The sequence below is a fragment of the Pseudomonas sp. WS 5051 genome (assembly GCF_012985715.1).
GTDB lineage: Bacteria > Pseudomonadota > Gammaproteobacteria > Pseudomonadales > Pseudomonadaceae > Aquipseudomonas > Aquipseudomonas bubulae.
This window is the reverse complement of the sequence record NZ_JAAQWV010000004.1, coordinates 57,432-113,431: the sequence shown is the minus strand read 5'-3', so window position 1 is coordinate 113,431 and position 56,000 is coordinate 57,432. Positions and strand designations below refer to the sequence as shown.

At 59.0% G+C, this 56,000-nt stretch carries 58 protein-coding genes (2 of these 58 cut by a window edge); 23 read left to right on the top strand and 35 right to left on the bottom strand.

All coding sequences use genetic code 11. The annotated features are described in order from the left end of the window. The 15 genes from HBN79_RS07620 to HBN79_RS07550 form a co-directional block, all read right to left on the bottom strand. A protein-coding gene (locus HBN79_RS07620) for a sigma-54 dependent transcriptional regulator (protein WP_169916501.1) crosses the window boundary here: on the bottom strand, positions 1-433 show its beginning. It extends 1,049 nt beyond the left edge of the window; only the first 433 of its 1,482 coding nucleotides appear in the window; it begins with the start codon at positions 431-433; its stop codon lies off the left edge, out of view. 180 nt (positions 434-613) lie between these two features. Next, complete coding sequence (locus tag HBN79_RS07615; protein WP_095002618.1) at positions 614-907, bottom strand: flagellar protein FliT; 294 nt, start codon at positions 905-907, stop codon at positions 614-616. Between the two features lie 16 nt (positions 908-923). Further along, positions 924-1,313: a flagellar export chaperone FliS gene (fliS, locus tag HBN79_RS07610; protein WP_095037449.1), complete on the bottom strand. Its 390-nt coding sequence runs from the start codon at positions 1,311-1,313 to the stop codon at positions 924-926. A gap of 97 nt (positions 1,314-1,410) precedes the next feature. Next, a complete protein-coding gene (fliD, locus tag HBN79_RS07605; RefSeq protein WP_169916500.1) occupies positions 1,411-2,772 on the bottom strand; it encodes a flagellar filament capping protein FliD in 1,362 nt (453 codons plus the stop codon). A 97-nt stretch (positions 2,773-2,869) separates the two neighbouring features. Next, the gene (locus HBN79_RS07600) at positions 2,870-3,220 is read right to left on the bottom strand and encodes a flagellar protein FlaG (protein WP_169916499.1); all 351 of its coding nucleotides are present in this window, start codon (positions 3,218-3,220) and stop codon (positions 2,870-2,872) included. A gap of 73 nt (positions 3,221-3,293) precedes the next feature. Continuing rightward, positions 3,294-5,021: a flagellin gene (locus HBN79_RS07595; RefSeq protein WP_169916498.1), complete on the bottom strand. Its 1,728-nt coding sequence runs from the start codon at positions 5,019-5,021 to the stop codon at positions 3,294-3,296. 283 nt (positions 5,022-5,304) lie between these two features. Beyond that, the gene (locus tag HBN79_RS07590; RefSeq protein ID WP_169916497.1) at positions 5,305-6,231 is read right to left on the bottom strand and encodes a ketoacyl-ACP synthase III; all 927 of its coding nucleotides are present in this window, start codon (positions 6,229-6,231) and stop codon (positions 5,305-5,307) included. A 409-nt stretch (positions 6,232-6,640) separates the two neighbouring features. Further along, positions 6,641-8,224: a flagellar hook-associated protein 3 gene (locus HBN79_RS07585; protein WP_169916496.1), complete on the bottom strand. Its 1,584-nt coding sequence runs from the start codon at positions 8,222-8,224 to the stop codon at positions 6,641-6,643. Positions 8,225-8,238: 14 nt separating this feature from the next. Next, positions 8,239-10,263, bottom strand: a complete 2,025-nt coding sequence (gene flgK, locus HBN79_RS07580; RefSeq protein ID WP_095021115.1) for a flagellar hook-associated protein FlgK — start codon at positions 10,261-10,263, stop codon at positions 8,239-8,241. Positions 10,264-10,273: 10 nt separating this feature from the next. Continuing rightward, positions 10,274-11,530, bottom strand: a complete 1,257-nt coding sequence (flgJ, locus tag HBN79_RS07575; protein ID WP_095021116.1) for a flagellar assembly peptidoglycan hydrolase FlgJ — start codon at positions 11,528-11,530, stop codon at positions 10,274-10,276. Positions 11,531-11,540: 10 nt separating this feature from the next. Beyond that, positions 11,541-12,650: a flagellar basal body P-ring protein FlgI gene (locus HBN79_RS07570; protein ID WP_095002626.1), complete on the bottom strand. Its 1,110-nt coding sequence runs from the start codon at positions 12,648-12,650 to the stop codon at positions 11,541-11,543. A gap of 14 nt (positions 12,651-12,664) precedes the next feature. Beyond that, entirely contained in the window at positions 12,665-13,360 is a 696-nt protein-coding gene (gene flgH / locus HBN79_RS07565; RefSeq protein WP_095002627.1) for a flagellar basal body L-ring protein FlgH, read from the bottom strand. 24 nt (positions 13,361-13,384) lie between these two features. Then, a complete protein-coding gene (gene flgG, locus HBN79_RS07560; protein WP_095028755.1) occupies positions 13,385-14,170 on the bottom strand; it encodes a flagellar basal-body rod protein FlgG in 786 nt (261 codons plus the stop codon). Positions 14,171-14,215: 45 nt separating this feature from the next. After that, positions 14,216-14,956: a flagellar basal body rod protein FlgF gene (locus tag HBN79_RS07555; protein ID WP_169916495.1), complete on the bottom strand. Its 741-nt coding sequence runs from the start codon at positions 14,954-14,956 to the stop codon at positions 14,216-14,218. 296 nt (positions 14,957-15,252) lie between these two features. Beyond that, complete coding sequence (locus HBN79_RS07550) at positions 15,253-16,818, bottom strand: sigma-54-dependent transcriptional regulator (RefSeq protein WP_169916494.1); 1,566 nt, start codon at positions 16,816-16,818, stop codon at positions 15,253-15,255. 360 nt (positions 16,819-17,178) lie between these two features. On the opposite strand from HBN79_RS07550, the gene phhA reads away from it, so the two are divergent. The 6 genes from phhA to HBN79_RS07525 all read left to right on the top strand — a co-directional run bounded on the left by phhA (position 17,179) and on the right by HBN79_RS07525 (position 21,464). Beyond that, positions 17,179-17,970, top strand: a complete 792-nt coding sequence (gene phhA / locus HBN79_RS07545; protein ID WP_169916493.1) for a phenylalanine 4-monooxygenase — start codon at positions 17,179-17,181, stop codon at positions 17,968-17,970. Positions 17,971-18,013: 43 nt separating this feature from the next. Next, on the top strand, positions 18,014-18,370 hold the full coding sequence (locus tag HBN79_RS07540) for a 4a-hydroxytetrahydrobiopterin dehydratase (RefSeq protein ID WP_016781595.1): 357 nt from the start codon (positions 18,014-18,016) through the stop codon (positions 18,368-18,370). Continuing rightward, positions 18,370-19,566 carry an amino acid aminotransferase gene (locus HBN79_RS07535; RefSeq protein WP_169916492.1) on the top strand — a complete coding sequence of 399 codons (1,197 nt, stop codon included), beginning with the start codon at positions 18,370-18,372 and terminating at the stop codon, positions 19,564-19,566. The genes HBN79_RS07540 and HBN79_RS07535 overlap by 1 nt, the downstream gene beginning before the upstream one ends. Positions 19,567-19,845: 279 nt before the next feature. Beyond that, positions 19,846-19,977, top strand: a complete 132-nt coding sequence (locus HBN79_RS23930; RefSeq protein WP_016781597.1) for a hypothetical protein — start codon at positions 19,846-19,848, stop codon at positions 19,975-19,977. Positions 19,978-20,064: 87 nt separating this feature from the next. Continuing rightward, positions 20,065-20,241 carry a hypothetical protein gene (locus HBN79_RS07530; RefSeq protein WP_095002633.1) on the top strand — a complete coding sequence of 59 codons (177 nt, stop codon included), beginning with the start codon at positions 20,065-20,067 and terminating at the stop codon, positions 20,239-20,241. A gap of 35 nt (positions 20,242-20,276) precedes the next feature. Beyond that, complete coding sequence (locus HBN79_RS07525; RefSeq protein WP_169916491.1) at positions 20,277-21,464, top strand: MFS transporter; 1,188 nt, start codon at positions 20,277-20,279, stop codon at positions 21,462-21,464. Between the two features lie 126 nt (positions 21,465-21,590). Here HBN79_RS07525 and arfB read toward each other — a convergent pair whose 3' ends face one another. The 8 genes from arfB to HBN79_RS07485 all read right to left on the bottom strand — a co-directional run bounded on the left by arfB (position 21,591) and on the right by HBN79_RS07485 (position 29,092). Beyond that, the gene (gene arfB, locus HBN79_RS07520; protein ID WP_086799653.1) at positions 21,591-22,004 is read right to left on the bottom strand and encodes an alternative ribosome rescue aminoacyl-tRNA hydrolase ArfB; all 414 of its coding nucleotides are present in this window, start codon (positions 22,002-22,004) and stop codon (positions 21,591-21,593) included. A 90-nt stretch (positions 22,005-22,094) separates the two neighbouring features. Then, a complete protein-coding gene (locus HBN79_RS07515; protein ID WP_095002635.1) occupies positions 22,095-23,513 on the bottom strand; it encodes an amino acid permease in 1,419 nt (472 codons plus the stop codon). Between the two features lie 594 nt (positions 23,514-24,107). Next, positions 24,108-25,304 (bottom strand): 23S rRNA pseudouridine(2605) synthase RluB, encoded by a 1,197-nt coding sequence (rluB, locus tag HBN79_RS07510; protein WP_088377744.1) that lies wholly within the window; start codon positions 25,302-25,304, stop codon positions 24,108-24,110. A gap of 144 nt (positions 25,305-25,448) precedes the next feature. Further along, positions 25,449-25,640 (bottom strand): DUF1289 domain-containing protein, encoded by a 192-nt coding sequence (locus HBN79_RS07505; RefSeq protein ID WP_095002636.1) that lies wholly within the window; start codon positions 25,638-25,640, stop codon positions 25,449-25,451. 161 nt (positions 25,641-25,801) lie between these two features. After that, positions 25,802-26,752: an SMC-Scp complex subunit ScpB gene (gene scpB, locus HBN79_RS07500; protein WP_169916490.1), complete on the bottom strand. Its 951-nt coding sequence runs from the start codon at positions 26,750-26,752 to the stop codon at positions 25,802-25,804. 12 nt (positions 26,753-26,764) lie between these two features. Beyond that, positions 26,765-27,463, bottom strand: coding sequence for a ScpA family protein (locus tag HBN79_RS07495; protein WP_169916627.1), 699 nt, complete (start codon positions 27,461-27,463; stop codon positions 26,765-26,767). 119 nt (positions 27,464-27,582) lie between these two features. Beyond that, complete coding sequence (locus HBN79_RS07490) at positions 27,583-28,215, bottom strand: L-threonylcarbamoyladenylate synthase (RefSeq protein WP_088377747.1); 633 nt, start codon at positions 28,213-28,215, stop codon at positions 27,583-27,585. Positions 28,216-28,228: 13 nt separating this feature from the next. Next, positions 28,229-29,092: a PHP domain-containing protein gene (locus HBN79_RS07485; protein ID WP_095025656.1), complete on the bottom strand. Its 864-nt coding sequence runs from the start codon at positions 29,090-29,092 to the stop codon at positions 28,229-28,231. Positions 29,093-29,176: 84 nt separating this feature from the next. Here HBN79_RS07485 and HBN79_RS07480 point away from each other — a divergent pair, with 84 nt between their 5' ends. The 5 genes from HBN79_RS07480 to HBN79_RS07460 all read left to right on the top strand — a co-directional run bounded on the left by HBN79_RS07480 (position 29,177) and on the right by HBN79_RS07460 (position 32,804). Then, entirely contained in the window at positions 29,177-29,779 is a 603-nt protein-coding gene (locus tag HBN79_RS07480; protein ID WP_095002641.1) for a septation protein A, read from the top strand. A 1-nt stretch (position 29,780) separates the two neighbouring features. Then, positions 29,781-30,080, top strand: a complete 300-nt coding sequence (locus tag HBN79_RS07475; protein ID WP_095002642.1) for a YciI family protein — start codon at positions 29,781-29,783, stop codon at positions 30,078-30,080. A gap of 60 nt (positions 30,081-30,140) precedes the next feature. Beyond that, positions 30,141-30,818 (top strand): response regulator transcription factor, encoded by a 678-nt coding sequence (locus HBN79_RS07470; RefSeq protein WP_095002643.1) that lies wholly within the window; start codon positions 30,141-30,143, stop codon positions 30,816-30,818. A gap of 142 nt (positions 30,819-30,960) precedes the next feature. Continuing rightward, positions 30,961-31,392, top strand: coding sequence for an LTXXQ domain protein (locus HBN79_RS07465; RefSeq protein ID WP_095002644.1), 432 nt, complete (start codon positions 30,961-30,963; stop codon positions 31,390-31,392). 77 nt (positions 31,393-31,469) lie between these two features. Then, the gene (locus tag HBN79_RS07460; protein ID WP_095021119.1) at positions 31,470-32,804 is read left to right on the top strand and encodes a HAMP domain-containing sensor histidine kinase; all 1,335 of its coding nucleotides are present in this window, start codon (positions 31,470-31,472) and stop codon (positions 32,802-32,804) included. A gap of 184 nt (positions 32,805-32,988) precedes the next feature. Here HBN79_RS07460 and HBN79_RS07455 read toward each other — a convergent pair whose 3' ends face one another. Next, the gene (locus HBN79_RS07455) at positions 32,989-33,552 is read right to left on the bottom strand and encodes a nitroreductase family protein (RefSeq protein ID WP_095002646.1); all 564 of its coding nucleotides are present in this window, start codon (positions 33,550-33,552) and stop codon (positions 32,989-32,991) included. 119 nt (positions 33,553-33,671) lie between these two features. Between HBN79_RS07455 and HBN79_RS07450 the strand changes: the two genes are divergently transcribed. The 3 genes from HBN79_RS07450 (at position 33,672) to HBN79_RS07440 (ending at position 36,875) form a co-directional block, all read left to right on the top strand. Then, positions 33,672-35,126, top strand: coding sequence for a TrkH family potassium uptake protein (locus tag HBN79_RS07450; protein WP_095002647.1), 1,455 nt, complete (start codon positions 33,672-33,674; stop codon positions 35,124-35,126). 19 nt (positions 35,127-35,145) lie between these two features. Continuing rightward, positions 35,146-35,904: an AraC family transcriptional regulator gene (locus tag HBN79_RS07445; protein ID WP_095002648.1), complete on the top strand. Its 759-nt coding sequence runs from the start codon at positions 35,146-35,148 to the stop codon at positions 35,902-35,904. A gap of 77 nt (positions 35,905-35,981) precedes the next feature. After that, on the top strand, positions 35,982-36,875 hold the full coding sequence (locus HBN79_RS07440; protein ID WP_169916489.1) for a DMT family transporter: 894 nt from the start codon (positions 35,982-35,984) through the stop codon (positions 36,873-36,875). On the opposite strand, the gene HBN79_RS07435 is transcribed toward HBN79_RS07440, so the two are convergent. Beyond that, positions 36,869-37,156: a SelT/SelW/SelH family protein gene (locus HBN79_RS07435; protein ID WP_095002712.1), complete on the bottom strand. Its 288-nt coding sequence runs from the start codon at positions 37,154-37,156 to the stop codon at positions 36,869-36,871. The genes HBN79_RS07440 and HBN79_RS07435 overlap by 7 nt on opposite strands. Before the next feature lie 70 nt (positions 37,157-37,226). Between HBN79_RS07435 and HBN79_RS07430 the strand changes: the two genes are divergently transcribed. Next, entirely contained in the window at positions 37,227-39,410 is a 2,184-nt protein-coding gene (locus tag HBN79_RS07430; RefSeq protein ID WP_169916626.1) for a patatin-like phospholipase family protein, read from the top strand. Between the two features lie 122 nt (positions 39,411-39,532). Here HBN79_RS07430 and HBN79_RS07425 read toward each other — a convergent pair whose 3' ends face one another. Next, complete coding sequence (locus HBN79_RS07425) at positions 39,533-39,967, bottom strand: MarR family transcriptional regulator (protein ID WP_095002651.1); 435 nt, start codon at positions 39,965-39,967, stop codon at positions 39,533-39,535. A gap of 119 nt (positions 39,968-40,086) precedes the next feature. After that, on the bottom strand, positions 40,087-42,216 hold the full coding sequence (recQ, locus tag HBN79_RS07420; protein WP_095024137.1) for a DNA helicase RecQ: 2,130 nt from the start codon (positions 42,214-42,216) through the stop codon (positions 40,087-40,089). A gap of 269 nt (positions 42,217-42,485) precedes the next feature. Between recQ and HBN79_RS07415 the strand changes: the two genes are divergently transcribed. Both HBN79_RS07415 and HBN79_RS07410 read left to right on the top strand, forming a co-directional pair. Next, positions 42,486-43,073, top strand: a complete 588-nt coding sequence (locus HBN79_RS07415; RefSeq protein ID WP_095002653.1) for a YecA family protein — start codon at positions 42,486-42,488, stop codon at positions 43,071-43,073. Between the two features lie 7 nt (positions 43,074-43,080). Then, positions 43,081-43,479 (top strand): YbaN family protein, encoded by a 399-nt coding sequence (locus tag HBN79_RS07410; protein ID WP_169916488.1) that lies wholly within the window; start codon positions 43,081-43,083, stop codon positions 43,477-43,479. Between the two features lie 95 nt (positions 43,480-43,574). On the opposite strand, the gene HBN79_RS07405 is transcribed toward HBN79_RS07410, so the two are convergent. Together HBN79_RS07405 and HBN79_RS07400 are read right to left on the bottom strand one after the other, a co-directional pair. After that, entirely contained in the window at positions 43,575-44,180 is a 606-nt protein-coding gene (locus tag HBN79_RS07405; protein ID WP_095002654.1) for a DTW domain-containing protein, read from the bottom strand. Between the two features lie 17 nt (positions 44,181-44,197). Beyond that, the gene (locus HBN79_RS07400; protein WP_095002655.1) at positions 44,198-45,091 is read right to left on the bottom strand and encodes a LysR family transcriptional regulator; all 894 of its coding nucleotides are present in this window, start codon (positions 45,089-45,091) and stop codon (positions 44,198-44,200) included. 244 nt (positions 45,092-45,335) lie between these two features. Here HBN79_RS07400 and speB point away from each other — a divergent pair, with 244 nt between their 5' ends. From speB to HBN79_RS07385, 3 genes are all read left to right on the top strand, one after another. Beyond that, positions 45,336-46,286 (top strand): agmatinase, encoded by a 951-nt coding sequence (speB, locus tag HBN79_RS07395; RefSeq protein WP_095002656.1) that lies wholly within the window; start codon positions 45,336-45,338, stop codon positions 46,284-46,286. Between the two features lie 96 nt (positions 46,287-46,382). Then, entirely contained in the window at positions 46,383-47,762 is a 1,380-nt protein-coding gene (locus HBN79_RS07390; protein ID WP_169916487.1) for a sodium:solute symporter, read from the top strand. 212 nt (positions 47,763-47,974) lie between these two features. Then, on the top strand, positions 47,975-48,457 hold the full coding sequence (locus HBN79_RS07385; RefSeq protein WP_095002658.1) for a hypothetical protein: 483 nt from the start codon (positions 47,975-47,977) through the stop codon (positions 48,455-48,457). A 113-nt stretch (positions 48,458-48,570) separates the two neighbouring features. On the opposite strand, the gene HBN79_RS23925 is transcribed toward HBN79_RS07385, so the two are convergent. Further along, a complete protein-coding gene (locus tag HBN79_RS23925; RefSeq protein WP_262372316.1) occupies positions 48,571-48,696 on the bottom strand; it encodes a PA1414 family protein in 126 nt (41 codons plus the stop codon). A 156-nt stretch (positions 48,697-48,852) separates the two neighbouring features. Further along, positions 48,853-49,728 carry a LysR family transcriptional regulator gene (locus HBN79_RS07380; protein WP_095002659.1) on the bottom strand — a complete coding sequence of 292 codons (876 nt, stop codon included), beginning with the start codon at positions 49,726-49,728 and terminating at the stop codon, positions 48,853-48,855. A 103-nt stretch (positions 49,729-49,831) separates the two neighbouring features. Here HBN79_RS07380 and HBN79_RS07375 point away from each other — a divergent pair, with 103 nt between their 5' ends. Then, positions 49,832-51,013, top strand: coding sequence for an MFS transporter (locus HBN79_RS07375; protein ID WP_130872353.1), 1,182 nt, complete (start codon positions 49,832-49,834; stop codon positions 51,011-51,013). Here the strand turns inward: HBN79_RS07375 and HBN79_RS07370 are convergent. Genes HBN79_RS07370 through HBN79_RS07360 form a run of 3 tightly spaced genes read right to left on the bottom strand, consistent with a single transcriptional unit; the run spans position 50,961 to position 53,196 of the window. Further along, positions 50,961-51,890, bottom strand: a complete 930-nt coding sequence (locus HBN79_RS07370; RefSeq protein ID WP_095002661.1) for a DMT family transporter — start codon at positions 51,888-51,890, stop codon at positions 50,961-50,963. The genes HBN79_RS07375 and HBN79_RS07370 overlap by 53 nt on opposite strands. A 42-nt stretch (positions 51,891-51,932) precedes the next feature. Continuing rightward, entirely contained in the window at positions 51,933-52,337 is a 405-nt protein-coding gene (locus tag HBN79_RS07365) for a DUF2177 family protein (protein WP_095002662.1), read from the bottom strand. A gap of 22 nt (positions 52,338-52,359) precedes the next feature. Next, a complete protein-coding gene (locus HBN79_RS07360) occupies positions 52,360-53,196 on the bottom strand; it encodes a S1-like domain-containing RNA-binding protein (protein ID WP_095002663.1) in 837 nt (278 codons plus the stop codon). A 358-nt stretch (positions 53,197-53,554) separates the two neighbouring features. On the opposite strand from HBN79_RS07360, the gene HBN79_RS07355 reads away from it, so the two are divergent. Together HBN79_RS07355 and HBN79_RS07350 are read left to right on the top strand one after the other, a co-directional pair. Then, positions 53,555-53,734 carry a hypothetical protein gene (locus HBN79_RS07355; protein WP_016781632.1) on the top strand — a complete coding sequence of 60 codons (180 nt, stop codon included), beginning with the start codon at positions 53,555-53,557 and terminating at the stop codon, positions 53,732-53,734. A 194-nt stretch (positions 53,735-53,928) separates the two neighbouring features. Next, positions 53,929-54,651 (top strand): TorF family putative porin, encoded by a 723-nt coding sequence (locus HBN79_RS07350; RefSeq protein ID WP_169916486.1) that lies wholly within the window; start codon positions 53,929-53,931, stop codon positions 54,649-54,651. A gap of 187 nt (positions 54,652-54,838) precedes the next feature. Here the strand turns inward: HBN79_RS07350 and HBN79_RS07345 are convergent, their stop codons facing one another. Continuing rightward, a protein-coding gene (locus HBN79_RS07345; RefSeq protein WP_095002665.1) for a DEAD/DEAH box helicase crosses the window boundary here: on the bottom strand, positions 54,839-56,000 show its 3' portion. 185 nt of this gene lie beyond the right edge of the window; only the last 1,162 of its 1,347 coding nucleotides appear in the window; its start codon lies off the right edge, out of view; the stop codon is at positions 54,839-54,841.

Sequence of the window (56,000 nt, the reverse complement as noted above, 5' to 3'; positions counted from 1 at the left end):
TGCGAAACAGATTGGGCTCACGATGACGACCGCGCTCGCGGGCCTGGTCGTACATCTCGCGATAGACCTGGGCACGGTGCAGGGAATCAAGCAGCTTGCTGTAGCTGGGGGGCATTTCGAGGCTGGACAACACCCGGCGGCGCTGGTCTTCAGGCAAGTCGAGGGCAGAAACTTCACCTAAAAGCATGATCGGCAGGAACTCATCCCACGCGGCCAGTGTCTTAAGCAGTCCTGATAGGCCACCCGCAGTGCTCACGGTGCCCACAAGCACGCAGAGCACTTCACGACTGGACGGCAAGGCGCTGACAGCCTGCTCCCACTCGTGACTAGGGCTGGTCAAATTTTCTTCGCCAAGAAAATTCAGGATCACCGCCAGATCACGGCGGCGGACGCTATCGTCATCGATCAGCAGAATTTTGGTTTCACGCCACATGCAATAGCAACTTCCCTAGTCAACTCAATGCCCCGGATGGCAGGACATATGTAGACGTCCTAACCCTGTTGGATATCTAAGACGACTGAATACAGAATAACGTGCTAGTTAAGTCAAAAAACTGTGCCGAGTCAAATTTATGGCGGTTTAAAACGTAATTAACCACATATTCTTTAGGCCTTAACCGAATAGATGGTAAACCTTTGACGCATTTTTTGCTTGGTTGATCTGCCCCATCTGCTCAACCACCGCCTGACGCTCATCGGTCGCGGCCTCCAGCAACATGCGATACACCACCAACAACCCCTCCAGATTTTCGCGCAACACCGCCTCATCCAGGGGTGCTTCGTCCAGCACATTCTCGACACACACGCGGCAGGCCGAGTCCAGCTCGCCGATGGCATCCCAGTTGCGCTCGGCCAGGGCATCAATCAGCGCTTCGCGGGTTTCCTGAATACGTTGCAGTTGGCTCATGACGCACTCCTCTGGCTTATTGCGGGGCAATGGCATCCCAACCACTTTTTACAGTGATCAGCAGGCGCGCCACTTCATCGATGATTTCCGGGTCGTTCTTGGCATTGGCCTGGGTCAGGCGCACGGCCATGTACTCGTACAGGCTGTCCAGCTGCTCCAGCGCGGCCTTGTCGTCGGTCTTTTCTTCATCCAGGCCCTGACGCAGGCCGGTGATGATATCGATGGCCTTGGTGATCAACATGGCCTTCTGCGGGATATCACCACGGCTCATCGCGCCCTTGGCCTGGGCCATACGGTCCAGACCACCCTCCATCAGCATCTGAATCAGACGGTGGGGGCTGGCTTCGGAGATTTGAGCGTGGGAATTAACCTTCTGATACTGACGAAGGGCGCGCATCGGGTTCATGTTCTTACCTCGTAACAAATTGTCTGGGACTTAACCCTTATGTCGACTGTGGCGCTGAAAACTTTAGCCATGAAGCCGCGCCACACACTCTGAAAAATCAGCTGGACGACTTAGGGTTATTCAATGAATTAAGCGTGGTCATGATGCTTGAGCTGCTGGCGTTGATCTTCGCAATCAGGCCGTCCATCGCCGTATATTTGGCGGTCAGGGATGTCTTTAGCGAGTCCATTCGGCGATCCAGATCGCCCTGCTGAGTCGTCAGATCCGTCAGTTTGGTATTCAAGTCAGCCGCACGGGTTGTCAGCAGCCCGGCCGTCCCCACATAGCTGTCGGTGGCTTTGGTCATGCGCGAGATCAAACCGGTGTCACCGGCAAACACCTTGGCAATCTCGGTCGCACCGTTAGGCAGCGCTACGGCGGTGTTCCACTTGGTGTCGTCGAGGGTCAACAACCCGGTTTTCTGGTCTGTGCTGATGCCCATTTGCGCCAGGTTGCCGATGGAAGAGCCGCTGGTATTTTGCAGCAGCTCGCTGCGAATACCGTTGACCAACTGACGCATCGACGAGTCACCGGTCAGGGCGCCGGTGGTGGTGGTCGCCGCATCGCCGGTGGCGGTCACTTTGGTTTGCGTGTTGATACTGGTCATCAGCGCGTTGTAGGCACTGACAAACGACTGCACCGAGGTTTTCAGGGTCGTGGTGTTGGACGCCACGGTAATCGTGGACTCCTTGGTGTCCAGCAACTCAAGGCTCACGCCGCTGATGGCCGACGTCACCTTGTTGCTCGTCGACTCCATGGCAATGTTATCGATGGTGTATTCAGCATTGACTGGCGGTTTACCGGCGTCATAGCCCGTAGCCAGCTCTGAGTCACCGCTGATGGTGATGTCGGACCCTTTGCCGGTGGTCTGCGAACTGATCACCAGACGCGAGCCGTTGGCGTCCGTCAGGACGTTGGCGCTAAAGCCCTTGGATTGCAGCTGCGTGTTGATTGCATCGCGGGTCTGCTGCATGGTCGCGCCCGCCGGGATCTTCACGTCGTAGCTGCTATCCGACTGCGAGAGGGTCAGGGTTTGATCTTTTTCGCTGGCGTTAACAACGGCCGAGCTGCCTTCAAACACCTTGCTGGTGATTTTTGGCGCCGTAGCCAGTTGTGTGACTTTCAGCGCATAGGTACCGCTGGCGGCTTTGTCGCCGAGGGTGACCTTGGAAATTTTTTCATCGGATGACGTCGCCGCCAACCCGTTGAAACTGGAGACACTGTTGAGCTTGGCAATGGCTGTGCGGTAAGTCTCAAGTGAGGCTTTCACGGTGCCCACCGCTGACAATTGGGTCGTGGTGACGGTTTGCTGCTTGGTGATCTGGGCTTGCTTGGGTGCTTTTTCAGCATCGACCAAGGCTTTTACGATACCGACCGTATCGAACCCCGAACCCACACCTGTAATGGTTGAACTGGCCATCTTTATTCTCCTTATCCGGTGGCTGCCGCTTGGCTGGCGAACACTTTATTGACAAAGAATGCCGAAGCCACGGATAGCTTCACATTTCATGCCACCTTCAAGCGCTTGCGTTAAAAAGCAGGCTATTAGGGTCTGCCAGATTTTGCGCGAGCTTTAGAGCGACTTCTGAAGGCAACTGGCGAATCACTTCACCGCTGTGCGTGGCGATGACTTTGACCACCATGATGCCGGTGGTGTCATCAATCGAAAAATCCAGCTGGCGCTGGTTAGACTGCGCAAAGTCACGCAAATCACTGACTGCTTTCTCCAGCTCGACACGCCCAGTTGGCTTGCCGGGCAGCGCGATGTCATCTGCGTCAGCCTTGGGAGTTGCAACCGGTGCGGGCGCTGGGCTGGACGGCCCGACGGCGGCTGGGTAGGCGGCATTCAGTTTGATGCTCATGTCCATGTCATCACCTCACCTCTGAAAAAAACAAAAGGGCGCGTAAACGCGCCCTTCCGTTATCAACCGAGCGCTGAAATTACTGAAGCAGTTTCATCACAGCGGAAGGCAGCTGGTTCGCCTGAGACAGGATCGCAGTGGACGCCTGTTGCAGGGTTTGTTGCTTGGTCAGCTGAGCCGCTTCAGAAGCGAAGTCAGTGTCCTGAACACGACCCAGTGCAGCGGTGGAGTTCTCGGAGATGCTTTGCAGGTTGGCCACAGTGCTGTCGAAACGGTTTTGTACAGCACCCAAAGCCGAACGCTGGGTGTCGATCTGCTGAATCGCATCAGCCAGCGCCTGAACGGTACGCTGCGAATCAGCGGCGGTCAGAACACTCAGGCTGGCAACGCTGGTTTCAACAGTGGTTGCTTTCGCAGTGCCAGCATCAGAAACAGCTTTCAGACCCAGTGCTTTTAGGCCCGAACCTGCAGCGCCATCCTTGACAGTGATGTCTTTGTCAGAGAACAGCTTCAGCGTGCCGTCATCATTTTTGCTGGCCGTTACGCCAGTACTGGCGCTGTTGATCGATGAAACGATTACATCTGCGCTATCGCCCTTCTTGAACTTGACTTCAACGCCGTTCAGTTCAATCGAAGTATCAGCGGTCAATTTGGCTTGAGAAGAGCCTGCCGACAGACCCAACTGACCCAACGAGCCGCCTACGGTGTTTGCAAGTTTGATGTCCTTACCGTCGCTGGTAGTTAAAGATATGCGCCCATCTTTAAAAGCTGCTGTGGAGCCAGTACCGGCTGCACCCGTCAACTTAGTCAAAATTTCTGACACCTTTGCATCAGCGTCCCACGCTACATCTTTGCCATTAACAGTGATGCCACCGGCCCCACCTATTTTTGATGTAAGCGCTAGGTCTTTAGGAGAAGTAGTTGCAGCTGTTAAGCCAAGGTTTGTCAAGCCAGTGTTATCAGTAGGAGCTGCAGGAGGAACAGCCGCATCCTTTGATACACCAAGCTTAATATCGCCCTTCGACGACAAAGTCAGCTTTCCAGTCGCATCCGAAGTAGCAGTGACGCCGGTTTTAGCACTTTGCTCGTTGATAGCTTTCGCTGCAGCAGTACCCGCGGCTTCACCGGCTGTGGCAACTCCAAATGAAATCTCTACATCATTAATCTTGATCTTATCTGTAGCAGTAGTGGCAGTAGCAGCAGTACCTGTAACCTGTACGCCCAACGCCGTACCGGTAGTCGACGCACTCAAACCCGTCAAAGCGGTGCTGTTAGCGCTTGCTTCGCTGTAAGAACCCTTCAAAGCAGTAGCACTGATATCGCTCATGCCGAACGAAATGGTCTGGTTGGCATCAGCGCCGACCTGGAAAGACTGGTTAGTGAACGAACCGTCCAGGATGTTACGACCACCGTAGGTGGTGGTTTGAGCAATACGGGTCAGTTCACCGGTTTTTGCTGTGAATTCTTGTTGCAGTGACGCACGGTCAGCGTCGCTTTTGTCACCGTTCGCGGACTGCAGAGCCAGCTCACGCAAACGTTGCAGAATATTGGTCGATTCCTGCATCGCGCCTTCAGCGGTCTGAGCGATCGAGTTGCCGTTGTTGGCGTTGGCGATCGCTACGGTCATGCCTTTGGTCTGCGAAGTCAGACGGTTGGCCATTTGCAGGCCAGCCGCGTCGTCTTTGGCGCTGTTGATTTTCAGGCCGGAAGACAAACGGGTCATCGAGGTGCTAAGCGCATCACCGGCTTTGTTCAGGTTTTTCTGAACGGTCAGGGACGTGACGTTAGTGTTTACTGATAAAGCCATGACGAAATCCTCATTGGATGAATACTGCGGCTTCCGGCCCTGGCAACCGCCGGGTGTGGCCTAGAGAACCTTCGTAATGGTTATCGTCGTGAATGTCGGTTGCTTGAGGGTTATTTTGATTTTTTTTGCTGCCCCAACACAATTCCCCTGTATTTCAGGAGGTTGTGGAAGGGGCAAAGCTTCCAGTTGCAAGCTTCAAGCCACAAGATAAAAAGCAAAAACGCCCATGGCTTGCAGGCCATGGGCGCTTCATCTTGCAGCTAAAAAACTTGCCGCTTGCCGCTTATTTCCTATAGATAATCGCCGAGCCCCACGACAGGCCCACGCCAAAACCGCTCAGTGCAACGCGCTTCCAGGTGGCGTTCATCACGTGCTTTTCCAGCAGCAGCGGAATGCTCGACGACACGGTGTTGCCGGTCTCGACCATATCCTTGATAAATTTCTCCGGCTCGCCTTCAAAACGGCGGGCCACGGCATCAACGATGGCCGCACTGCCCTGGTGGATGCAGAACGCGTCGATGTCCTTGGAGGTCAGCTCCGACTCTTCCAGCAGCTCGTTCAAGTGCGCAGGCACTTTAAGCAGGGCAAAGTTGAAGACCTGACGGCCGTTCATAAAGAACACGCCATCACTGACTTTCAGATGGGGCGCACCCGAGCCGTCAGTGCCGAACTTGGCCTTGCCCAGCTGCCAGGGAGCGTCTTCGCCCATCCAGGTGGCGGTGGCCGCGTCACCAAAGAGCATGGTGGTGTTGCGGTCTTCCGGGTCGACGATTTTCGAATAGGGGTCTGCGGTGATCAGCAGGCCGTTTTTCAGACCCGTGGCTTCCATAAAGCCTTTCATCGCGTAGATGCCGTAGACATAACCCGAGCACCCCAGGGAGATATCAAAGGCGGCAACATGGGTCGGCAGGCCGAGCTTGTCCTGGACGATGGCCGCCGTGTGCGGCAGGCCTTCGGCGTCGCCGTTCTGGGTGACGACGATCAGCGCGTCGATGGATTCGCGCTTGAGTTGCGGGTTGTTGGCGAACAGCGCGTTGACCGCTTCGACACACAGATCCGAGGTTTCCTGGTCGGCGTCTTTGCGCGGCAGAAAGGCCGAACCGATCTTGCCCAGAATGAATTCTTCGTCTTTGGAGAACTTCGCGCCTTGCGCGTAGTTGTCTACACCGCTTGCTGGCACGTAACTGGCGATGCTTTTAATGCCAATCATTGTGGCTTCCCAATACTAAATAGCTGGAGATCACCCGCTCGCATAATCGAGGGGCGCTGACAATAAAGGGGCTTTTTCGCGCAGGAATGCGGCGAATATGGGTGCATAAAAATAAACAAAACAGCCTGAAAAAGGCCCGGCACCCGCCCGTACGTTTCATACGATACAGTGAAGATGCCCGTTATGACTCATAGGTCACGCTATTTTGTGCGGTTTTATACAAAAGGTTTCAAGAAAGACGAGGACTGATCTGTAGCCGCTGAGGAGCGAAGCGAGGCTGCGATCGAGGACGCAGTCCTCGCAAAATCGGCCATCACCGGGTTTCTGAAACACCGAGCCGGATGGTTTTGCGGCCGCTTCGCAGCCGATCGCAGCCTCGCTTCGCTCCTCAGCGGCTACAAAGTCAGTATCACAGCTGGTTAAACAGACTCAGCTGGGAGATTTTCACGAATGCCAGTTGCGAGGCTTCGAGCATGGCTTTCTGGAACGCCAGTTCGATGGACGCCCCCGCCATGTCGGTGTTGCCGATCGCCGCCGTGGTGGAGTCGTTGGCCAGGCCCAGGCTGATATTTTCATCCGCCTGAATATCCACCGCCTTGAGCCGCGCACCAATCGAGCCGCGGGCGCTGTCGACGCCGGCACTGGCGTTTTTCAGGTTGCCGATCGCGGAGTTGATCGCGTCCTTTTGCGTTTGCTGGGCCAGCGGGTCTTTGTCGCTTGGGATTTCCAGCGCCTTGCGCAACTGGCTGATGGTGTCCAGCGCGTTCTGGCTCTGGTGGTTATTGCGGTTGACGACAAACTGGTCGCCCGCTTCAGGGGTGCCAGAAAACTTGAAATCGACCCCCAGCGCGCCGCTGGCAACATCGCCCTTGGCAATCGATTTGCTGTCGGCGGTCAACGGTTGGGCATAAACTTCGTACTCGGTGGCACTGGTGAATTTAATCACCGCGCCATTGCTCGGGAAACTGTCGCCGTAGACGCCGGCATCGGTCACTGTCGACTCGGTGAGCTGTGCAGTCGAGCTGTTGCCCGGTGTGCGCGAAGCGTTGAACGAGTCCGCCTTGGCCTCAAGCGTAAAGCTGCGCCCCGCCACCAACGCATCCCGCTCAGCGGCAGGAACGTCCTTGAGGTTGGGGGTGATATCAAAGGATACGCCATGCAGGCTGATGCTCTGCGAGCCTTCCTTGGTCGGGTCGAATACGCCATTTCCCGGAATTTGCGAGGTAATGTCCTCGTCATCCGGGCTTTTAGTCAGTTTGAACTGGGTGCTGCTGATAAACGTCAGTTTGTACGGCTGACCTTCGGCGAAACTCTTGTTGAACACCGCGCTTGAAGTAACCAGACCGGCAGACACCGAGAGCTTGCCGTCATTGACGGTCGGCTCGCCATTGGCATCCACGCCAGGCACAAAAGTCGCCTGGGTACGGCCGGTATTGGTCGCGCCTTCCATGATGCTTCTGGCCGTGTCGCTGCTGGCCAGGGTCAGGGTGTCGGAAACCTTCAGGTTGAGTTGGGTGTCGTCGCCCTGATAGCTGTAGGTGCCATCATTGTTGCGGGTGTAAGGCGGGGTGTCGGTTTTTGAACCCGAGAACATGTAGTTGCCCGCGGCGTCCTTGCTGTTGAGCAGGCTGAACACCTGCTCTTCAATACTGCCCAGTTCGTTGGCAATGGCCAGGCGATCGGCATCACTTTTACCGCTGCCTGCACCCAGGGCCAGCTCACTGGCCTTTTGCAATGAGTTGTTGATGCTGTCGAGCACCGCTTCCTGGGCACCCAACGATGCCTTGATGCTGTTCATATTGGTGCTGTACTGGCCCAGCATGTCTTTTTGCTGCTGCAATTGCAGCAGGCGCGCCGCACCGACCGGGTCATCGGCGGCGGTCTGGATGCGCACGCCGGAGTCGATCTGGCCCTGGGTTTTGATCACCGACGAGAAGTTATTCTGGTAGGTGGCACTGGTCGATTCAAAAAACTGCGAAGTTGAAATACGCATCGTCGCGGGCTCCCTTAAAGACTGTTGATCAGCGTGCTGAAGGTTGCTTGCGCCGCTTTGATGATCTGCGACGAGGCGGTGTAGTACTGCTGGAACTTGACCAGGTTGGAAGCTTCTTCGTCCAGGTTGACCTGGGACACCGAGTTGCGCACCTCTTTGGCGTAGGCCAAAGCCGCGCCATTGGCGGTGCCGTCGACCGCCGCCTGGCTGGCTTTACCGCCCACCTTGGACACCAACTGACTGTAGGAAGTAGCCATGCTGACGCCGCCAGTGCCGTCCTTGCCTACGCCCACTGTGGCCTTGGTTTGCAGGCCCAGCAGTTCGTTCGCGTTGCGGTTGTCGGCCTTGCCGTCCTTGTTGAACTTGATATCGAAGCTGTCGCCCTTGCCCGGCGAACCGCTGATCACCGTGTCGAACCCCACGTTTGTGGTGGTGCCATCAGCGTTGGTGACGGGGACGCTGATCGTGACCTTGTTGTCCTGGCCCGGCACGATGCTGCCCTTGCCGATTTCCTTGCCGGCCTCGTTCAGTACCCGGTAGCTCTGGGTGCCATCCGCGCTGGCTTCGTCAAAGGCAATGCGCACCGGCATGGCGCCTTCAATATCGCTTTGCGCTTTGCCCAGATTGACGCCGCCGTAGATATCCAGCGCTGACGACAGATTGAGGCTACCCACTGCACCCGTACCGGTATTGGAGCTGCCCGGGCCAGCCACCAGCGGCCCGGCAAATGCCAATTTATTGGCATCGCTCATTTGCACGCCGATATTGCCTGCACCACTGCGGGTGGGGCTGACCTTGAACGCGTCGCCAGCGGTCATCGGGCCGCCCTTGAGATCCAGGGTGAAACCGTCAATGACCTTGGCCGGGGTGTCCGTGGTAGCGAACGCCCCCATATCGGTGCCGTCGGAGCGCTTGACCGAGTACTCGGTGGCGCTGGTGAACGTGACCTGATAGTCGTAGGCGGTCAGCGCGCCGCTGTCAGCGATGCTGACATTGAAGTTGCCTGCGCCAATATTTCCGGTCGCCGCCTGGCTGCGCTGGCTGATGGCCGTGGCACTGTTGATGCTGTTGAACAACGACGAGCCGAACTCGCCATTGGCATCCAGGCCCTGGCCCAGCTGCTGGTTGATCGCATCGGCGACCACAATGGCTGTACGGCCCAAATCGTTCATCGCCGGGGCCAGCACATCGTCGCGGTAACGCAGCAGGCCGCCGATCTTGCCGCCACTGATCACCGAGGTCACATCCGAACTCGATTGCTGGAAGTTGACCTGGATGCTGTATTGGCTTTTATCGACCTTGCCCGGCACCGCCGAAATCGTGTTCGAGGTGCTGCCCTGCACCAGCGATTGGCCGGTACCCAGGGTAATGTCGTAGACGTTGTCGTGCTCCTGAACCGTCACCCCGACCAGCTCGTTGAGGCTGCGCACGGCTTCGTTACGCGCATCCAGCAGGTTGTTCGGCGTATTGCCAGCCGTGGTGGCCTGGGCGATCTGCTTGTTCAGCGAAGCAATGGTGGCCGTGTGCTGGTTGACCATCGAAGTCAGGGTGTCCAGCTGGCTGTTGATGCCTTCGTTCTGCTGGTTGAGCTGGGTCGAAATCGAGTTGAAGCGGTTGCTCAGGGTTTGCGCACTGGTCAGCAACAACTGCCGCGCGGACACATCACCGGGCGCCGCGGCGGCAGTTTGCAATGAGCTGAAAAAGCTGCTCAGGGCTGCCGATACGCCCGTGTTTTTATCCGACAGCAGTTTGTCGACCGTGCCGATCTGGTCGAGATAAGCCTGGGCATCGCCATTGAGCGAGGTGGTGGTTTGCAACTGGGCGTCGAGGTAGGAGTTGTACACGCGGCGCACGTCGGCCAGGGTGGTGCCGGTGCCGATAAACACCCCGCCCACCTGTTGCGACGCGGCGCTGCCCTGGACGATCTGCTGACGCGAATAGCCCGAGGTATTGGCGTTGGCAATGTTGTTGCCGACTGTCGCCAATGCGCCCTGACTGGCGTTGAGCCCCGACATCCCGATGTTGATCAAACTCGCCATGGTTCAAACCTTATAAATTCGTGAGAGAACCCGTCGAGGCGTAGCTCTGGTAGGTTTTCATTTGCTTGGCTATCTGCGAAATCTTGCTCGCGTACTCAGGGTCGGTCGCATAACCGGCCTTCTGCAATTCGCGTACAAACTGCTCCGGTTTATCGGCCGCATTGAGCACTTCTTTATAACGATTGTTGCTCTGCAACAGCGTCACCAGATCATGGAAGCTGTCCTGATAGGAATCGTAGGAACGGAATTCCGCTGTCTCCTTGACCATCTGCCCGCCCCTGAACTCGCTGGTGATGGCCCGCGCCTGGGCGCCCTGCCAACTGCCGGTGGCCTTGATGCCGAACAGGTTGTGACTGCTGCTGCCATCTTGCTGGCGCATCACCGACTTGCCCCAGCCGGTTTCCAGTGCGGCTTGCGCCACCAGGTACAGCGGGTCGACGCCGATGCGGTCGGCGGCCTGTTGCGCCATCGGCAACATGGTGGCGACAAACGCATCCGGCGACTCGAAGGCCTGTTTGGCCGGGGCCAGCGGCGGCTGCGCCACGGCACGACCGTAAACCTGCATGCGCCCTTGCACGCCACTGGCACTGAGCATCGGCTGGCGGCTGCCCTTGAGCACGGCATCCAGCCCCGGCGAAGTGCGCCCCGGCACGGCGGCGGTATTGAGCGTGGAACGCGCCGGATCGGCCGATGGCACGATCCCGGCCAGCAAGCGGTCAGTAAGCTTGCTCGGCAACGCCAGACGGCGCTGATTGAGCAGGGCCATGTCATTCTGATGGCCGCCGCCAGCTGCCTGCGGCGTAATGGCGACCCGCGAAGCCCACAATGGACGCTGACCACTGGAGCGCACAAAAGGGCTGTCGACGGTGGTGGCGGCCGGGGCTTTGGCTTCGGCAGTCAGCGCCGTGGTCGCCGCAGCCTCCCCCGGCACCGCAGCTTTGTTTTTCGACATCTGGCGCATCAACACATCGGCCAGGCCGATACCACCGCCCTGCCGGGACAGGGTCACGGACAATTGCTGGTCGTACATTTCCTGATACTGCTTGGCCGCCGGGGTGTTGAGCGGGTTGTCCTTGCCCAGCACTTCGTTGGCCGAGCGCATCGACTTGAGCATCTCGTTGAGGAACAGCGACTCGAATTCCTGGGCAACTTTGCGCATATTGCCGTCGCTTTCGCGGTCGCCGACTTTCAGATTGTTCAGCCGATTCAGGTCGGTGAACGCCCCGGAATCGCTGCCACTGACTACGCCACTCTTACGCATATCCATGACGTCGGCCTCAGATCACGATCAGGTCGGCTTGCAGCGCGCCGGCCTGTTTCAGCGCTTCGAGAATCGCCATCAAGTCCCCTGGCGCTGCGCCGACCTGGTTTACCGCCCGCACGATTTCGTCGAGGGTGGTGCCCGGGCCGAACTTGAACATCGGCTTGGCTTCCTGCTGGGCATTCAGTCGCGAACGCGGCACCACGGCGGTCTCGCCGTTGGACAGCGGGCCGGGCTGGCTGACAATCGGGTCTTCGGTGATGGTCACGGTCAGGCTACCGTGGGTCACTGCGGCGGGCGAAACCTTGACGTTCTGGCCAATCACGATGGTGCCGGTGCGCGAGTTGATGATGACCTTGGCCACCGCCTGCCCCGGATCGACTTCGAGGTTTTCCAGGATCGACAGATAGTCGACCCGCTGGCTCGGGTCCAGCGGCGCCGTAACCCGCACCGAGCCGCCATCGATGGCCTGCGCCACACCTGGGCCGAGCAGGTCATTGATCTTGTCGACGATACGCTTGGCGGTGGTGAAGTCCGAGCGGTTGAGGTTCAGGGTCAGGCTGTTGCCCTGGTTGAAACCGCTGGGTACAGCCCGCTCAACCGATGCACCACCCGGAATACGCCCGGCCGACGGCACGTTGACGGTGATTTTCGAGCCGTCGCGGCCTTCGGCATCGAAACCGCCGACCACCAGATTGCCCTGGGCCACCGCATACACATTGCCATCAATGCCTTTAAGCGGTGTCAGCAGCAGCGTACCGCCGCGCAGGCTTTTGGAGTTGCCGATGGAGGAAACGGTGATATCGATCACCTGCCCCGGCTTGGCGAATGCCGGCAAATCGGCGCTGATGGACACCGCCGCAACGTTTTTCAGCTGCACATTGCCCGAACCCGGCGGCACCTTGATGCCAAACTGCGACAGCATGTTATTGAACGTCTGCAGGGTAAACGGGGTTTGTGTGGTCTGGTCACCCGTACCATTCAAGCCCACCACCAGGCCATAACCAATCAATTGGTTGGAACGCACGCCGGAAATGCTGGCGATGTCTTTCAACCGCTCGGCGTGGGCGCCCAGGGAGGTCGACAACAGCAACACGGCTGCCAGCAGATGCTTGAGGTTGGGCATGGTGAGCTTCATCACTAAAAGGGAAACAGCGGGCTAAGGAAGAAACGGTCAAACCAGCCCGGCTGGCTCGCATCGGCAAAAGAACCGGTGCCCGAGTAGGTGATGCGCGCATCGGCCACACGGGTCGAAGACACAGTGTTGTCAGTGGCAATGTCATCGGCCCGTACCAGGCCGGCAATGCGTACCAGCTCGTCGCCGGTGTTAAGGGTCATCCACTTTTCACCGCGCACGGCGATGATGCCGTTGGGCAGCACGTCGGCCACGGTCACGGTGATCGAGCCGGTCAGGCTGTTGCCCTGCCCGGCCTTGCTGTCGCCCTTGGTGGCACGGCTGCCGCTGTAACCGGCATTGAGGCTCAGGTCACCCCCGCCCAGCGGGTTGTTGGTGGTCAGGCCGCTGCCGAACAACGAGGTCAGGCCGATGCTGGTGTTGCTGTTTTTACCGATCGCCGAGTTGGCGTTTTTACTCGCCTGGGTCTTCTCATTAAGGGTAATGGTAATGATGTCGCCGATGCGGTACGCCTTGCGGTCGCTGTACAGGTTCTGCTCGAAACCGGCCTGGTAAATCGAGCCGTTGTTGGCGGCAGCCGGCAGCGGCGTACGCGGCAGCACAGGTGCGTAGTACGGGTCGTTGGCCCGCGGTGGCGGGCTGACGCAGCCGGCCAGCAAGGTGATGGCGCCCAGTGCCAGAACAGAAAACAAGCGCTTCATGAGCTCTCCCGCTATTTCACGTAATTACAGGTTTTGCGTGACGAACGACAACATCTGGTCAGCGGTCGAGATCACTTTGGAGTTCATCTCGTAGGCGCGCTGGGTGGTGATCATATTGACCATTTCTTCCACGGTGCTGACGTTCGAGGTCTCGAGCATGCTTTGCATGGTCAGGCCAAAGCCGTTCAGGCCCGGGGTGCCGATTTGCGGCGCACCGCTGGAGGCGGTTTCCAGGAACAGGTTGCCGCCCTGGGACTGCAAGCCGGCCGGGTTGATAAAGTCGGCGGTCTGCACGTTGCCGATCACTTGCGCCGCCGGGTTGCCGGAAATGGTCACCGATACGGTGCCGTCCTGGCCGACGGTGAAGGTCTGGGCATCGGCCGGCACCACAATCGCCGGTTCCAGGGCAAAGCCGCTGGCGGTGACGATCTGGCCGTTGGAGTCCAGGTGGAAAGTACCGTCACGGGTGTAGGCCGTTGTTCCGTCGGGCTGCATGATCTGGAAAAAACCGCGGCCGTTGATGGCCATATCCAGCGGCTGCTCGGTGGTTTGCAGGCTACCGGCAGTGAAATTCTTTTGCGTGCCGACAATACGTACCCCGGTACCCACTTGCAGGCCCGATGGCAGTTCGCTGTCCTGGGTGGACTGAGCACCCGGCTGGCGTTTGATCTGGTAGAGCAAGTCCTGGAACTCGGCGCGATCACGTTTGAAGCCGGTGGTCGAGACGTTGGCCAGGTTGTTGGAAATGGTGGTCAGGTTGGTGTCTTGTGCAGCCAAACCCGTTTTTGCAACCCACAGTGCCGGAAGCATGGAGCTCTCCTCGCGCGCCGGTTTTTCGGCGCCGCGTTCAAGTAATTAGCTGATGGACAGGACGCGAGTCATGGCCTGGTCGTCTTCTTTGGCGGTGTTCATCATTTTGATATGCAGCTCGAACTGCTTGGACAGAGCCAGCACCGAGGTCATTTCATCCACGGCATTGACGTTGCTCGCCTCCAGAAAACCCGAGGTCACCCGCACATTGGCATCGGCCGGGGCCGGCTGGCCGTCATTGGTGTGGATCAGGCCGTCGAGGCCCTTGCTCATGGTTTTCAAGTCCGGCTGGACCAGCTTGATCCGGTCCACTTGCGCCATCACCCGCGGGCCTTCGCCCTGGGCGCGGATGCTGATGGTGCCGTCCTGGCCGACTTCGATCTGCTGCTGGGGCGGCACCGCGATCGGTCCGCCATTGCCCATGATCGGCATGCCGTTGCCGGCACGCAGGATGCCCAGGGCATCCACGTTCATGCTGGCGGTGCGCACATAGGCCTCACTGCCGTCGGGGGCCTGTACCGCCAGCCAGCCGTCACCGGACACGGCCACATCGAGGTCACGACCGGTCTCCACCAGCGCACCGGGGGTGAAGTCGGTAGCCGGGCGCTCGGTCAGGGCAAAGGCACGCGCCGGAAAGCTGTCACCGAACACCGGCATCGAGCGGGCCTGTTCCAGGTCACGCTGAAAACCGTTGGTCGAGATGTTCGCCAGATTGTTGGCATGGGCCTTTTGCGCCAGTGCGTTCTGACTGGCGCCGGTCATTGCCACATATAGGTACTTGTCCACAGTCTTTCCTCTGTCTGACGGACGCTTGCCGCCCACCGCTGTACTGAAGAGGTCATTGCAATTTGCGCACCAACTTTATTTTGACGCGCTGCGGCGAGGGTTTGCGCAGGGATGGGGGCAAGATTAGGTGCGAGGAGACGGCGGGGTTCTGCCGGTTGCGGCAAGGGGTGGCCTGGCGAGTCACGTCAATCTTGTGGGAGCGGGCTTGCTCGCGATTCTGGCGGCGCGATATGTCTGGCACACCGCAGCGATATCATCGCGAGCAAGCCCGCTCCCACAGATCAGCACTTACAGGCTTAAGCGTCCTTGCCCGGCTTGATAATGTCGTGCTCGCGCAGTTTGTTGGCGATGGTGGTATGGGACACCCCCAATCGCTTGCCCAGCAATCGGCTACTTGGATGCTCCGAATACAGCTGTTCCAATACTGCCTTTTCGAACCGCCCGACAATCTGCTCCAGCCCGCCTTCCAGCGAGAACTCGCCCAGGGGCTGACGCACGCCGTAATCCGGCAAACGAATATGCTCAGCTTTGACCACCCCGCCATCACACAGCGAAACCGCCTGAAACAGCACGTTCTCCAACTGGCGCACGTTGCCCGGCCAGTGGTAGTGGCGCAACCGGTCCATCGCCGCCGGCGCCAGGCGCGGCAGCGAACAACCAATCTGGCGGCTGGCCTGATCGAGGAAATGCTCCACCAGCGGCTCCAGCCCGTCCAGGCAATCGCGCAGCGGCGGAATATGCAACGACAGCACGTTGAGCCGGTGATACAGGTCCTGGCGAAACTCGCCACGGGCGCACAGCTCGGACAGGTCGACCTGGGTGGCGCACATCACCCGCACATCGAGATAAACCTCTTCATCACTGCCGACCCGGCGAAAGCAACCATCCTGCAAGAAGCGCAGCAATTTGACCTGCAAGCGCGGGCTCATTTCACCCACACCATCAAGAAACAGCGTACCGCCAGCAGTCAGTTCCAGCAGGCCCAGCTTTCCTTCCGCCCGCGCCCCTTCAAACGCACCGGGGCCGTAGCCGAACAACTCGGTTTCAGCCATCGATTCTGGCAGGCCTGCGCAGTTCAGCGCCATCAATGGCGACTGGCCACGAGGGCTGGCCAGATGGCAGGCCCGGGCCAGCAGCTCCTTGCCGGTGCCGGTTTCACCTTCTATTAATAGCGGCGCATCCAGCGGTGCCATGCGCCGGGCTTCGCGCACCACAGCGGCCATGACTTTCGAGCTTTGGAAAATACTGTCGAAACCGCGCAGCTCCTGCTTGCGCACATTGTAGATCTGCTCGCCCACACGGTCGGCGCGGTGCAGGGTCAGCACGGCTCCGGCCATCGCCTCGCTTTCATCGTGCTCGAGTTGCAGCGGGGCGATATCCGCCAGGTAGACCAAACCCTTGATCTTGACCCGCAGGCCATTGATGCGCGACTTGTTGGCCCGCACCAGCTCGGGCAGGTCAAAGTCTTCGGCATAACGGGACAGGGAAATGCCTGGCACCTCATCCACCCGCACCCCGAGCAACTGCGCGGCGGCACGGTTGGCCGCGACGATGCAACCGCCCATATCGATGGACAGCACCGGAAACTCCAACGCCCCTAGCAAGGCGTTAAGCTCCATATGCCGGCGCTCGCTGGGCATCAGGCCTACGCGCTTGACACCAAACACCCCGGCAATGGTTTCAAATTTCGGACGCAAGGCCTGGAACTGCAGGTTAATCAGATTGGGGCAGTACAGATAAATCGCATTGCCCTGATCCCCCCCCACCTCGCCGCGCTTAACGTTGATGCCGTAGGCCACCAGCAGGTTGAGGATGTCGCGAAGGATGCCAATCCGGTTTTGGCAGTGGACTTTGATACGCATGGGGATTGCTCGGAAATGGCAAAGAGTGAAGATCAAATGTGGGAGCGGGCTTGCTCGCGATGCAGGCGGTGCGATTTGTCTGATACACCGCGGCGAGACAATCGCGAGCAAGCCCGCTCCCACAGGTGAAGTGTTTTTGTCCACAAAGGCATTTCATCGTCACGATTTTGTGACAGTTGTGCTGTCGCGCACTCAAGAATGACAGCCCGCCTCTCACGTCGTAACGAATACTTTACGAATAAGCGCCATCATCCCAGCATTACCGGCTTTAGGCTAGCTGCACAGCACAATCACTTGGGGTATCACTAAGGCATCGCAACAACACCGAACAATAAAAACGATTTCCTTGCGGAGAGCCCCATGAAGCAAACGAAATACGTCGCCCGTGAGCCTGATGCCAATGGCTTTATCGACTACACACCTGCCGAGCACGGGGTGTGGAACACGCTGATTACCCGTCAGCTGAAACTGCTGGAAGGCCGCGCCTGCCCCAAGTACATGCAAGGCATCGAAAAGCTGGGCCTGCCCCACGACCGCATCCCGCAACTCGACGAGATCAATCAGGTACTGGGCGCTACCACGGGCTGGCAAGTTGCCCGGGTACCCGCACTGATCCCCTTCCAGACCTTCTTCGAGTTGCTGGCCAACAAGCAGTTTCCGGTGGCCACCTTTATTCGCACCCCCGAAGAACTTGATTACCTGCAAGAGCCGGATATTTTTCACGAAATCTTCGGCCACTGCCCGCTGCTGACCAACCCGTGGTTCGCCGAATTCACCCACACCTACGGCAAGCTGGGCCTGCAGGCGAGCAAAGAACAACGGGTGTATCTGGCACGTCTGTACTGGATGACCATCGAGTTCGGCCTGGTCGACACGCCGGAAGGCAAACGCATTTACGGTGGCGGGATTCTGTCGTCGCCCAAAGAAACGGTTTACAGCCTGTCTTCAGAACCGGAACATCAGGCTTTCGATCCGCTGGAAGCCATGCGTACGCCGTATCGCATCGATATTTTGCAGCCGCTGTATTTTGTCCTGCCGGACTTGAAGCGACTGTTTGACCTGGCCCATGAAGACATCATGGGTATGGTCGAAAAAGGCATGACAATGGGCCTGCACGCGCCGAAGTTCACGCCCAAGCCGAAAGCGGCTTAACCCTTTTTTAGTCATCTATAAAAACTGATTTCAGGAATCCACCATGAACGCACTGAACCAAGCCCACTGCGAAGCCTGCCGCGCCGATGCCCCACAGGTCAGCGACGAAGAACTGCCGATCCTGATCAAACAGATCCCGGACTGGAACATCGAAGTTCGCGACGGCATCATGCAGCTGGAAAAGGTCTTTCTGTTCAAGAACTTCAAATTCGCCCTGGCGTTTACCAATGCCGTGGGTGAAATCGCCGAAGCCGAAGGCCATCACCCGGGCCTGCTGACCGAATGGGGCTCGGTCACCGTGACCTGGTGGAGCCACTCGATCAAGGGCCTGCACCGCAACGACTTCATCATGGCCGCGCGCACTGATGAAGTCGCCAAAACTGCCGAAGGTCGCAAGTAATGCACTTTGCCGATATTGGTCGGGTACCGGGCGACCCGATTCTCGGTTTGATGGACGCCTATCAGCAGGATACCAATCCGGACAAGTTCGACCTGGGCGTGGGCGTCTATAAAGACGCCAATGGCCTGACGCCGATCCTGCATTCGGTAAAGTTGGCCGAGCAGCGCCTGGTCGATCAGCAACAGACCAAAACCTATATTGGCGGTCATGGTGACAGCCGATTCGGACAACTGATCAGCGAACTGGTGCTGGGCGAAGACTCACCCCTGCTGGCCAGCAAGCGTGCTGCAGCGACCCAGACCCCGGGCGGTACCGGGGCCTTGCGCCTGAGCGCCGATTTTATCGCGCAATGCTTGCCGGGCCGTGGCATCTGGCTGAGCGATCCAACCTGGCCGATCCACGAAACCATCTTTGCCGCCGCCGGGTTGAAGATCAGTCACTACCCCTATGTGGGCAGCGACAACAAGCTCAATGTAGCGGCCATGCTCGAAGCGCTGGAGCACGCCCCCAAGGGTGATGTGGTGCTGCTGCACGCCTGCTGCCACAACCCGACCGGCTTTGACCTGTCCCAGGCGGACTGGCTGCAGGTGCTGGACGTGGTACGCCGTCGCGAACTGCTGCCATTGATCGACTTTGCCTACCAGGGTTTTGGCGACGGACTGCAGGAAGACGCCTGGTCGACCCGACTGTTCACCCGTGAACTGCCGGAAGTGCTGATCACCAGCTCGTGCTCGAAGAACTTCGGCCTGTATCGCGAACGGGTCGGTGCATTGATTGTGTGTGCCAATGACGCTGAAAAGCTGACCGACATCCGCAGCCAGCTGGCCTATATTGCGCGCAACCTGTGGTCCAACCCGCCGGATCACGGCGCAGCGGTGGTGGCGACCATCCTCGGCGATGCCCAGCTGAAAACCCTGTGGGCCGACGAAGTAGAAGCCATGCGCAACCGTATCGCGCAATTGCGCAGCGGTCTGGTAGAAGCGTTGACGCCGTTCGGTCTGGCGGAACACTTTGCCCATATCAATGAGCAACGCGGGATGTTTTCGTACACCGGCCTGACCCAAGAGCAAGTCCGCTTATTGCGCGAGAAACACAGCGTATACATGGTCGGCTCGGGGCGCGCCAATATGGCCGGGGTCGACGGCACGCGCCTGAACCTGCTGGCCAAGGCCATAGCGCAGGTGTGTACGCACTAAAACTGTAGCCGCTGACGAGCGCAGCGAGGCTGCGTTCGAGCGCGAAGCGGTCGTGAATCCGGTAGCCGCGGTGTGTCTGAATAATCGGCTTGCCCGGTTTACGACTGCTGCGCTGCCGATCGCAGCCTCGCTGCGCTCGACAGCGGCTACAGGCGTTTTGCGCCATCACATGAAAAGTTCGCTACAAATGCCCCCAGACGCAATAAAAAGACAAATTGTCACACTCCCTCCTGTATCCTTAGCAAGCTACTTAAAACACACCTTACGAGGAGCGCGACGATGCACGAGATCCCAAACCTCCCCTTCCCAAGCCTGCACGAAACCGAGCAGCCAACCCCGCAACACACCAGTGGCGAAAACCCCGCACTGGACGAGGCTTCTGAAAGCCTGCAGGCCGACAGCGAAGACTGACGGCGCACAATCAGACGGTGCGAAAAGCATTCAGTTTTTCACACCGTCTGACACAATTGCTCCACCCCCCCTATTCCGGATTCAAGCGTGACTGACACTTTCAGCGACACCCAGGCCAGCGTGCTGATCGGCACCGCCGAGAAAATGATCGACCTCTGGGAGCGCCTCAGCCCCGAGAAGCAAGCGCTCCTGCTCAAGCGCTTCGGTACCCAGGAAAATGCCCTAGCCGCTTTAATCGCGACACAACTGGTTACGCCACTATAATCTGCACCAACCGCTCCCCGCAGGACCCCTACCCCATGCCTGAAACACAGCGCCCCATGGCAATCACGCTGCAAGTGGTTTCCATCGTCCTGTTTACCTTTATCGGCTATCTGAACATCGGTATTCCACTGGCCGTACTGCCGGGTTACGTGCACAACCATCTCGGTTACGGCACTGTGATCGCCGGGCTGGTAATCAGCGTGCAATATCTGGCCACACTATTGAGTCGTCCGTACGCCAGTCGCTATATCGATACCCGGGGCAGCAAGCGCGCCGTGATGATTGGCCTGGCCGGCTGCGGCCTGAGCGGCGTATTTATGCTGATTTCCAGCTGGCTGACGAGCATGCCGGCCTGGAGCCTTGCCAGCCTGTTGATCGGCAGGCTGGTGCTGGGCAGCGCGGAAAGCCTGGTGGGTTCCGGTTCCATCGGCTGGGGCATTGGCCGGGTCGGCGCGCAGAACACGGCCAAGGTGATTTCCTGGAATGGCATCGCCAGCTACGGCGCCATTGCCATTGGTGCACCTTTGGGCGTGGTCATGGTCGGCCACCTGGGCATGTGGAGCCTGGGAGCAAGCATTATTGCCCTGGGAGCACTGGGCGTACTGCTGGCCTGGCCAAAACTGGCGGCCCCCATTGTCAGCGGCGTACGCCTGCCGTTTCTGCATGTACTGGGGCGAGTGTTGCCCCACGGCACCGGACTGGCCCTGGGCTCAATCGGCTTTGGCACCATCGCCACCTTTATCACCTTGTATTACGCGACCAACCACTGGGAAAACGCAGCGCTGTGCCTGAGCCTGTTTGGCGCCAGCTTTATCAGTGCGCGTTTGCTGTTTGGCAACCTGATCAACCGTATCGGCGGTTTTCGCGTGGCGATTGCCTGCCTGAGCGTCGAGACGCTGGGCTTGCTGCTGTTGTGGCTGGCACCCAACCCGGAGTTGGCCCTGGCGGGCGCGGCCTTGAGCGGCTTTGGCTTTTCGCTGGTGTTCCCGGCGCTGGGGGTTGAGGCGGTCAACCTGGTGCCGGCCTCCAGCCGGGGGGCTGCGGTGGGTGCGTATTCGCTGTTTATCGACCTGTCGCTGGGCATCACCGGGCCGCTGGTGGGTGCCGTGGCGGCAGGGTTCGGCTTTGCTTCGATCTTTCTGTTTGCGGCGCTGGCGGCGCTAGGCGGGTTGATGCTGAGTGTTTATCTGTATCGCCAGGCGCAGAACGCAAGAGCGTCCTAGCTCGCGCTCAGGGTGATTAAACCTGTGGGAGCGGGCTTGCCCGCGATGTAGACGGAGTGGTGTGCCAGGTAAAGCACGGTGATGCCATCGCGGGCAAGCCCGCTCCCACAGGACTGCTGCTGCCCTCTAGAAATCCACCCTGCCCCGCCCCGCCTTGATGTTGCCGCGCTTGGTCTTGGATTCCAGCCGACGTTTTTTTGAGCCCAGGGTCGGCTTGGTCGGGCGGCGCTTTTTCTCCACCTTGGTGGCGCTGACGATCAACTCCGCCAGACGCTCCAGCGCATCAGCCCGATTCTGCTCCTGGGTGCGGTATTGCTGGGCTTTGATAATCAGCACGCCATCACTGGTGATGCGGCTGTCACGCAGCGCCAGCAGCCGCTCCTTGTAAAAATCCGGCAACGACGAATTGGGAATATCAAAGCGCAGGTGCATGGCGCTCGAAACCTTGTTGACGTTCTGCCCGCCCGCACCCTGGGCGCGAATGGCCGTCAGTTCGATCTCGGCATCAGGGATATGCACGTTGTTGGAAATCACCAGCATCAAAAAAGGGTCCGTGTTCAGAGCATCAAGGATACCCCACAAACAACAAACCCGGCGCAATGGCCGGGTTTGCAGGGTTAAACACAGCGTTTATTTGGCAGAGCTGTAAGCCGCTGCCTGCGCCTGTACAGCGCGCTTGTTCTTGATCACGAAGCACAGCCACATAAAGGCCACCCACACCGGAATCGCGTACACCGACACGCGAATCCCCGGGATCAACAGCATGATCACCAGGATAAACGCTACAAACGCCAGGCAGATGTAGTTGCCGTACGGATACCACAGCGCCTTGAACAGCGGGACTTGGGCGGTCTTGTCCATATGCTGGCGGAACTTGAAGTGCGAGTAGCTGATCATCGCCCAGTTGATCACCAGGGTCGCCACTACCAGGGACATCAGCAGTTCCAGCGCATCATGGGGCATCAGGTAGTTGAGCAGTACTGCAATGACCGTCACCGCCGCCGAGGCCAGGATCGAGTTGACCGGCACGCCGCGCTTGTCGATTTTGGCCAGCACTTTCGGCGCATCGCCCTGCTGCGCCATACCAAGCAACATGCGGCTGTTGCAGTAGGTGCCGCTGTTGTACACCGACAATGCTGCGGTCAAGACCACGAAGTTGAGGATGTGCGCAGCGGTGTTGCTGCCCAGCATCGAGAACACTTGCACGAACGGGCTGCTGCTGTAGCTGTCGCCACCGGCATTCAGGGTTTCAAGCAGCGAGTCCCACGGAGTCAGCGACAGCAGAACTACCAGGGCACCGATATAGAAAATCAGGATGCGGTAGATCACCTGGTTGATCGCTTTCGGGATCACGGTGCGTGGTTTGTCGGCTTCAGCTGCGGTGAAACCGAGCATTTCCAGGCCGCCGAAGGAAAACATGATAAAGGCCATGGCCATGATCAGGCCGGTCGTCCCGTTCGGGAAGAAACCACCGTGTTCCCACAGGTTGCTGACCGAAGCCTGAGGACCGCCACTGCCGCTGACCAGCAGGTAGCTGCCCAGGGCGATCATGCCGACAATTGCCACGACCTTGATGATCGCGAACCAGAACTCGGCTTCGCCAAACACTTTGACGTTGGTCAGGTTGATCAGGTTGATCAGCACGAAGAAGGCCGCTGCCGAGGCCCAGGTGGGGATCTCCGGCCACCAGTAGTGCACATATTTGCCGACGGCGGTCAGCTCCGACATGCCCACCAGAATGTACAGCACCCAGCAGTTCCAGCCCGACATAAAGCCGGCGAAACCGCCCCAGTATTTATGGGCAAAGTGGCTGAAAGAACCGGCAACCGGCTCTTCGACGATCATTTCACCGAGCTGGCGCATGATCATGAACGCGATAAAGCCGCAGATCGCATAGCCCAGAATCATCGATGGACCGGCCGACTTGAGCACCCCGGCCGAACCGAGAAACAGGCCAGTACCAATCGCGCCACCGAGGGCTATCAGCTGGATATGACGATTTTTCAGGCCGCGTTTAAGCTCGCCCGAATGCGAGGTATTTCCACTCATTGCAAAGGTCCCACACAAGGTTTGATGTGATTCAGTGCGTTGTAACTTGAGCACCAGAGGCAGTGATCGAAGGGTCTACAACACAAATCAAACCCCAGCGCAGGCGCCAGGAATCCAAGGTTGTTTCACGAGTCATGCGTCACCTGTTTGTTTTTATCTGTGACGGAATCAAACCCACAACGCTTGTGGCATTGCGGAATTATCAAGGCGGATAGCCTTGAGGTTTTGGCCGTTCGGTGTAACGCCGAGCGGCGCAAAATGCGCGGGTACGCAATTGAGTCACAGTTAAAACGCGGCGCATTGTACACCCGCACGAAGGCAAGATCCCATCACACAGCCGATTGCAATACGAAACAAGCCGCAATTTATGTAGGAACTGTCCTAATTCTGTAAATCTCGGAAGGTTTTCATTACAAAGGGATGATTTCAGCGGTTTAGGGTCGGTAAGTGGCTGAATTCGTATAGGTTTATTGACATGGTGTAACGATTATTTGCCACGCGAATTACGACCCGTAGCAGCTGCCATCAGCATTTCGCAGACATAAAAAAACGCCAACCCCTGGGGGTTGGCGTTTTTTGTACCGCGCTTACCGCTTACTGCGGCTTGCGACGACCGAAGCCCGGGCGCTGGCCCGAACCTGCCGGGGCACCTCGACGCTTGCCCGACGGCGCATCGTCAACCAGCTTTGGCCCGTTACGGGTTGGCTTGGTTGGACGCTTGTTGATTTCGCTCGGACGCTCGGCAACTGGCGCACCACGACCTGCTGGCACACGATCAGTACGGCCGGCAGGCTTGCGCGCCGGACGAGCCGATTCATCACGAGCCGGACGGCCCGGACGCTCGCCTTCGATATGCGGCTGGCGTGCCGGACGCGGCGCAACAGGTGCACCTTCAGCCGGGCGCAGCACGCGGGCAACACGGTCACCACGGGCCACAGGGCGCGAGGATTTGCGCTGCATGCGCTCAAGCTTGTCTTTGCTCTTGGCGTTCATCTCAGGCATGGCAACCGGCGTGAGGCCGACTTCAGCGCTGAGAATGTCCACTTCGAACTGGCTCATTTCGCGCCAGCGACCCATCGGCAGATCGGAGTTGAGGAACACCGGACCGAAACGTACGCGCTTCAGGCGGCTGACCACCAGGCCCTGGGATTCCCACAGACGACGCACTTCACGGTTACGGCCTTCCATCACTACGCAGTGGTACCAATGGTTGAAGCCTTCGCCGCCTGGCGCCTGCTTGATGTCGGTGAAACGCGCCGGACCGTCTTCCAGCACAACGCCGGCCTTGAGGCGGGCAATCATGTCGTCATCCACTTCGCCACGCACACGTACCGCGTATTCACGGTCCATTTCGTACGAAGGGTGCATCAAGCGGTTGGCCAGCTCACCGTCAGTGGTGAACATCAGCAAGCCGGTGGTGTTGATGTCCAGACGACCGATATTGATCCAGCGGCCTTCTTTTGGACGCGGCAGTTTGTCGAACACGGTCGGACGGCCTTCAGGGTCGTCACGGGTGCAGATTTCGCCGTCGGGTTTGTTGTACATGATCACGCGGCGAACCGATTCGGCTGCCTCTTCACGCTTGATCACCTTACCATCGATGGTGATGGCGTCGTGCAGGTCTACGCGCAGACCCAGGGTTGCATCCTTGCCATTGACCTTGATCCGGCCCTGGCTGATCCAGCTCTCTACGTCGCGACGCGAGCCAACGCCAATACGGGCGAGGACTTTTTGCAGTTTTTCGCCTGCAGGGCCAATTTCCTGGCCGTCTTTAGGGTCGAGATCTTTCATCTGGGCACCTCCCGGTGTGTCAATTCAGGCGAGCGCCTGAAGTGTTAAAAATGGGCCTTGGGGCTCTGCTGAGCCCCAGAGGGTCGCGAATCATACGCGGATATTGGCCATTGCGCATCAAAGGCTAGTCACGAAGTGCGTGGCTCACTTGGTTTTCCGCCGGCCGGTGGCCTCAAGCGCCAGTAAACGCAGGGCGGATTCGGCCAGCACCGCACGTTTTTCGTCTTTGTCGAGTTTCTTCCAAGCCTTGATTTCACGCTTGGTCCGCCCGCAGCCCAGGCAAATGTCGTCGGTGAACTTGCAGACACCGATGCAGGGGTCTTTGGTTGCAGTCATGGCAGCCCTCCGAAAATTGTGTGGGAGCGGGCTTGCTCGCGATGGCATCGCTGCGGTGTGCCTGACAGTCCGCGTCGTCTGCATCGCAGGCAAGCCAGCTCCCACGGGTCATGCATTGCCCGCAGAATCCGCGGCTTGCCAGGATCCTTAATGGGAGTGCATCAGTCTTCCTGCTCGCGGCGTTCCTGTTCGATGGCTTCGGCCAGGGCCTGAGCCTCAAGCTCTTCGTCGCTCAAGGCAGATCGCTGCTCAAGTGCAGCAACCGCAGCGCGCAATCGCTCGCGGGCCAACTCGGCCGCAGAGGGTTGCTGCGGTTGTGGTTGGGCTTCTATTTCCGGCTCGGGCTCGGGCTCGGGCTCGGGCTCAGGCTCAGGCTCTAGAGCTTCAACTGGCGCAACGTCGCGCAGCAAATCATCAAAGTCAGTTTTAAGACCTTCCTCCATCGAGTCCAGTTCCGTCAGCAGGGTGCGGAAGCTGGTTTCGTCTTTCGGCTCTTCCGGCTCGGCGCTTTCGTCGGCCAGCGCCTGAAGATGCGCAGGCACCGGAGCATCGTCAAAATCGAGGATCGGATCCGGCTCCAGCTCGCGCAGCTCGGCCAGTGGCGGCAATTCATCGAGGCTCTTGAGGTTGAAGTGGTCAAGAAAGCCCTTGGTGGTGGCAAACATCGCGGGCTTGCCCGGCACGTCACGATAACCCACCACGCGAATCCACTCGCGCTCCAGCAGTGTCTTGACGATATGGCTGTTGACCGCCACACCGCGCACATCTTCGATCTCGCCACGGGTAATGGGCTGGCGATAAGCGATCAGCGCCATGGTCTCCAGCATGGCTCGCGAGTAACGTTGCGGGCGTTCTTCCCACAGACGTCCGACCCAGGGCGAGTACTTTTCGCGGATCTGCAGGCGATAGCCGGAGGCAACTTCTTTCAGTTCAAAGGCGCGGCCGTCGCAGGATTTGCGCAGCAGTTCCAGGGCCTTCTTGAAGACCGGCGGTTCCGGGCGCTCGCCCTCTTCAAACAGTTCGAACAGGCGCTCAAGGCTCTGCGGCTTTCCCGAGGCCAGCAGAAAGGCCTCAAGCAAGGGGGCCAGCTCGCGGGGTTCAGTCAAATTCATGGTTTCAGCTCTTTATTCGGCTCTTGCCCGCACATGGATCGGCGCGAAGGGTTCATTTTGTACCAACTCGATCAGCGACTCTTTGACCAGTTCAAGAATGGCCATAAAGGTCACGACTACACCCAACTTGCCTTCTTCAGCGGTAAACAGCTCGACAAAGGGCACAAAGCCACCCCCCTTGAGACGCTCAAGCACGTCGCTCATGCGTTCGCGGGTCGACAGGGCCTCACGGCTGACCTGATGACTTTCAAACATGTCGGTGCGGCGCAGCACTTCGGCCATCGACATCAGCAGCTCTTCAAGCGCCACATCCGGTACCAGTTTGCGCGCCCGTGCTTCGGGGGCATCGAGCTTGGGCACATAGATCTCGCGCCCTACCCGGCTGAGCCTCTCAATGCCTTCAGCGGCAGCCTTGAAGCGCTCGTATTGCTGCAGGCGGCGAATCAGCTCGGCACGGGGGTCACCCTCGTCCTCCTCGATTTCGGCCGAACGCGGCAACAGCATCCGCGACTTGATCTCGGCCAGCATCGCGGCCATGACCAGATACTCGGCCGCCAGCTCCAGGCGCACGGTTTTCATGAGCTCGACATAACCCATGTACTGGCGGGTAATTTCCGCCACCGGAATGTCGAGAATGTCGATATTTTGCTTGCGGATCAGGTACAGCAGCAGGTCGAGCGGGCCTTCAAAAGCATCAAGAAACACCTCCAGTGCATCCGGGGGGATATACAGGTCTTGCGGCATTTCGATGACCGCCTGGCCATAGACCATGGCCAGAGACAGTTCTTGCTGGGCACCGGCCCGGGCCTCAGGTGCTTCTACGTCAGACATCAGGCCTCGACCATAAAGGGTTGAGGATCACCGCAGCCCACCCGCACGATCTCGGGGTCACCACTGTCCACCAGGCTGATGACAGTGGAGGCCTTGTTGCCGCCAAAACCGCCGTCAATGATCAGGTCGACCTGTTTTTCCAGGGCATCACGGATTTCATACGGGTCTTCCATCGGCTCGCTCTCGCCCGGCAGGATCAGGGTCACGCTCATCAGCGGTTCGCCCAGCTCTTCAAGCAATGCCAGCGCAATCGGATGGCTCGGTACGCGCAGGCCAATGGTACGGCGTTTAGGGTGCAGCAGCAGGCGCGGCACTTCGCGGGTGGCGTTGAGGATAAAGGTGTACGGCCCCGGCGTATGCGCCTTGAGCAGACGGAAGATGCCGGTATCCACCTTGGCAAACAGCCCCAACTGCGACAGGTCACAGCACATCAGGGTGAAGTTGTGCTTGTCGTCCAGGTTGCGCAGGCGCTTGATCCGCTCGATCGCACCCTTGTCACCCATCTGGCAACCGACGGCATAGGACGAGTCGGTAGGATAAATCACCACCCCACCCTTCTTGATGATTTCAACGGCCTGTTTGATCAGACGCGGTTGTGGGTTTTCCGGATGAATCTGGAAAAATTGACTCACAGTGTTTACCTGTTCAGACGTTGGCAGTGGGTTTGTCATATTTGAATCGACACCACAATGGCGGCAAGTCTTCCGGAAGCGGACGGTATTCGCCGATCTCGGACCACCCTCCTGGACCATGAAAATCACTGCCGGCACTGACCAGCAGACCGAACTCACGCGCAAGGATCGCCAGGCTGCCAACCTGATCGGCCGGCTGGTACCCGTTGACCACTTCAATCGCGTGACCCCCAGCTTGAATATAGTCGCCAATCAGCCGTCGGCGCTTGCTGCGGGTAAAATCGTAGTGCGAGGGGTGCGCCAGACTGACCCAGGCGCCTGCTGCGCGCAGGGTGGCGACGGTGTCTTCCAGGGTCGGCCAGTGCAGCTTGACGTCCCCCAGCTTGCCGGCCCCCAGCCATTTGCGGAAGGCTTCGGCGCGATCCTTGACGTAACCGGCCTCGACCAGAAAATCGGCAAAATGCGGACGGGCCGGGGCGTTGCCGCTGTCACCCAAGGCTTGCTGGATACCCCGTGCGCCTTCAAGCGCACCAGGCATACCCTTGAGCGCCAGCTTGCGACTGATCTCTTCGGCGCGCAGCCAGCGGCCATCGTGCAATTTGGCAATGGCCTCGACCAGCGCCGGGGCGTTGACATCGAAACCGTAGCCGAGCACATGAATCGTCGCCCCGCCCCAGGTGCAAGACAACTCCACGCCGTTGACCAATGTCATGCCCAGCGCCTGCGCCGCCGCGCGGGCTTCGTCGAGGCCTTCAAGTGTATCGTGATCGGTCAGGGCCAGGACTCGCACACCTTTCTCGAACGCACGCGCGACCAGTACCGCAGGCGCCAAGGCGCCATCGGATGCCGTGCTATGGCAATGCAAGTCAATTTCCACGGGGATTTAATAACCTCTAGCTGACGCTTTCGCTGTCATTGATGTTTGTTATTATGCCGCCACATCCTGCTTCTGGCTGCCACTGTGAAACAATTCATCGACTTCATCCCGCTGTTACTGTTTTTCATCGTTTACAAAATCGAACCGCGCATCGTCGAAATCGGCGGGCACAGCCTGTCGGTCGGCGGTATCTACAGCGCTACCGCCATGCTGATCATCAGTTCGCTGGTGGTGTATGGCGCGCTGTTTATCAAGCAACGCAAACTCGAAAAAAGCCAATGGCTGACCCTGATCGCCTGCCTGGTATTCGGCAGCCTGACCCTGGCCTTCCACAGCGAAACCTTCCTTAAATGGAAAGCCCCGGTGGTCAACTGGCTGTTTGCCCTGGCGTTTGCCGGCAGCCACTTTATCGGCGACAAGGTCCTGATCAAGCGCATGATGGGCCACGCCCTGAGCCTGCCAGATGCGATCTGGACCCGCCTGAACGTGGCCTGGATCGGGTTTTTCCTGTTCTGCGGCGCGGCCAACCTGTTCGTGGCATTCACTTACCAAAGCATCTGGGTCGACTTCAAAGTGTTCGGCAGCCTGGGCATGACTGTGTTGTTCCTGATCGCCCAGGGCATTTACCTGTCGCGCCATCTGCATGACACCGACCCGACTGATACCACCCCCAAGACCAAGGACTGACATGCTCTACGCCATCATTGCAACAGACGTCGCCAATTCCCTCGAAGCTCGCCTGGCTGCCCGCCCTGCGCACCTTGAGCGCTTGCAACAACTGAAAGCCGAAGGCCGCATCGTACTGGCCGGCCCGCACCCGGCCATCGACAGCAATGACCCTGGCGCTGCCGGTTTTAGCGGCAGCCTGATCGTGGCCGAGTTCGAATCCCTGAACGCTGCCCAGGCCTGGGCCGAAGCCGACCCTTACGTTGCCGCTGGCGTATATGCCAATGTCAGCGTCAAGCCGTTCAAGCAAGTCCTGCCGTAACCTGTATCTTTACCGGCAGCCGGCGCAAACAGCACCGGCACCGGTCAAATCGAGTAAGTCATGAGCGACCTGTTACTGATAGATGATGACCAGGAGCTGTGTGAGCTGCTGGTCAGTTGGCTGAGCCAGGAAGGCTTTCAGGTTCGCGCATGCCACGACGGTGCCAGCGCCCGCAAGGCGCTGGCAGAGTCCAGCCCCGATGCCGTGGTGCTGGATGTCATGCTCCCCGACGGCAGCGGCCTTGAGCTGCTCAAGCAATTGCGCAACGACCACCCTGATCTGCCGGTGCTGATGCTTTCGGCCCGAGGCGAACCGCTGGACCGCATCCTGGGCCTGGAGCTGGGCGCCGATGACTACCTGGCCAAACCTTGCGACCCTCGCGAGCTTACAGCCCGCCTGCGCGCCGTGTTGCGCCGCAGCCACCCGGCGGCGGTGTCCAGCCAGATGGAGCTGGGCGACCTGTGTTTCAGCCCGATGCGCGGCGTGGTCACCATCGACCAGCGCGACATTACCCTGACCGTGTCTGAAAGCCGCATCCTTGAAGCCCTGCTGCGCCAACCGGGTGAGCCGCTGGACAAACAGGAACTGGCGCAGATCGCCCTGGGCCGCAAGCTGACCCTGTACGACCGCAGCCTGGACATGCATATCAGCAACCTGCGCAAAAAGATCGGCCCGCACCCGGATGGCAGCCCGCGCATCGTGGCACTGCGCAGCCGCGGGTATTTCTACAGCGTCTGAGAAAAGCGCCCTCACCCTGTGTAAATCCCCGGCAAAACCGTCTTTACAAAAGCTTTACCCACGGTTGACAGCGATTGACCTTGATCTCCCTAAACTGGGCGCATCCGGAACAACCGGAATCCAAATTCAAAGGAGACACACCATGCGTAAGACTCTAATTGCTTTGATGTTTGCTGCAGCACTGCCAACCGTCGCAATGGCCATGCCTGGTGGTGACGGCCAGATGGGCCCTCGTCACGGCGGCGAGCACCACGGTCGCGGCGACGCCCCTTACAGCCAGCTGGACCTCACCCGCGAGCAGCGCCAGCAGATCGGCAAGCTGATGGGCGAGCAAATGCATGATCGCAAGCAACTGGTCGAGAAGTACCTGGAAAAACTGCCAGCCGCCGACCAGAAAGCCCTGAAAGACGAGATGAAGGCCAAGCACGACAAAACCCAGAGCGATATTCGCGCCTTGCTCAAGCCTGATCAGCAAAAACGCTTCGACGAGATGCAAAAGAAACGCGCCGAGCGTCAAGCCGAGATGAAAGAGTTTAAGGACTGGAAAGCACAGCAAGCGCCAAAAGCGCAATAATCTGTCTGCCCACCAAGCCCAACGGCTCACGCCGTTGGGCTTTGGTCGTTTCAATCAATGACTTGTGAGGAATTACCGTGCGATCACTGTTTTGGCGCATTCTGGCCAGCTTCTGGCTGGCGATTGCCCTGGTCGCAGGGTTGTCGATCCTGCTGGGGCATATGCTCAATCAGGACGCATGGATTCTCAGCCGTCATCCCGGGATCGCCAATCTGGCGCAACAGTGGACCGAGCGTTACGAAACTCAGGGCGCCGATGCGGCGCAGGATTTCCTTGAACGGCGCAAGCGCCGTTATCACATCGACGTGCAAGTGCTCAACGAAAGTGGCGACCCGCTGGTACGTGGCACCTTCCCGCGTCGGGCAGCCGCCTGGGAAGCCCGCCAGAATCCGGGCACAGAACAGTTGCCATGGCGTCGCCTGACCGTCGAATACACCAGCCCGAAAACCGCCGAAACCTATTTGCTGATTTACCGCATCCCGCACCCGGAACTGGATGCCTGGCACCGCCAGAGCCTGATCTGGCCTCTGAGCGCACTGGGGATTGCGCTGGTGGTGCTGACGCTGTTCAGCCTGATGGTGACGCTCTCGATTACCCGCCCGCTCAAGCGTCTGCGCGTTGCCGTGCATGACCTTGGGCAAACCACTTACCAACAGAACAGCCTGGCGCAGTTGGCGTCGCGACGTGATGAATTTGGCGTGCTGGCCACCGACTTCAACCGCATGGGTGCCCGCCTGCAAAGCCTGATCGGCAGCCAGCGCCAACTGCTGCGTGATGTGTCCCACGAGCTGCGCTCGCCCCTGGCCCGACTCAAGATCGCTCTGGCCCTGGCTGAACGCGCCGGGCCTGAAGAACGTGAAAAACTGTGGCCACGCCTGACCCGCGAGTGCGACCGGCTGGAATCGTTGATCAGCGAGATTCTGACCCTGGCCCGGGTCGATGCTGATCAGGCCAGCGCCGAGCAGGTCGACCTCAATGCACTGCTCAACACCGTGCAAAAAGACGCCTCGATGCTGGCCCCCGAGCAGCCCGTACTGCTGCAAGCCGAACAGGGGTTGGGCCTCAACGGCTGGCCAACGATGATCGAGCGCGCCGTGGATAACCTGTTGCGCAACGCGCAGCGCTTCAACCCGCCTGGCCAGCCGATTGAACTGAGTGCGAAGCGCGAAGGCGAACACATCACCATCAAGGTTCGCGACCATGGCCCGGGGGTCGCTGAAGAGTACCTGGCGCAATTGGGTGAGCCGTTTTTCCGCGCACCCGGCCAGACCGCGGCCGGCCACGGGCTGGGATTGGCCATTGCGCGACGGGCGGCGGAACGCCATGGCGGGCGGCTGATGCTGGGCAATCACCCGGATGGCGGATTTGTTGCCACCCTGGAGTTACCGCTGAAACCGGACGGTAACCTGTAAAGGTTTCGCAGCAATTTGCTCGCGTAGCAGCTGCCGTAGGAACGAGGCTGCGTCCGATTGCAAAGCAATCGTAAAATCAGAATCCGCGGTTTAACTGAATAATCGCGTGCGCTGATTTTGCGGTGGCTACACCGCCGAACGCAGCCTCGTTCCTTCGGCAGCTGCTACGGATATTGCTACAGGGCTACTTAACCGACCACGCCTGCACAAACTCGGCGCTGTCCACCTTGGGCGCAACGCGCAACTCGTTCTGCGGCGTGCCCAAATACAGGAACGCCACCACTTCCTCGCCCTCACCCAGCCCCAAACCCTTGGCCACATGCGGTGCATACGACAGCTCGCCGGTGCGCCATACCGCGCCAATGCCCTGGGCATAAGCTGCCAGCTCAATGGCATGGGCCGCACAACCTGCGGTAATCAGCTGCTCAGCCTTCGGCACCTTGAAGTGGTCCTGCAAACGGGCAATCACTACCACCACCAAAGGGGCGCGCAAGGGCATGGCGCGAGCCTTGTCCAGGGCGGCCTGGGTCACTTCGCCACCTTGTGCCAGCACGGCCTCGGCGAGGATTTCACCCAGTTGATTGCGCGCAGCGCCTTCAACCGTCAAAAACCGGTAAGGACGCAACTGACCGTGGTCCGGCGCACGCAAGGCGGCGGCGAAAAGTACTTCACGTTGCTCAGCCGTTGGCGCCGGATCGAGCAGGCGCGGGGCAGAAACACGGTTGAGCAAAGCGTCGAGAGCCTCCATTGGCCACCTCCTGAAGAAAATGTGCAGCTATTCTAACGGTATCTCCCGAAGGCTTGGCGGTTTACATAGCCCGGACCACAGGTAGAATGGCGCCCCTCTTTCATCCCCGAGCTGACTTCATGGCGTTGCCGACATTACGCATCATCGGTTTCATTATCGGCATCTTCCTGATTACGCTCGCGATCAGCATGGCCGTGCCCATGCTGACCCTGGTGATTTACGACCACCTGGGCGACTTGCCATCCTTTTTGTGGGCCAGCCTGATTACCTTCATTGCCGGCCTGGCGCTGGTCATACCGGGCCGCCCCGAGCAGGTGCATCTGCGCCCCCGGGACATGTATCTGCTGACTGTGTCCAGCTGGGTGGTGGTGTGCATCTTCGCCGCACTGCCGTTTTTGCTGACGCAGCACATCAGCTATACCGATTCTTTTTTTGAAAGCATGTCCGGTATCACTGCCACCGGCTCTACGGTGTTGAGCGGCCTGGACACCATGTCCCCCGGCATTCTGATGTGGCGCTCGATGCTGCACTGGCTGGGCGGCATCGGCTTTATCGGTATGGCGGTAGCCATCTTGCCCCTGCTGCGCATCGGTGGCATGCGCCTGTTCCAGACCGAGTCCTCTGACCGCTCCGAAAAGGTCATGCCGCGCTCGCACATGGTGGCCCGCCTGATTGTCGCCACCTACGTCGGCATCACCATTCTGGGCAGCCTGGCGTTCTGGTGGGCGGGCATGAGCGTGTTTGATGCGATCAACCACGCCATGTCGGCCATTTCCACCGGTGGTTTCTCGACCTCCGACCAGTCACTGGCCAAGTGGTCGCAACCGGCGGTGCACTGGGTCGCCATTGCCGTGATGATCATGGGTAGCTTGCCGTTTACCTTGTATGTGGCCACCCTGCGCGGCCATCGCAAGGCCCTGATCAAGGATCAGCAGGTACAAGGCTTGCTCGGCTTGCTGGTCGTGACCTGGTTCGTACTCAGCATCTGGTTGTGGTGGACTACCAACATGCCGTGGTGGGACGCCTTCCGCCATGTCGCGCTCAACGTGACCTCGGTAGTAACGACCACGGGCTTTGCTCTGGGTGACTACAGCCTGTGGGGCAATTTCTCGCTGATGCTGTTCTTCTATCTGGGCTTTATCGGCGGTTGCTCGGGCTCGACTGCAGGCGGGATCAAGATTTTCCGCTTTCAGGTCGCCTATATCCTGCTCAAGGCCAACCTTAATCAACTGATCCACCCTCGAGCGGTGATCAAGCAAAAGTACAACGGCCACCGCCTCGACGAAGAAATCGTACGCTCGATCCTGACCTTTTCGTTTTTCTTCGCCATCACCATCTGCGTGATCGCGCTGGCCCTGTCGCTGCTGGGACTGGACTGGATGACCGCCCTGACCGGCGCCGCCAGCACGGTGTCGGGCGTAGGGCCAGGGCTGGGCGAGATCATCGGGCCGTCCGGCAACTTCGCCAGCCTGCCGGATGCGGCCAAGTGGATTTTGTCATTGGGCATGTTGCTTGGGCGACTGGAGATCATTACCGTGTTTGTATTGTGCATTCCGGCATTTTGGCGGCACTGATCCACAGAAGAGACCTGTCATGGACCAAATCCTGTCACTGCGCCATTACCGCCACGACCTGATTGCCCATAGCCATGAACATGCGCAGGTGGTGATCAGCTTGTCGGGCAAGCTGGATTTCGAAGTCGAGGGCCGGCCCAGCCTGCTGCGCCAGCAACAGCTGATGGTCGTGCCTGCGGGCGCCCACCACACCTGCGGCAGCCCGCAAGGCAGCCACTGCCTGGTGCTGGACGTGCCTGGTGACAACTGGCTGGGCCAGTCCCTGGGTGGGCACGCCGATGCCAGCCGCCGATTGCTCGACAACCCCGCACAGCTGCCTCTCGACCCGAAACAGCATCAACTGGTCGACTGGCTCGCCACCAGCCCGATAAACGACCCGTTGATTGCCCGCCAGGGTGCGATTCTGCTGCTCGCCAGCCTGACTAACCTTGCCGGTGAACGGGCGCAACCCAAACGCCTGCCCTACGCGGCCATGGATGCCTATATTGAGCAGAATACTGCCTACCCGTTACAGGTTGCGGATCTGGCTCAAATTGCAGGCTTGTCCTGCGCCCGCTTGCACAGCCGCTTTGCCAGCGAGTGCGGGCAAACGCCAATGGACTACATCCGCCAGCGACGCCTGCGCAGTGCCCTGACGCTGCTGCGCCAAAGCGCCCTGGCCATAGGCGAAATAGCCAGCCGCGTTGGCTACAACTCGCAAAGCGCGTTCGCCGCCGCCATGCTGCGCGAATTCGGTGCCTCGCCTTCGGTGCTGAGACGCGAGTCTGGCGACAACTGACGCCAGTGTCGCGACAGACAGCTCCCCGCCCTGCCCCGTAGACTGCACGCCTTGCCTGTATTGAACCAAGGATTGCAATGACTCCGCGTACTGCCCTGGGCGCCCTGCATATCGGCGCTTTGATGTTTGGCCTGACTGGCGTGTTCGGCAAACTTGCCGCTGCATCGGCTTCGATCATCGTATTTGGCCGCGCCGCTTTCGCAGTGCTGGCATTGCTGTGCTTCACCGCGCTGGCCAAACGCAGCGCCTGGTACCGACTGACCCTGCGCGACGCCCGCAGTTTGCTGCTGAGCGGTGTGCTGCTGGCCGGGCACTGGATAAGCTTTTTTGTCTCGGTAAAAATCGCCGGGGTCGCGATTGCAACCCTGGGCTTTGCCAGTTTCCCGGCGTTCACGGTGATTCTGGAAGGACTGATTTTTCGCGAACGCATTCGTCCCAACGAAATAGTTCTGGTGGCGCTGGTCAGCATCGGGCTGATCCTGGTCACGCCAAGCTTTGACCTGGCCAGCCAGGCCACCGAAGGGCTGCTGTGGGCCGTCGCTTCCGGGTTGCTGTTTTCACTGCTGTCGCTGAACAACCGCGCCAACTCGGGGCGGATGCCCGCCGTGCAGGCCGCCATGTGGCAAAACGCGGTGGTCGCGTTGTGCCTGCTGCCCTTTGCCGGCCCGGGATTGAGCGAAGTCCGCCCGCTGGACTGGCTATGGATCGGTCTGCTCGGGGTGTTTTGCACCGGCGTGGCACACAGCCTGTTCGTCGCCAGCCTGGCAGTAATCAAGGCGCGCACTGCCGCCGTGGTCTTTGCCATGGAACCGGTCTATGGCATCACCCTGGCATGGTTGCTGTTCCATGAAACACCCTCGCTGCGCATGCTGCTGGGCGGTGTACTGATAATCGTCGCCATCGTGGTGTCGAGCCGCATGCGCAGCGGCCCCGCACCCGATAAGGCAGGGCTGAACGCCGCCGCTCACTGAGCCCGGTCGTTGTGCCCCAGGTCGCGCTGCGGGTCAATTTGGTCACGCACTCGCTGCTTGAGCACCTTGGCTTCGGGAAAGCCGCCGTCAGCCTTGCGTTCCCAGATCTGCACACCGTCGCAGGTGATGCGAAACACCCCACCGGTGCCAGGCTCCAGCACGACCCGGCCCAGGTCTTCGGCAAAGGTGCTGAGCAACTCTTGAGCCAGCCAGGCGGCACGCAGCAGCCACTGGCATTGGGTGCAGTAGGTAATGACAATTTCGGGTTTATTGATCGACATGATTTCAAAGGCTCTTGAAAGGAAGGCGCCGCTATAATAGCCGCCTTTTTCGCTTGCCCAGAGACTCATGATGCGCCGCCTGCTCTGTTGTTTGTTTCTGTGTCTTTGCCCTTTGGTGCTGTTTGCCGCCGAAGCCGCCAAACCCAAAGTCGGCCTTGTGCTGTCCGGCGGCGCGGCCCGTGGCCTGGCCCACGTTGGCGTATTAAAGGCCCTGGAAGAACAGGGCATTCATATCGATGCCATCGCGGGCACCAGCATGGGCGCAGTGATTGGCGGTCTGTATGCCTCCGGCTACAAAATCGATGAGCTGGAAAAACTCGCGCTGAGCATCGACTGGCAAGAGGCCCTGTCCGATGCGCCGGAGCGCGAAGACATACCTTTTCGGCGCAAGCAGGATGACCGCGACTTTCTGGTCAAGCAACAACTCAGTTTCCGCGACGATGGCAGCCTGGGCCTGCCATTGGGCGTGATTCAGGGCCAGAACCTGGCATTGCTGCTCGAAAGCCTGCTGGCCCACAGCAGTGATGTGCGCGACTTCGACAAACTGCCAATCCCGTTCCGCGCCGTGGCCACTGATATCGTCAATGGCGAAAAAGTGGTGTTTCGCAAAGGGCATCTGCCCCAGGTGATCCGCGCCAGCATGTCAATCCCGGCGGTATTCGCCCCGGTCGAGATCAACGGCCAGCTGTTGGTCGATGGCGGCATGGTCGACAATATCCCGGTGGATGTGGCCCGGGAGATGGGCGTGGACATGGTCATTGTGGTGGATATCGGCACCCCGTTGCGGGGGCGCAAACAACTCAACACCGTGTTCGACATCCTCAACCAGTCGATCACCCTGATGACCCGAAGCAATTCAGAAGTGCAGCTGGCATCATTGAAGCCTGACGATATTTTGATTCAGCCCGCCCTGGCCAGCTATGGCGCCACTGATTTTGGCCGCTCACTTGACATCATCAATGCAGGCTACAGGGCCACGCAGGTGCTTGAGAAACGCCTCGCCAGCCTGCGTCAACCTACGGACGTGCAACTGGCTGAAGCCCGCCCCCCCGAAGAACGCACTCCGGTGATTACCGCGATCAAGATCGAAAACGACTCGAAAATCGGCGATTCGGTAATCCGCTACTATATTCGCCAGCCCATCGGCGAGCCCCTGGACCTGGGCCGCCTGCAACGTGACATGGGCACGTTGTACGGGCTCGATTACTTCGATCAGGTGCAATACCGCGTGGTGCACAAGGGCAAGGAGCGCACCCTGGTCATCAGCGCCAAAGGCAAGCGCAGCGGTACTGACTACCTGCGCCTGGGGCTGAACCTGTCGGACGACATGCGCGGCGACAGCGCGTTCAATATTGGTGCCAGCTACCGAGTCAACGGCATCAACCGGCTGGGTGCCGAATGGCTGACGCGGGTGCAGATTGGCGACAAGCAAGAGCTGTACAGCGAATTTTACCAGCCCCTGGATGCCGGCTCGCGCTACTTTGTCGCCCCCTATATCCGCGCCCAGTCACAAAACGTGGAAATCATCGACGAGAACGACCCTATTGCCGAGTACCGGCTGGAGCGCTATGGCTTTGGTCTTAACTTTGGTCGCCAAATTGGTAACAGCGGTGAAATTCGCCTGGGCATCGGTGAGGCATGGGGCAAGGCTGACGTACGCATCGGTGAGCGCGACATGCCAAGCCTCAACTTCAAAGAGGGATCCTATGATTTGAAGTACTCATTCGACTCACTGGATAACGTGTACTTCCCCCATTCAGGAGAAGACATCAGCCTGAGCCTGCGCCAGTTCGACCCGAGCCTTGGCTCGGATGAGCGCTATCGACAGTGGGAATTCAAACTGGACAAAGCCATGAGTTCAGGCCCCAATACCTGGATATTGGGCGGGCGTTACGGACGTACTCTGGACAAGACTGAAATTGTCACCTCGAGCTTCTTGCTCGGCGGGGCACGACAACTCTCGGGTTTCAGGGAAGATGCGATTTCGGCACAGAATATAAGCCTGATGCGCGCCGTTTATTATCGTCGCCTCACGCCCCGCTCGTATTTGCCGTTTGATTTTCCGTTGTATGCCGGCGCTTCTCTGGAGCGCGGACGTGCCTGGAACAACGACAACGAGTACAACAGCGGCTATATCAATGCGGCGAGCATTTTTATCGGCTTTGACACGCCGCTGGGGCCGCTGAACTTCAGCTACGGCTTCAACGATGATGACCAGAAAGCGCTGTATCTGAACCTGGGGCAGACGTTCTGACGGCTAGAAAACAGACTACTGTGGGAGCGAGCCTGCTCGCGATGCTGGCAGCGTGGTCTTTTAGACAGGCCGCAGTGATGCCATCGCGAGCAGGCTCGCTCCCACAACAGGGATGTGTGAGATCAGTTCTTTTCGAGGTTATCCAGTATCCGCTTGTGCACACGCAGGCAAATGCGCGCTTCTTCTTCATCAATACCCACGAACAGTTCCTGACGCAACGCCGTGGCAATGGCTTCGATCTGTTCGATCAGCGGGCGGGCAGAATCACTCAAGACGATTTTTTTCGCACGGCGGTCTTCAACCACCGCGTGACGCTGCACCAGCCCCTGCGCCTCGAGGCTGTCAAGCAGACGAGCCAGTGTCGGACCTTCAACGCCAACGCTCTGGGCCAGCTCGCGCTGCGTGGGCGCCTCGTCAAAACGGGCCAGATGCAAAAGCACCAGCCAGCGTGCCTGGGACAGGCCCAGGCCAGCGAGACGACGATCCAGCTCGGCACGCCAACCACGGGACATTTGGGCCAGTTGCATACCAAAACGGTGTTGATCGGTTAACGGCATAAAAAACTCAATGTTTAGACTGAAAATAGAGTGAAACTAATTATTAGTCAGCTAAGCATGCCGTTTGCTCATAGGCAAGGCCTATAAGTCAATCAATCGTTACATAATCCCCGTAATAGCTAGATTTCAAACTCCGATTGCAGGGCTGCACGCACGCAATACAGCACCCCCTCAGGTACCCGCCCCTTGAACTGCTCGGCGATGCTGGCCACGCTCGGCAGCTCGCCTTCACCATCGAGGAATGCATCCTGTACTTCCTCCATCAGCTCTTCAGGCAAGTCCAGTGCCTGCTCCAGCGACAGCTCCTGACGACCTATGGCTTCGGCCAGCATGGTGTAAACGTTCTTTTCCGAGCACTGCAATTGCCCGCTGATCTGCAGCGGAGTCATGCCGGCGCGGGCCAGGCTGATCAGTTCGTGGCGGATATCGGCCACCACCTTCGGTGTTTCGCCCTGCCCGCCCAGCACTTCGAGGAATGCCTCGCCATAACGCTCCAGCTTGCGTGCACCGACACCGCTGACCCTGGCCATCTCGGACATCGAGGTGGGCTGGCTGCGCAGCATTTCGAGCAGCGTGGAGTCGGGGAAGATGACATAGGGCGGTACGCCGTGCTCCTCGGCCAGTTTGCGCCGCAGGGCACGCAGGGCTTCCCACTGTTCGCGCTCTTCGCCACGCACCAGCTGGCTGGCCGGGCTGGCAGAGCTGCTCTTGACCGAGGTTTGCGGCTTGAGCTCGCGACGCAGCTCCAGGGTCACTTCGCCACGCAGCAACGGCCGGCAGCTGTCGCTCAGGCGCAGGCCGCCGTAGCCTTCAATATCGATGTCAGCCAGACCACGGGCCACCAGCTGGCGGAAAAGCGTGCGCCACTCGCCTTCGGCGCGGGCTTTGCCCACACCAAAAACAGACAGATGTTGATGGCCAAAGCTGCGGACTTTTTCGTTTTCGCGACCCAGCAGCACGTCGATCAAGTGTCCGGTACCATAACGTTGGCCCGTGCGATAAATCGCTGACAGCGCCTGACGCGCTGGTTCGGTGGCATCCCAGGTCTGCACGCCGTCCACGCAGTTGTCGCAATGCCCGCAAGGTTGTGGCATTTCTTCATCAAAGTAAGCGAGCAGGGTCTGACGGCGGCAGCGGGTTTCTTCACACAGCGACAGCATGGCGTCGAGTTTGTGGTGCTCCAGACGCTTGTGTCGCTCGTCGCCTTCGGAGTTTTGCAGCATCTGCTTGAGCATCACCACGTCTTGCAGGCCGTAGGCCATCCAGGCATCCGCCGGCAGACCATCACGGCCTGCGCGGCCGGTTTCCTGGTAATACGCCTCTAGGGACTTGGGCAAGTCCAGATGCGCAACGAAACGCACGTTGGACTTGTCGATGCCCATACCGAACGCAATGGTGGCTACCATGATCAGCCCTTCCTCGTTGAGGAAGCGCTTCTGGTTGGCAGCCCGGGTGTCGCTGGGCAAGCCGGCGTGATATGGCAAGGCCGGGAACCCCTGATCGCAGAGGAACTGCGCGACTTCATCGACTTTTTTACGGGACAGGCAGTAGACGATGCCCGCATCGCTGCGACGCTCCGACAAGAACGCCAGCAACTGCTTGCGCGGCTGCTCTTTGGGCACGATGCGATAGAAAATATTGGGACGGTCGAAGCTCGACAAAAAGCGTTCGGCATTCTGCAAATGCAGGCGAGTGACGATCTCTTCGCGGGTGCGCTTGTCGGCCGTGGCCGTCAGGGCAATTCGCGGCACAGTGGGAAACACTTCAGCCAGTTGGCCCAGCTGCAGGTATTCAGGGCGGAAGTCGTGGCCCCATTGCGATACGCAGTGAGCTTCGTCGATGGCAAACAAGGCGATGTCCAGGCTCTGCAAAAACGCCATCATGCGCGGCTGCACCAGACGCTCCGGCGCAAGATAGAGCATCTTGACTTCGCCGCGCTTGATACGGTTGGCCAGCTCGCGCTGCTGCTCGGCACTCAGGGTCGAATTCAAGGACGCCGCGGCCACCCCGAGTTCTTCAAGGGTCGCGACCTGGTCGTCCATCAAGGCAATCAGCGGCGATACCACCACGGCCAGGCCATCGCGCAGCAAGGCCGGCACCTGGAAGCACAGGGACTTGCCGCCGCCGGTGGGCATCAGCACCAGGGCGTCGCCACCATTGGCCACGCGCTCAATAATGTCACCCTGGCGGCCACGGAAACTGTCGTAGCCGAAGATGTCTTTGAGTACGCGTTGAGCCTGTTCGAGCATAGAAACTCCAGAAATCGCCGAAACACCCCTGCGCCAGCACGATCCGCTACGCCCGCAAGCCTCTAAAAGGCTCGGACCCAGGCCACCGGTACGCGACATTTAACGCAGGGCATCACAAAACGCGGCAGTATACCCGAGCACTCCCCCGCTGCGGGGGGTGTAATTGCAACACCGATAACCGGGAACTGATGGCAAATGTGCCCTGCGACTGGCTTGGAAGCTCAAGAAAGCCTAGAATTCACTATCGTTTATTTACTAGGTAACACTTAATGTCCTTCGCTGAGCAACTAACCCGCCTGCAAGCCTTCCTCGACGCCGACGAGCTGCATGACGAGGCGCTGGACTACGTGGCCACCCACGGCTATCTGACTGCCCTATCCATCTGTTCCGAGGAAGTGCCAGAGCGCGAATGGATCGACGCGATCTTCTCCGAAGCCCCGCACTACAAGGACGACGCCCAGCGCGCCGAAATCGAAGGCACGCTGATCCAGCTCAAGGCACATATCGCTCGCCAGTTGGCATCCGATGAAGAGTTCGAATTGCCATGCGACCTGGATCTGGGCGACGAGCCGGATGATTCCGACCTGCGCGGCTGGTGTGTAGGCTTTATGGAAGGCGTATTCATGCGCGAAGCCGCCTGGTTCGAAACCGCCGAAGAAGAAGTCAGCGAAATGCTGCTGCCAATCATGGTGGGCTCGGGCCTGTTCGATGATCAGCCAGAATTCGAAGACATCGCCAAAGATGCCAACCTGATGGACGACATGATCGTTCAGATTCCGGAAGCGCTGACGGCCCTGTACCTGCTGTGCCAGGCGCCAGACGAAAAGCCGGCGATCCTCAAACCGCGCCACCACTGATCCTTTAGTGGTTCAGCCCCCACTCGGCAACCGCCCGCGGTTGCTGCGCTACGCTTTGTTTGCCATTGGCTGGCTGAGCGTAGCCCTGGGGGTGATCGGCATATTTCTGCCGGTACTGCCTACAACCCCCTTTCTGCTATTGGCTGCCGCATGCTTTGCGCGCAGTTCGCCGCGTTTTTATCAATGGCTGGTCGAGCACCCACGGCTCGGGCCATGGATCCGCGACTACCTGGACGGTAATGGCATCCCGCTCAAGGGCAAGGTCTACGCCATTGGCCTGATGTGGCTGAGCATTGGCCTGTCCTGCTACCTGGTACCCTTGCCATGGGCCCGGGGCTTTATGCTGACCAGTGCCGTGCTGGTGAGCATCTACATCCTGCGACAAAAAACCCTCGAAAAACCCTGAAACCCTTGTAGGAGCGGGCTTGCTCGCGATCGCCTCAACTCGGTTTCCCTGACATACCCCGCCGCCTGCATCGCGAGCAAGCCCGCGCCCACAGATTACGACTTGTGCCCGTGATTTTTCAGATAGGTATCGGCGCCCATCGCTTCGATCTGGCCTTCAATCAACGCCTCGAACGGGCGCAGCAACGGCGTGAACGAGGTGGCCGGCTCCAGAATTTCCAGCGCCTGCACAATCGCTTCCAAAGTAGACAGGGCACCCGGCCCCGGCGCCTTGCGCAACCGGTAACGTGACACAGCGCCCTCGGGCAACGTCACCCGCGGCAATTGCGCCAGCAGCGGATTAAGGTGCAGCAACTTGCGCGCTTTGCGCCAGGTGCCATCGGGTACCACCAACAGCAACGGCAGGTCTTGCTCGCCGACAACATCGGCCACGATCAGTTGCGCATCGTCACCGGGGAACAATAACCGCGCCCGATACCCCGGCGGGTTGAGCAAGGTTGCCAAATCTTCGAACACCTCGCCAACCACCAATTGTGCGTTGGTCAGCCCCAAGGCTGCCAGTCGGGCGGTGTTCAGTGCGTGATTGACCTCACTGGGGTGCTGCAACAGCAACACGCGGGTACGGCTTGCCAGTTGTGGAATAAGTTCGCACAGGCAGTGGGACTGCGGGCGCATACAGCGCGGGCATTGGGCTCGGGACATAGAGTAAACGGGCTCGTTCAAGGTTTATGAAGCTGGGCTTTGAGCAGGTCGCGAAACGTCTGGATCAAGGGTTCGCGGCTGCGACCACGGCGTACGATCATCGAGAACGGTGCCTGATAGCCAAAGGTCGCGGGGAGCAGCACGCGCAGGTCACCCTTCTCCACCCAGGGTTCGGCATAGTGTTCGGGCAGGTAACCGATGTAGGCGCCCGAGAGCACCAGAATCAGCTGTGCCTCCATGCTGTCCACCGTCGCGGCGCTGTGCTTGAAGCCGTGGCGCGCCAGTTCAGCCTGGCTCCAGTAGCCGCGCCCGACCATCCGCTGCTGGGTAATCACCGGCCCGGGGATACGCCGTTCACTGAACAGAGGGTGTCGCGTGCTGCAGTACAGCCAGTGCTGCTCGCGGTACAACGGCTGGTAGACCAGCCCGCTCATGCGCGTGGAAAACGCTCCGATGGCCAGGTCCAGGCGATTGTCCTGAACCCCGAGCTGCAATTCATACGGGCTCATCACCGATAAATGCAGGTGCACCGCTGGATGCTCCTGGCTATAGGCACCAATGGCCTCGGCAAAGGGCAAGGCCTTGTCGTTGACCGTCGAGTCGATCACACCCAGGTTCAGGGTACCGCGCAACTCACCCTTGAGCGCTGCCGCGTATTGCTCGAAACCTTCCAGTTCGCCCAGCAGGCGCAGGGTTTCCTGATGGAACAACTCGCCCTTGCTGGTCAGGCTGAACCCGCCACGACCGCGATGGCACAGCACCAGCCCCAGATTGGTTTCAAGCTGGCTCATATAAGTGCTGATGGCAGACGTCGAGAGGTTGAGCGCCTGCTGGGCATTGGCGAACCCCTGGTGCCTGACCACGCTGGCAAAAATTCGCAATAGTTTCAGATCGGGTAAAGCGTTGGCCATCAGTAACTCACTTTCCACCGTGGGAGCGGGCTTGCCCGCGATACAGGCGCCCGGGTTTCAGCCTGCTCTGTGGTGATGCATTCGCGAGCAAGCCCGCCCCCACAGGCAATGATGAATGATCAAAGTCTACCGCTATCAGTTTAGAAAAACCTGAACTAAGTATTTGTTCGCAGCGATTCTTCCCGCCTCGTACCTTTCGCAGAATCGAGCGCCATAACTCCTACAAAACGACGAGGCCTTACCCGTGGACAAAATTCTTCATCAACCACTGGGCGGTAATGAAATGCCGCGCTTCGCCGGCATCGCCACCATGATGCGCCTGCCCCACCTGCAATCGGCCGCCGGCCTTGACGCTGCTTTTGTCGGTGTGCCCCTGGATATCGGCACTTCGCTGCGCGCCGGCACCCGCTTCGGCCCCCGCGAAATCCGCGCCGAATCGGTAATGATCCGCCCGTACAACATGGCCACCGGCGCCGCCCCCTTTGATTCATTGTCGGTTGCCGATATCGGCGATGTGGCGATCAACACCTTCAACCTGCTGGACGCCGTGCGCATCATCGAAGAAGCCTACGACGAAATCCTTGAACACGATGTCATCCCCATGACCCTGGGCGGTGATCACACCATCACCCTGCCCATCCTGCGGGCCATCCATAAAAAGCACGGCAAGGTTGGCCTGGTGCATATCGATGCCCATGCCGATGTAAACGATCACATGTTTGGCGAGAAAATCGCCCACGGCACCACCTTCCGCCGCGCCGTGGAAGAAGGTCTGCTGGACTGTGACCGCGTGGTGCAGATCGGCCTGCGTGCCCAGGGCTATACCGCTGAGGACTTCAACTGGAGCCGCAAACAAGGGTTCCGCGTGGTGCAGGCCGAAGAGTGCTGGCATAAATCCCTGACGCCATTGATGGCCGAAGTGCGCGAGAAAGTCGGTAACGGCCCGGTGTACCTGAGCTTTGATATCGACGGCATCGACCCGGCCTGGGCGCCGGGCACCGGCACCCCGGAAATCGGCGGCCTGACCACCATCCAGGCAATGGAGGTGATCCGCGGTTGCCAGGGCCTCGACCTGGTCGGCTGCGATCTGGTAGAAGTCTCGCCGCCGTACGACACCACCGGCAACACTTCATTACTGGGCGCCAACCTGCTCTACGAAATGCTCTGCGTGCTGCCCGGCGTAGTACATCGATAAGGACATCTCTGCGGTGCCAGCAAGCCTTGCGCTTATGGCACCAAGCCACCGTGCTTTAGCTGCATCCATAAAAAAAATAATCGGAGATTCGCCATCATGGCTCTAGATCTACTGGTCGTCCTTATCTACGCAGCGGCAATGCTGGTGCTCGGTTACTACGGCATGCGCAAGGCCAAAACCCACGAAGACTATCTGGTTGCCGGACGAAATCTGGGACCCACGCTGTATATGGGCACGATGGCCGCCACCGTTTTGGGCGGTGCCTCTACCGTCGGCACCGTGCGCCTGGGCTATGTTCACGGGATTTCCGGCTTCTGGCTATGTGCCGCTCTGGGTTGCGGGATCATCGCGCTGAACCTGTTTTTGGCCAAGCCGCTGCTCAAACTGAAAATTTTTACCGTCACCCAGGTGCTGGAAAAACGCTACAACCCGATGGCCCGCCAGGCCAGTGCGGTGATCATGCTGGCCTACGCACTGATGATCGGCGTGACCTCAATCCTGGCCATCGGCACCGTTCTGGAAGTGCTGTTCGGACTGCCTTTCTGGATCTCGGTATTGATCGGTGGTGGCGTGGTGGTGATCTACTCCACCGTGGGCGGCATGTGGTCGCTGACCCTGACCGACATCGTCCAGTTCGTGATCAAGACGGTCGGCCTGATGTTCGTGCTGCTGCCCATCTGCCTGTACCGCGTCGGCGGCTGGGACGAACTGGTGAGCAAGTTGCCAGCCTCGAACTTCAGCTTCACCAGCATCGGCTGGGACACGATCATCACCTACTTCATGATTTATTTTTTCGGCATCCTGATCGGCCAGGACATCTGGCAACGGGTGTTCACCGCCAAAACTGCCAAAGTGGCCAAGTATGCTGGCACATTCGCCGGGTTCTACTGCATCCTCTATGGCCTGACCTGTGCACTGATCGGCATGGCCGCACACGTGCTGATTCCCGATCTGGATAACGTCAACAACGCCTTTGCCGCCATCGTCAAAGTGTCGCTGCCAGACGGTATTCGCGGGTTGGTGATTGCAGCAGCACTGGCGGCCATGATGTCCACCGCCAGCGCCGGTTTGCTGGCAGCCTCCACCGTACTGACCGAAGACCTGTTGCCAAGGCTGCGCGGCGGCAAGCAGTCGAGCCTGGGGATCAACCGCCTGTTTACCCTGTTGACGGGCATTGCCGTACTGGGTATCGCGCTGGTGGTGTCTGATGTGATCAGCGCCCTGACCCTGGCCTACAACCTGCTGGTGGGCGGCATGCTGGTGCCATTGATCGGCGCGATTTTCTGGAAACGCGCCACTACAGCGGGCGCCATCTCCAGCATGAGCCTGGGTTTTATCACCGCATTGATCTTCATGATCAAGGACGGCCTGGACGCCAACACCCCGATCTACTACAGCCTGGCCGTGGCACTGGCAAGCTTTGTGCTGGTCAGCCTGATAGATCGGCGCCCTGTGGCGGTGGCCAGCGTCGCCTGAGAAGGTCTTTCTTGAGCGGGTCCGACGTTCCTGTTCGTACCCGTTTTTCTGCCGATCTCATTTCATACAACCGCAAACACCAATACCCCGCTCACGCAGCGCCTTGTCGCTGCCAGCCCATTAGTCAGTCCAACTACGCTTGAAAAGCGGCTACAGGGGATGTAGCCGCTCAACTTCAAACTACCTGTGATTGATTAAATGGACTTAACACCATGACCCACTTCAAGACGTACCTGGCTATTGCCGTGGTGGCCACCACCACGATGCTCACCGGCATGAATGCTCAAGCCGATGTCACCACACTGACATTCGAGATCATCAACAACACCTCCGGGCCGCTCAAACTCAATCGTTCAAACTGGAACCTGTCGCTGGTCGAACCTGGCTACTTTGATGTCGATCCGTTAAGCGAGCATTCGATTGCAGTCAGCTATAAAACCAGCTTCGGCTACCCGCGCAAAACCCCTGCGATACTTCGCGAAGTCTTTTCATACGCCAATGGCAATCGGGAATGCACCTTTAACACAGCACTGCGGGTTACCCAGTCATTTGGCGTATTCAAACCCACACTGAGCTCTACACGATCTGCCAGTGCAACCTCGACGGGTATGGATGATGCGAAATGTGAAGCGCGAATAACGGAGAAAACAGACCAGGCGCCGCTAAACTACAGCGTGCGTTTTACCATGGGCTGACAAGCCCTGATGGGTGGGGGCAGTTCACACTGCCCTTGTGTTGCCTGCAGCCCTTCACCCCTCTCGCCGGCAATCACCGGGAGCCGTGAACGGCACGCGACGCAAACGCAACTTTAGGGGCGACGTTGCGGACGACGACGCGGATCCTCGACAGGGATAGGCACAGGTTGCATTGGCGGCTCGATCAGGCCGAGGGCCACGCCCAGGTCATGGAGCCAGGTTTGCAGTTTGTCTTTCATATATCCCCCTTGGGGTCACTCGAGCGACGGGAATTCAGTGGTCGCTTCGTACAGATAATAGTCCTAAGTACTACAAGATGCTTGCTTAAGGTCAATGAACTTTAGGCTAAGTCGCCCCATACATCGGATTCAGGCCAGCACTTGAAGTTGCAGCGATTAATCATGAACTGGCAGCGAACGGGCCTGTTGCAGCTGTATCCAGGCATTCAGGTTTGCCCCCGTCATGCCTTTTCGCCACATCAGCCAGGTCGTGGCGCATGCAAAAGGTTGTTTCAAAGGGTGTACACGGACATTTTCACGCCCCGGCAAGCTGGCCAGCATCGAAGCCGGCATCAATGCGACCCCCGACCCCGCCGCCACGCACGCCAGCATGCCTTGATAGGATTCAATCTCCATTACCCGGCCCATGGCTGCGCGATCACTGGCGTACCAGGCTTCAAGCCGGGCCCGATAAGAACAGCCCTGGCGAAAAGTAAACACTTCACGCCCCTGCACATCCTTGGCGTGGGTGATCTGCGGATGATCCAGATCACTGATCAGTACCAGGCGCTCGTCACAAAACTCCACCCCGTCCAGGCCTGCCAATTCCAGCGGGCCATCCACCAGGGCGGCATCCAGGCGCCCGCCCAGCAGCCCTTCGAGCAACTCGCCGCTGGGTGCCGATTGCACATGCAGATTCACCGCCGGGTAGGTGCGATGGTAGTGCGCCAGCAGGTTCGGCAAATGGATTGCCGCAGTGCTGTACATGGTGCCCAGGGTGAACTTGCCCGAAGGCACGCCACCCTGCACCGCGCTCAGCGCTTCATCGTGCAGGGCAAACAAACGTGCGGTGTAATCCAGCAGCACCTGCCCTGCCGGAGATAACTGCAAGCGCTGACGCTCACGCATAAACAGTTCGACCCCCATCTGCTCTTCCAGTTGCTTGAGCCGGGTCGACAGGTTGGAAGGCACTCGGTGCAGACGCTCAGCCGCACGGGTGATCGACCCTTCTTCAGCCACGGCCTGAAAAATACGTAATTGGCTGAACTCCACACGATTCTCCAAAACAGAATAAGTAGATCACTATTATTCATTTTTAGAGAAAGTCAAATGCCACTAGCCTGACGGTCATTCTTCACTATCGGGAAATCCCAGCATGTCACCCCTGATTCGCCTGCTCGCCAGCCTTGTTGCACTCATGATGGCCATGGGCATTGGCCGTTTTTCCCTGACGCCGCAACTGCCGCACCTGATCAGCGAAGGCCAGATCGACCTGACCGGCGCAGGGCTGATTGCCGCCGCCAACTACCTGGGTTACCTGCTCGGCGCCCTGGATGCCATGCGCGCCAGGCGCCCCGACCAGGTGCGTAACCGATTGCATACAGGCCTGTGGCTGTGCGTTGGGCTGACGCTGGCGTCGTACTGGGCCCAGGGGTTTTGGGCGCATCTGTTATTACGATTCGGCTCCGGGATCGCCAGTGCCTGGGTGATGGTGATGATCACCGCACTGAGTCAGCACATCGCCATCACCGCCAACCGACCGCGTCTGGGCGCTCTGGTTTTTGCCGGGCCCGGTCTCGGGGTGATGCTGACCGGACTGCTGGCCCTGGCCGCCAATTTAACCGGGCAAGACTCGGCCACGCTCTGGATGATTTATGCCCTGGCGGCACTGCTGATGTTGCTGGTGATTTTGCCCGCGCTACCGCAACCCGCTGCACTTGCCGCCCGGCCTCAAACGATGCAGCCCGATAACCGGCAACCCGGGATCGCCCGTCTGGGAGCAATTTATGGGCTCTATGGCCTGGGCTATATCATCCCGGCGACATTTTTATCCCAGATGGCCAATGCCCGGTTTCATGGCCAGTGGCAAGCCGATCTGTTCTGGCCAGCATTCGGGCTATGTGCTGCCATTGGCGTGACACTGATCAGCTTTCGTCGGCCGCGCCCTGCTACCACGCGCTTCTGGCTGATGGGCGGGTTATGGATTCAAGCCCTTGGTGTGCTGGCGTGCCTGCTTCCGAGCAGCGCGGGGCTGGCACTTGGTGTAATCCTCTGCGGCACGCCGTTTCTGGCCTGCATGCCGCTGGTGATGCAGTGCTCACGGGATCTGGCGCCCAATGCCACAGCGCGCAATGCGGCCATGCTGACCGCCTGTTTCGCCGTGGGCCAACTGTGCGGGCCATTGCTGGCTGCACTGAGTAGCCATTTCAGCGGCGGCTTGCAACCGGCACTGATCATCGCGGCCAGCGGGCTGCTGCTAGCGGGCACTCTGGCCTGGCAGTCGGTCAGCCCCCCAGCAGAGCACGCACTTTGCGACGCACCCACTGCTCGGCGCTGACAAACGTAATACCGCACAGCACCAGCACTGCGCCCACCACAAAGTTGACGCTCAGAGGCTCATGCAGCACCAGCACACCGAATGTCACTCCGAACAGCGGGGTCATGAAGGAGAACACCGCCAAGTTGGAAGCCATATAACGCTTGAGTAACCAGAACCACACCAGATAACTGAAGAACGACACGACCAGCCCTTGAAACAGCACACTGGCCACCGCCACGGTGGTCAGGCTGACGTGGCTGATCTGGCCGCTGAAAGCGGCAATCACCAGCAGGCCGAAAAAACCGACAATCAACTGATAGAACAGGGTCAGGGTCACAGGTGCCTCCGACAACCGCGAGCCGCGCACCACCACCGTGGTCGCGCCCCAGGCCATGCCCGCCAGAATGGCGTAGGCATCGCCCAGCAGCACGTTGCGGTCCATGTCAGCAAACGACATACCGCCCGCGAATGAGAAGGCAATCCCGGCAAACGCAAGCAATATCCCCAGCCATTGCAAAGGCCGCAAGCGCTCGCTGGGCAACAGCCAGTTAATCCCGAGTGCGGTGAAAATGGGCGCGGTATAGAGAAATACCGACATATGCGCGGCACTGGTCAGTTGCAGGCCTTCGGAAATAAAGAAGAACTCCAGGCCGAACAAGCTGCCTGCCAGTAAACCGCCACGCCAGGTGGCAGGCACCTGGCTCCAGCCACCCTTCCAGCAGATCAGCAGCCCAACCAGCAGTGCTGAAATACCGGAGCGCATGGCGGCCTGCATCACGGGTGCGATATCGGGTGCCGCCAGCTTGATGATGACCTGTTGCACACCCCAGATCAGGCACAATCCCAGCATCACTTGCAGTGCGAAAGCATCCGTTGCTCGCCGCGAAACACTCATAGTTCACCCGAAAAAAGCCACACCTAAAAAGGTCGAAAACAATCAGGACGCCAGCTTGCGTGCCGCCCAATAACCCGACAGGGCTGCAAGACAGGTCAGTAACCCGCCCCAGGCCATGTCCATCAATGCCAACTGGGGCGACCAGCCTTGCAGCGTGGCCCAGTTCGTCATGTCATAGGTGCCATAAGCCACCAGCCCGAAAAACGCACCTGCCAGAGCAGCCCTGCGCGCACTGGCCCGGGCAAGGGCCGGCAACACCACAAAGAACACCACGCCCAGCACATACAGCAGGTAAAACACGATGGCCGGGCCCCACTTGGGTTGAGCCAGCATCAACGAACCCAACAGCTCTTTATAGGTAGAGCTCATAAGCAGGCCCAGCCACAGGCCGTCAAGCACCAGAAAAGCCAGTAACGCACCAATATACGCCCACACTGCCTTGCTCATGTCGCCAGCCCCTCGTGTTGGATCAGATCAGTTCGATACGGTCCGGGTGGATCGCAATCTTGCCTTCCTTGTAGAGCGCACCAATGGCTTTCTTGAAGTTGCCCTTGCTGACGCCAAAATGAGTACTGATGACTTCAGGGGCACTTTTGTCGCTCACGGCGAGCACACCGTTGTTGTCGCGCAACTTGCTGAGGATCTTCGAATTCAGGCTGCTGGCTGCTTCCTGGCCAACCGGTTGCAGGCTCAGGCTGATCTTGCCGTCCGCACGGACTTCCTTGATGTAGCCCTTTTCCTGCTTGCCCGCACGCATGAACTTGAAGATTTCATTCTTGTGGATCAAACCCCAGTGCTTGTTGTTGATCACGGCTTTAAAGCCCATGTCCGTGGCCTCGGCCACCAACAGATCAACTTCCTGGCCGACCTGATAATTGGCCGGGGTTTTGTCCAGGTAGCGGTCCAGACGGGCAGTCGCGGTGATACGACGCGTGTGCTTGTCGAGGTAGACGTGCACCACGACATATTCGCCGGCGGTCATCTGGCGCTTTTCTTCGGAATACGGCAACAGCAAATCTTTTGGTAAACCCCAATCGAGGAATACGCCGATGCTGTTAACTTCAACCACTTTCAAGCTGGCAAATTCACCGACTTGAACTTTTGGTTTTTCAGTGGTGGCAATTAACTTGTCAGCGCTGTCCAAATAAACAAAGACGTTGAGCCAGTCTTCATCTTCGCTGGGAATATCTTTTGGAATATAACGATTGGGCAACAGGATTTCGCCGTCAGCCCCACCATCCAGATACAAACCGAAGTTTGTATGTTTAACCACTTGCAAACTGTTGTAGCGACCGATTAAAGCCATGTCCAATACCCTCATTACGTAGGCGGCATTCTACCCGAGTTTAGGGGGGCAAATTGGAGTGCCGCAGCCCGCCATCCAAAAAATCTGCGAAAGGTTTGATTTATCAGGTTTTTCCAACGCGCCTTGGACGCCACTCGTCAGCCTGGCGGATGCTCAAAGGCCATCTGCGCACGGCCGGACACGTATACAAAACCTCCCACGTTATGAATTAAAACAGCGAGTTAGCCGACAATTATGCAGTCGTTCATGCTGACTCATACTGCACCGATATTATTTTACGAAGATATTTAACAAGCAATTGTCAAGTATTTCAGGTACTATCGCTGGCCAAGTTATTTTCTACAGGTCAATAGCCGCCATGCGTGTAAAAGCATCCGCCAGCAAAGCAAAGCCAGCTCCCGCTGTTGAAACCAGTGATTCCATCAATGCTCAAATCGAAGCATTCCTGAAATCCGGCGGCGAGATTCAGCAAATCAGCAAAGGCGTCAGCGGCCAAACTTTCGGCCCGTCCAAGCAAATCACGCTCGGCAAGAAGTAATACCCCCTCGCTTCATCTGGTCCTTATGCGCTTTGCCCTTCAAGGCGCTAGGACTCTCGATTTATCCCCTTTGTTCCCCTGCCCCGCCCCCGATTCGCATCGATAAATCGACGAACGGCACTTTGTTGCCGATATTCCTGCGTATGCTCCGAAGGCTCTGAATCAAGCCTTTGAGCCCAAATAGGGAGCCGATCATGCTGACACGGACGGTGTTGCTGGCCAGCACGCTGCTGACCAGCACCATTGCAGACGCACAGGTGTTTTCCCGCGAGCTGGGCGACTTCGACCTGAAGCTGGCCACCCAGCCCACCCGCAGCATGGCCCAGGGCCTGGTCAAGCCCACCAGCCCCGGCTCGACCTTTCATGGCGGCCTGGACCTGACCCACGACAGCGGCTGGTATGTCGGGCAATGGGCGCCAACCATGGGCATCAAGCCTGGCAGCAACCTGGAAGTGGATTCGTATCTGGGCTACAAGCGCCCCTTTGACCAGACCCTGAGCTATGAGCTGGGGGTGATCCATTACAGCTACCCCAAAGTCGACTCACTCGACAGCCAGCAGATCTTTGCAGGCCTCACCGTGCTGGGCACGCGCTTTGGCGCCGCCTTCAGCAATGATCCGGGGCGCCGCGACAGCACATTGTTTGCCGACCTGGGGGTCAACCAGCCCTTTGGCATCGGCGTAAGCATGAAATACACCACCCACCAACTGGGCACACCGGTGTCCATTGCCGACGGTGGCAGCGTACGCGCATTCAATGACTGGTCGATCAAACTCTCGCGCCCCTGGATGGGCATTGACCTCAACGTGATCTACAGCGATTCCAGCCTGGACGGCAGCGACTGCTCTGCCTACTCCGGGCAGAACACCCAGTGTGATGGCTTACTGACATTTAAGGCCGAGCGGACGTTCTACTGAAACGCCCGGGTTTTGTCGCAGCGGGCTTGCTCGCGATGCAGACGGCGCGGTTTCCCAGTCACCCCACGATGACACCATCGCAGGCAAGCCAGCTCCTGCAGACATTGCGGCGCTCACAAAATCTGCGGCGTTTCAGGCAACAAAAAACCCGGCGCAGGTCGGGTTTTTTGTGAGCCATGCCAGCGATTTACTCAGCCGCTGGTGCTTCTGGCTTGCGGCGCTTGAGCGGCGCCATGCCGTCCTTGCTGACCAACGAAAGAGCGTCGGTCTTCGGGCGGTTGGCGATCTTGCGCTTGGTCGGTGCCTTGGCGCCCGACTTCTTCTTGACGCCCTTGGCGTCGGTCTTTTTCTTCTTCACGCCAACAGCCTTACCCGAAGCCTTGACGTTTTTCGGGCCGCCGTAGACGCCTTTGACTTCCTTGATGGTACGGCGCTCGAAGCTTTGCTTCAGGTAGCGCTCAATGCTGGACATCAGGTTCCAGTCACCGTGGCAGATCAGCGAGATCGCCAGGCCATCATTGCCCGCACGGCCAGTACGACCAATACGGTGAACGTACTCGTCGCCGCTGCGAGGCATATCGAAGTTGATCACCAGATCCAGGCCTTCAACGTCCAGACCACGGGCCGCCACGTCGGTAGCCACCAGAATCTTGACGCCGCCCTGCTTCAGGCGATCGATGGCCAGCTTGCGGTCTTTCTGGTCTTTTTCACCGTGCAAGACGAACGCCTTGTACTCCTGAGCCACCAGGCGACCGTAAATGCGGTCAGCCATGGCACGGGTGTTGGTGAAAACGATGGCTTTTTGATAAGTCTCGTTAGCCAGCAGCCAGTTAACAATTTGCTCTTTGTGCTGGTTGTGGTCTGCCGTGATGATCTGCTGACGCGTGGTGGCGTTCAACTGGCTGACCTGGTTGAGCTGCAAGTGCTCAGGGTTGTTCAGTACCTTGCCGATCATCTCACGCAGGCCCGAACCACCGGTGGTGGCCGAGAACAGCATGGTTTGCTGACGGTTCGGGCACTCATCGACCAGACGTTGCACGTCTTCGGAGAAACCCATGTCGAGCATGCGGTCGGCTTCGTCGAGTACCAGAACTTCAACTTCTTTCAAGTCAAGGTTGCCGGCATTCAGTTGCTCGAGCAAACGGCCAGGGGTGCCGATCAGGATATCCGGCACCTTGCGCAGCATGGCCGCCTGAACCTTGAAGTCCTCACCGCCGGTGATCAGACCGGACTTGATGAACGTGAACTGCGAAAAACGCTCAACTTCTTTTAGCGTTTGCTGTGCCAGCTCGCGGGTCGGCAGCAAAATCAACGCTTTGATACTGACGCGGATTTTGGCAGGACCAATC

Bases quoted from the DNA above. Each gene is read 5' to 3' on its own strand.
- HBN79_RS07615 (WP_095002618.1), bottom strand. From the start codon at position 907: ATGAGCCAACTGCAACGTATTCAGGAAACCCGCGAAGCGCTGATTGAT.
- fliS (WP_095037449.1), bottom strand. From the start codon at position 1,313: ATGAACCCGATGCGCGCCCTTCGTCAGTATCAGAAGGTTAATTCCCAC.
- fliD (WP_169916500.1), bottom strand. From the start codon at position 2,772: ATGGCCAGTTCAACCATTACAGGTGTGGGTTCGGGGTTCGATACGGTC.
- HBN79_RS07600 (WP_169916499.1), bottom strand. From the start codon at position 3,220: ATGGACATGAGCATCAAACTGAATGCCGCCTACCCAGCCGCCGTCGGG.
- HBN79_RS07595 (WP_169916498.1), bottom strand. From the start codon at position 5,021: ATGGCTTTATCAGTAAACACTAACGTCACGTCCCTGACCGTTCAGAAA.
- HBN79_RS07590 (WP_169916497.1), bottom strand. From the start codon at position 6,231: ATGATTGGCATTAAAAGCATCGCCAGTTACGTGCCAGCAAGCGGTGTA.
- HBN79_RS07585 (WP_169916496.1), bottom strand. From the start codon at position 8,224: ATGCGTATTTCAACTTCGCAGTTTTTTGAATCGACCAGTGCCACCTAC.
- flgK (WP_095021115.1), bottom strand. From the start codon at position 10,263: ATGGCGAGTTTGATCAACATCGGGATGTCGGGGCTCAACGCCAGTCAG.
- flgJ (WP_095021116.1), bottom strand. From the start codon at position 11,530: ATGGATATGCGTAAGAGTGGCGTAGTCAGTGGCAGCGATTCCGGGGCG.
- HBN79_RS07570 (WP_095002626.1), bottom strand. From the start codon at position 12,650: ATGCCCAACCTCAAGCATCTGCTGGCAGCCGTGTTGCTGTTGTCGACC.
- flgH (WP_095002627.1), bottom strand. From the start codon at position 13,360: ATGAAGCGCTTGTTTTCTGTTCTGGCACTGGGCGCCATCACCTTGCTG.
- flgG (WP_095028755.1), bottom strand. From the start codon at position 14,170: ATGCTTCCGGCACTGTGGGTTGCAAAAACGGGTTTGGCTGCACAAGAC.
- HBN79_RS07550 (WP_169916494.1), bottom strand. From the start codon at position 16,818: ATGCGTATCAAAGTCCACTGCCAAAACCGGATTGGCATCCTTCGCGAC.
- phhA (WP_169916493.1), top strand. From the start codon at position 17,179: ATGAAGCAAACGAAATACGTCGCCCGTGAGCCTGATGCCAATGGCTTT.
- HBN79_RS07540 (WP_016781595.1), top strand. From the start codon at position 18,014: ATGAACGCACTGAACCAAGCCCACTGCGAAGCCTGCCGCGCCGATGCC.
- HBN79_RS07535 (WP_169916492.1), top strand. From the start codon at position 18,370: ATGCACTTTGCCGATATTGGTCGGGTACCGGGCGACCCGATTCTCGGT.
- HBN79_RS23930 (WP_016781597.1), top strand. From the start codon at position 19,846: ATGCACGAGATCCCAAACCTCCCCTTCCCAAGCCTGCACGAAACCGAG.
- HBN79_RS07525 (WP_169916491.1), top strand. From the start codon at position 20,277: ATGCCTGAAACACAGCGCCCCATGGCAATCACGCTGCAAGTGGTTTCC.
- arfB (WP_086799653.1), bottom strand. From the start codon at position 22,004: ATGCTGGTGATTTCCAACAACGTGCATATCCCTGATGCCGAGATCGAA.
- HBN79_RS07515 (WP_095002635.1), bottom strand. From the start codon at position 23,513: ATGAGTGGAAATACCTCGCATTCGGGCGAGCTTAAACGCGGCCTGAAA.
- rluB (WP_088377744.1), bottom strand. From the start codon at position 25,304: ATGAAAGATCTCGACCCTAAAGACGGCCAGGAAATTGGCCCTGCAGGC.
- HBN79_RS07505 (WP_095002636.1), bottom strand. From the start codon at position 25,640: ATGACTGCAACCAAAGACCCCTGCATCGGTGTCTGCAAGTTCACCGAC.
- scpB (WP_169916490.1), bottom strand. From the start codon at position 26,752: ATGAATTTGACTGAACCCCGCGAGCTGGCCCCCTTGCTTGAGGCCTTT.
- HBN79_RS07475 (WP_095002642.1), top strand. From the start codon at position 29,781: ATGCTCTACGCCATCATTGCAACAGACGTCGCCAATTCCCTCGAAGCT.
- HBN79_RS07470 (WP_095002643.1), top strand. From the start codon at position 30,141: ATGAGCGACCTGTTACTGATAGATGATGACCAGGAGCTGTGTGAGCTG.
- HBN79_RS07465 (WP_095002644.1), top strand. From the start codon at position 30,961: ATGCGTAAGACTCTAATTGCTTTGATGTTTGCTGCAGCACTGCCAACC.
- HBN79_RS07455 (WP_095002646.1), bottom strand. From the start codon at position 33,552: ATGGAGGCTCTCGACGCTTTGCTCAACCGTGTTTCTGCCCCGCGCCTG.
- HBN79_RS07450 (WP_095002647.1), top strand. From the start codon at position 33,672: ATGGCGTTGCCGACATTACGCATCATCGGTTTCATTATCGGCATCTTC.
- HBN79_RS07445 (WP_095002648.1), top strand. From the start codon at position 35,146: ATGGACCAAATCCTGTCACTGCGCCATTACCGCCACGACCTGATTGCC.
- HBN79_RS07440 (WP_169916489.1), top strand. From the start codon at position 35,982: ATGACTCCGCGTACTGCCCTGGGCGCCCTGCATATCGGCGCTTTGATG.
- HBN79_RS07435 (WP_095002712.1), bottom strand. From the start codon at position 37,156: ATGTCGATCAATAAACCCGAAATTGTCATTACCTACTGCACCCAATGC.
- HBN79_RS07430 (WP_169916626.1), top strand. From the start codon at position 37,227: ATGCGCCGCCTGCTCTGTTGTTTGTTTCTGTGTCTTTGCCCTTTGGTG.
- HBN79_RS07425 (WP_095002651.1), bottom strand. From the start codon at position 39,967: ATGCCGTTAACCGATCAACACCGTTTTGGTATGCAACTGGCCCAAATG.
- recQ (WP_095024137.1), bottom strand. From the start codon at position 42,216: ATGCTCGAACAGGCTCAACGCGTACTCAAAGACATCTTCGGCTACGAC.
- HBN79_RS07415 (WP_095002653.1), top strand. From the start codon at position 42,486: ATGTCCTTCGCTGAGCAACTAACCCGCCTGCAAGCCTTCCTCGACGCC.
- HBN79_RS07405 (WP_095002654.1), bottom strand. From the start codon at position 44,180: ATGTCCCGAGCCCAATGCCCGCGCTGTATGCGCCCGCAGTCCCACTGC.
- HBN79_RS07400 (WP_095002655.1), bottom strand. From the start codon at position 45,091: ATGGCCAACGCTTTACCCGATCTGAAACTATTGCGAATTTTTGCCAGC.
- HBN79_RS07390 (WP_169916487.1), top strand. From the start codon at position 46,383: ATGGCTCTAGATCTACTGGTCGTCCTTATCTACGCAGCGGCAATGCTG.
- HBN79_RS07385 (WP_095002658.1), top strand. From the start codon at position 47,975: ATGACCCACTTCAAGACGTACCTGGCTATTGCCGTGGTGGCCACCACC.
- HBN79_RS23925 (WP_262372316.1), bottom strand. From the start codon at position 48,696: ATGAAAGACAAACTGCAAACCTGGCTCCATGACCTGGGCGTGGCCCTC.
- HBN79_RS07375 (WP_130872353.1), top strand. From the start codon at position 49,832: ATGTCACCCCTGATTCGCCTGCTCGCCAGCCTTGTTGCACTCATGATG.
- HBN79_RS07370 (WP_095002661.1), bottom strand. From the start codon at position 51,890: ATGAGTGTTTCGCGGCGAGCAACGGATGCTTTCGCACTGCAAGTGATG.
- HBN79_RS07365 (WP_095002662.1), bottom strand. From the start codon at position 52,337: ATGAGCAAGGCAGTGTGGGCGTATATTGGTGCGTTACTGGCTTTTCTG.
- HBN79_RS07360 (WP_095002663.1), bottom strand. From the start codon at position 53,196: ATGGCTTTAATCGGTCGCTACAACAGTTTGCAAGTGGTTAAACATACA.
- HBN79_RS07355 (WP_016781632.1), top strand. From the start codon at position 53,555: ATGCGTGTAAAAGCATCCGCCAGCAAAGCAAAGCCAGCTCCCGCTGTT.
- HBN79_RS07350 (WP_169916486.1), top strand. From the start codon at position 53,929: ATGCTGACACGGACGGTGTTGCTGGCCAGCACGCTGCTGACCAGCACC.